64 protein-coding genes and 1 other annotated feature (1 of these 65 only partly in view) are annotated in these 55101 nt (G+C 42.4%); of the genes, 54 read left to right on the top strand and 10 right to left on the bottom strand.

Annotated features, from left to right (window positions below):
* Positions 1-111 precede the first annotated feature (111 nt).
* The 3 genes from HMPREF2918_RS00950 to HMPREF2918_RS00960 form a co-directional block, all read right to left on the bottom strand.
* The gene (locus HMPREF2918_RS00950) at positions 112-645 is read right to left on the bottom strand and encodes a nucleoside tri-diphosphate phosphatase (protein WP_013903172.1); all 534 of its coding nucleotides are present in this window, start codon (positions 643-645) and stop codon (positions 112-114) included.
* Between the two features lie 109 nt (positions 646-754).
* Entirely contained in the window at positions 755-1537 is a 783-nt protein-coding gene (gene recX / locus HMPREF2918_RS00955; protein WP_070594353.1) for a recombination regulator RecX, read from the bottom strand.
* Between the two features lie 10 nt (positions 1538-1547).
* Entirely contained in the window at positions 1548-2324 is a 777-nt protein-coding gene (locus HMPREF2918_RS00960; RefSeq protein WP_049498318.1) for an aminoglycoside 3'-phosphotransferase, read from the bottom strand.
* Positions 2325-2379: 55 nt separating this feature from the next.
* On the opposite strand from HMPREF2918_RS00960, the gene rlmD reads away from it, so the two are divergent.
* The 11 genes from rlmD (at position 2380) to HMPREF2918_RS01015 (ending at position 12065) form a co-directional block, all read left to right on the top strand.
* Positions 2380-3732, top strand: a complete 1353-nt coding sequence (gene rlmD / locus HMPREF2918_RS00965) for a 23S rRNA (uracil(1939)-C(5))-methyltransferase RlmD (protein ID WP_070594354.1) — start codon at positions 2380-2382, stop codon at positions 3730-3732.
* Positions 3733-3739: 7 nt separating this feature from the next.
* Complete coding sequence (locus HMPREF2918_RS00970) at positions 3740-4183, top strand: cytidine deaminase family protein (RefSeq protein ID WP_049483453.1); 444 nt, start codon at positions 3740-3742, stop codon at positions 4181-4183.
* A 13-nt stretch (positions 4184-4196) separates the two neighbouring features.
* A complete protein-coding gene (locus HMPREF2918_RS00975) occupies positions 4197-4430 on the top strand; it encodes a DUF1858 domain-containing protein (RefSeq protein ID WP_070594355.1) in 234 nt (77 codons plus the stop codon).
* Positions 4430-5776 (top strand): DUF438 domain-containing protein, encoded by a 1347-nt coding sequence (locus HMPREF2918_RS00980; protein WP_070594356.1) that lies wholly within the window; start codon positions 4430-4432, stop codon positions 5774-5776. The genes HMPREF2918_RS00975 and HMPREF2918_RS00980 overlap by 1 nt, the downstream gene beginning before the upstream one ends.
* A gap of 2 nt (positions 5777-5778) precedes the next feature.
* The gene (locus tag HMPREF2918_RS00985; RefSeq protein WP_070594357.1) at positions 5779-6033 is read left to right on the top strand and encodes a DUF1912 family protein; all 255 of its coding nucleotides are present in this window, start codon (positions 5779-5781) and stop codon (positions 6031-6033) included.
* Between the two features lie 180 nt (positions 6034-6213).
* Positions 6214-6561 (top strand): helix-hairpin-helix domain-containing protein, encoded by a 348-nt coding sequence (locus tag HMPREF2918_RS00990; RefSeq protein ID WP_070594358.1) that lies wholly within the window; start codon positions 6214-6216, stop codon positions 6559-6561.
* A gap of 330 nt (positions 6562-6891) precedes the next feature.
* Positions 6892-7479, top strand: a complete 588-nt coding sequence (locus HMPREF2918_RS00995; protein ID WP_070594359.1) for a flavin reductase family protein — start codon at positions 6892-6894, stop codon at positions 7477-7479.
* Entirely contained in the window at positions 7457-8017 is a 561-nt protein-coding gene (locus HMPREF2918_RS01000) for a GNAT family N-acetyltransferase (protein WP_070594360.1), read from the top strand. The genes HMPREF2918_RS00995 and HMPREF2918_RS01000 overlap by 23 nt, the downstream gene beginning before the upstream one ends.
* Positions 8017-8595: an AAA family ATPase gene (locus tag HMPREF2918_RS01005; RefSeq protein ID WP_070594361.1), complete on the top strand. Its 579-nt coding sequence runs from the start codon at positions 8017-8019 to the stop codon at positions 8593-8595. The genes HMPREF2918_RS01000 and HMPREF2918_RS01005 overlap by 1 nt, the downstream gene beginning before the upstream one ends.
* Positions 8588-11239 carry a valine--tRNA ligase gene (locus HMPREF2918_RS01010; RefSeq protein ID WP_070594362.1) on the top strand — a complete coding sequence of 884 codons (2652 nt, stop codon included), beginning with the start codon at positions 8588-8590 and terminating at the stop codon, positions 11237-11239. Before HMPREF2918_RS01005 ends, HMPREF2918_RS01010 begins: the two co-directional genes overlap by 8 nt.
* 70 nt (positions 11240-11309) lie before the next feature.
* Positions 11310-12065 (top strand): protein NO VEIN domain-containing protein, encoded by a 756-nt coding sequence (locus tag HMPREF2918_RS01015; protein WP_070594363.1) that lies wholly within the window; start codon positions 11310-11312, stop codon positions 12063-12065.
* A 131-nt stretch (positions 12066-12196) separates the two neighbouring features.
* On the opposite strand, the gene HMPREF2918_RS01020 is transcribed toward HMPREF2918_RS01015, so the two are convergent.
* On the bottom strand, positions 12197-12811 hold the full coding sequence (locus HMPREF2918_RS01020; RefSeq protein WP_009732361.1) for a TVP38/TMEM64 family protein: 615 nt from the start codon (positions 12809-12811) through the stop codon (positions 12197-12199).
* 182 nt (positions 12812-12993) lie between these two features.
* Here HMPREF2918_RS01020 and HMPREF2918_RS01025 point away from each other — a divergent pair, with 182 nt between their 5' ends.
* From HMPREF2918_RS01025 to HMPREF2918_RS01080, 12 genes are all read left to right on the top strand, one after another.
* The gene (locus tag HMPREF2918_RS01025; RefSeq protein ID WP_045759146.1) at positions 12994-13521 is read left to right on the top strand and encodes a YqeG family HAD IIIA-type phosphatase; all 528 of its coding nucleotides are present in this window, start codon (positions 12994-12996) and stop codon (positions 13519-13521) included.
* 2 nt (positions 13522-13523) lie between these two features.
* Positions 13524-14630: a ribosome biogenesis GTPase YqeH gene (gene yqeH, locus HMPREF2918_RS01030; protein WP_070594364.1), complete on the top strand. Its 1107-nt coding sequence runs from the start codon at positions 13524-13526 to the stop codon at positions 14628-14630.
* 219 nt (positions 14631-14849) lie between these two features.
* Positions 14850-15161, top strand: coding sequence for a ribosome assembly RNA-binding protein YhbY (gene yhbY / locus HMPREF2918_RS01035; RefSeq protein ID WP_006595720.1), 312 nt, complete (start codon positions 14850-14852; stop codon positions 15159-15161).
* Positions 15162-15182: 21 nt separating this feature from the next.
* Positions 15183-15815, top strand: a complete 633-nt coding sequence (locus HMPREF2918_RS01040; RefSeq protein ID WP_003012335.1) for a nicotinate-nucleotide adenylyltransferase — start codon at positions 15183-15185, stop codon at positions 15813-15815.
* On the top strand, positions 15812-16408 hold the full coding sequence (yqeK, locus tag HMPREF2918_RS01045) for a bis(5'-nucleosyl)-tetraphosphatase (symmetrical) YqeK (protein ID WP_070594365.1): 597 nt from the start codon (positions 15812-15814) through the stop codon (positions 16406-16408). Before HMPREF2918_RS01040 ends, yqeK begins: the two co-directional genes overlap by 4 nt.
* Positions 16409-16909, top strand: coding sequence for a cysteine hydrolase family protein (locus HMPREF2918_RS01050; RefSeq protein WP_070594366.1), 501 nt, complete (start codon positions 16409-16411; stop codon positions 16907-16909). It abuts the gene before it with no gap.
* A gap of 14 nt (positions 16910-16923) precedes the next feature.
* Complete coding sequence (gene rsfS / locus HMPREF2918_RS01055; RefSeq protein WP_049472980.1) at positions 16924-17277, top strand: ribosome silencing factor; 354 nt, start codon at positions 16924-16926, stop codon at positions 17275-17277.
* 322 nt (positions 17278-17599) lie between these two features.
* Entirely contained in the window at positions 17600-18340 is a 741-nt protein-coding gene (locus tag HMPREF2918_RS01060; protein WP_305366770.1) for a class I SAM-dependent DNA methyltransferase, read from the top strand.
* A gap of 6 nt (positions 18341-18346) precedes the next feature.
* On the top strand, positions 18347-19441 hold the full coding sequence (locus HMPREF2918_RS01065) for a nucleotidyltransferase (RefSeq protein ID WP_070594368.1): 1095 nt from the start codon (positions 18347-18349) through the stop codon (positions 19439-19441).
* Between the two features lie 380 nt (positions 19442-19821).
* The gene (locus tag HMPREF2918_RS01070) at positions 19822-20076 is read left to right on the top strand and encodes a type II toxin-antitoxin system Phd/YefM family antitoxin (protein WP_003014291.1); all 255 of its coding nucleotides are present in this window, start codon (positions 19822-19824) and stop codon (positions 20074-20076) included.
* Positions 20077-20079: 3 nt separating this feature from the next.
* Positions 20080-20334 carry a Txe/YoeB family addiction module toxin gene (locus HMPREF2918_RS01075; protein ID WP_006595728.1) on the top strand — a complete coding sequence of 85 codons (255 nt, stop codon included), beginning with the start codon at positions 20080-20082 and terminating at the stop codon, positions 20332-20334.
* A 174-nt stretch (positions 20335-20508) separates the two neighbouring features.
* A complete protein-coding gene (locus HMPREF2918_RS01080) occupies positions 20509-21225 on the top strand; it encodes a YebC/PmpR family DNA-binding transcriptional regulator (protein ID WP_003005873.1) in 717 nt (238 codons plus the stop codon).
* A 52-nt stretch (positions 21226-21277) separates the two neighbouring features.
* On the opposite strand, the gene HMPREF2918_RS01085 is transcribed toward HMPREF2918_RS01080, so the two are convergent.
* Genes HMPREF2918_RS01085 through HMPREF2918_RS01100 form a run of 4 tightly spaced genes read right to left on the bottom strand, consistent with a single transcriptional unit; the run spans position 21278 to position 24045 of the window.
* A complete protein-coding gene (locus HMPREF2918_RS01085; protein WP_070594369.1) occupies positions 21278-21604 on the bottom strand; it encodes a DUF5960 family protein in 327 nt (108 codons plus the stop codon).
* A complete protein-coding gene (locus tag HMPREF2918_RS01090; protein WP_070594370.1) occupies positions 21585-21956 on the bottom strand; it encodes a hypothetical protein in 372 nt (123 codons plus the stop codon). Before HMPREF2918_RS01090 ends, HMPREF2918_RS01085 begins: the two co-directional genes overlap by 20 nt.
* On the bottom strand, positions 21953-23365 hold the full coding sequence (locus HMPREF2918_RS01095; RefSeq protein ID WP_024054964.1) for a Y-family DNA polymerase: 1413 nt from the start codon (positions 23363-23365) through the stop codon (positions 21953-21955). Before HMPREF2918_RS01095 ends, HMPREF2918_RS01090 begins: the two co-directional genes overlap by 4 nt.
* Before the next feature lie 2 nt (positions 23366-23367).
* Positions 23368-24045 (bottom strand): helix-turn-helix domain-containing protein, encoded by a 678-nt coding sequence (locus tag HMPREF2918_RS01100; protein WP_070594371.1) that lies wholly within the window; start codon positions 24043-24045, stop codon positions 23368-23370.
* A 159-nt stretch (positions 24046-24204) separates the two neighbouring features.
* On the opposite strand from HMPREF2918_RS01100, the gene asnA reads away from it, so the two are divergent.
* The 16 genes from asnA to trpB all read left to right on the top strand — a co-directional run bounded on the left by asnA (position 24205) and on the right by trpB (position 38340).
* On the top strand, positions 24205-25197 hold the full coding sequence (gene asnA / locus HMPREF2918_RS01105) for an aspartate--ammonia ligase (protein ID WP_003005888.1): 993 nt from the start codon (positions 24205-24207) through the stop codon (positions 25195-25197).
* 247 nt (positions 25198-25444) lie between these two features.
* Positions 25445-25984, top strand: coding sequence for a 16S rRNA (guanine(966)-N(2))-methyltransferase RsmD (gene rsmD, locus HMPREF2918_RS01110; RefSeq protein ID WP_037599242.1), 540 nt, complete (start codon positions 25445-25447; stop codon positions 25982-25984).
* Positions 25974-26462, top strand: coding sequence for a pantetheine-phosphate adenylyltransferase (gene coaD, locus HMPREF2918_RS01115; RefSeq protein ID WP_070594372.1), 489 nt, complete (start codon positions 25974-25976; stop codon positions 26460-26462). The genes rsmD and coaD overlap by 11 nt, the downstream gene beginning before the upstream one ends.
* Complete coding sequence (locus HMPREF2918_RS01120; protein WP_070594373.1) at positions 26446-27528, top strand: SepM family pheromone-processing serine protease; 1083 nt, start codon at positions 26446-26448, stop codon at positions 27526-27528. Before coaD ends, HMPREF2918_RS01120 begins: the two co-directional genes overlap by 17 nt.
* Before the next feature lie 62 nt (positions 27529-27590).
* A complete protein-coding gene (locus tag HMPREF2918_RS01125; protein ID WP_241672459.1) occupies positions 27591-27980 on the top strand; it encodes an insulin activator factor in 390 nt (129 codons plus the stop codon).
* A gap of 56 nt (positions 27981-28036) precedes the next feature.
* Positions 28037-28984 carry a hypothetical protein gene (locus tag HMPREF2918_RS01130; protein WP_070594374.1) on the top strand — a complete coding sequence of 316 codons (948 nt, stop codon included), beginning with the start codon at positions 28037-28039 and terminating at the stop codon, positions 28982-28984.
* A 99-nt stretch (positions 28985-29083) separates the two neighbouring features.
* Complete coding sequence (gene ccdA2 / locus HMPREF2918_RS01135; RefSeq protein WP_070589647.1) at positions 29084-29794, top strand: thiol-disulfide oxidoreductase-associated membrane protein CcdA2; 711 nt, start codon at positions 29084-29086, stop codon at positions 29792-29794.
* A gap of 26 nt (positions 29795-29820) precedes the next feature.
* Complete coding sequence (locus HMPREF2918_RS01140; RefSeq protein WP_070594375.1) at positions 29821-30144, top strand: hypothetical protein; 324 nt, start codon at positions 29821-29823, stop codon at positions 30142-30144.
* 56 nt (positions 30145-30200) lie between these two features.
* A complete protein-coding gene (locus HMPREF2918_RS01145; RefSeq protein WP_070594431.1) occupies positions 30201-30761 on the top strand; it encodes a TlpA disulfide reductase family protein in 561 nt (186 codons plus the stop codon).
* An 11-nt stretch (positions 30762-30772) separates the two neighbouring features.
* A complete protein-coding gene (msrB, locus tag HMPREF2918_RS01150) occupies positions 30773-31894 on the top strand; it encodes a peptide-methionine (R)-S-oxide reductase MsrB (protein WP_003005907.1) in 1122 nt (373 codons plus the stop codon).
* 58 nt (positions 31895-31952) lie between these two features.
* Entirely contained in the window at positions 31953-32687 is a 735-nt protein-coding gene (locus tag HMPREF2918_RS01155; RefSeq protein WP_070594376.1) for a response regulator transcription factor, read from the top strand.
* Positions 32684-34396 carry a cache domain-containing sensor histidine kinase gene (locus HMPREF2918_RS01160; RefSeq protein ID WP_070594377.1) on the top strand — a complete coding sequence of 571 codons (1713 nt, stop codon included), beginning with the start codon at positions 32684-32686 and terminating at the stop codon, positions 34394-34396. The genes HMPREF2918_RS01155 and HMPREF2918_RS01160 overlap by 4 nt, the downstream gene beginning before the upstream one ends.
* 147 nt (positions 34397-34543) lie before the next feature.
* Complete coding sequence (locus HMPREF2918_RS01165; protein WP_049474406.1) at positions 34544-35119, top strand: YutD family protein; 576 nt, start codon at positions 34544-34546, stop codon at positions 35117-35119.
* Positions 35120-35125: 6 nt separating this feature from the next.
* The gene (gene rlmN, locus HMPREF2918_RS01170; protein WP_003005918.1) at positions 35126-36214 is read left to right on the top strand and encodes a dual-specificity RNA methyltransferase RlmN; all 1089 of its coding nucleotides are present in this window, start codon (positions 35126-35128) and stop codon (positions 36212-36214) included.
* Positions 36201-36728 (top strand): VanZ family protein, encoded by a 528-nt coding sequence (locus HMPREF2918_RS01175; RefSeq protein ID WP_070594378.1) that lies wholly within the window; start codon positions 36201-36203, stop codon positions 36726-36728. The genes rlmN and HMPREF2918_RS01175 overlap by 14 nt, the downstream gene beginning before the upstream one ends.
* Before the next feature lie 67 nt (positions 36729-36795).
* Positions 36796-37031: a binding site (T-box leader), on the top strand.
* A 121-nt stretch (positions 37032-37152) separates the two neighbouring features.
* A complete protein-coding gene (gene trpB, locus HMPREF2918_RS01180) occupies positions 37153-38340 on the top strand; it encodes a tryptophan synthase subunit beta (RefSeq protein ID WP_070594379.1) in 1188 nt (395 codons plus the stop codon).
* Positions 38341-38347: 7 nt separating this feature from the next.
* Here trpB and HMPREF2918_RS01185 read toward each other — a convergent pair whose 3' ends face one another.
* Positions 38348-39007, bottom strand: a complete 660-nt coding sequence (locus HMPREF2918_RS01185) for a prepilin peptidase (RefSeq protein ID WP_070594380.1) — start codon at positions 39005-39007, stop codon at positions 38348-38350.
* 87 nt (positions 39008-39094) lie between these two features.
* Between HMPREF2918_RS01185 and HMPREF2918_RS01190 the strand changes: the two genes are divergently transcribed.
* Positions 39095-39313 carry a YqgQ family protein gene (locus HMPREF2918_RS01190; RefSeq protein WP_003017930.1) on the top strand — a complete coding sequence of 73 codons (219 nt, stop codon included), beginning with the start codon at positions 39095-39097 and terminating at the stop codon, positions 39311-39313.
* Positions 39313-39696 carry a rhodanese-like domain-containing protein gene (locus HMPREF2918_RS01195; protein ID WP_070594381.1) on the top strand — a complete coding sequence of 128 codons (384 nt, stop codon included), beginning with the start codon at positions 39313-39315 and terminating at the stop codon, positions 39694-39696. Before HMPREF2918_RS01190 ends, HMPREF2918_RS01195 begins: the two co-directional genes overlap by 1 nt.
* Before the next feature lie 43 nt (positions 39697-39739).
* Here HMPREF2918_RS01195 and HMPREF2918_RS01200 read toward each other — a convergent pair whose 3' ends face one another.
* Positions 39740-40465: a 16S rRNA pseudouridine(516) synthase gene (locus HMPREF2918_RS01200; RefSeq protein ID WP_049523096.1), complete on the bottom strand. Its 726-nt coding sequence runs from the start codon at positions 40463-40465 to the stop codon at positions 39740-39742.
* A 178-nt stretch (positions 40466-40643) separates the two neighbouring features.
* On the opposite strand from HMPREF2918_RS01200, the gene typA reads away from it, so the two are divergent.
* The 13 genes from typA to ileS all read left to right on the top strand — a co-directional run.
* Entirely contained in the window at positions 40644-42491 is a 1848-nt protein-coding gene (gene typA / locus HMPREF2918_RS01205; RefSeq protein WP_003017941.1) for a translational GTPase TypA, read from the top strand.
* Between the two features lie 23 nt (positions 42492-42514).
* Positions 42515-42763 carry a DUF3165 family protein gene (locus tag HMPREF2918_RS01210; protein WP_004219693.1) on the top strand — a complete coding sequence of 83 codons (249 nt, stop codon included), beginning with the start codon at positions 42515-42517 and terminating at the stop codon, positions 42761-42763.
* Between the two features lie 90 nt (positions 42764-42853).
* Positions 42854-44203 carry a UDP-N-acetylmuramoyl-L-alanine--D-glutamate ligase gene (murD, locus tag HMPREF2918_RS01215; RefSeq protein ID WP_070594382.1) on the top strand — a complete coding sequence of 450 codons (1350 nt, stop codon included), beginning with the start codon at positions 42854-42856 and terminating at the stop codon, positions 44201-44203.
* A 1-nt stretch (position 44204) separates the two neighbouring features.
* Complete coding sequence (locus tag HMPREF2918_RS01220; RefSeq protein ID WP_042759943.1) at positions 44205-45287, top strand: UDP-N-acetylglucosamine--N-acetylmuramyl-(pentapeptide) pyrophosphoryl-undecaprenol N-acetylglucosamine transferase; 1083 nt, start codon at positions 44205-44207, stop codon at positions 45285-45287.
* The gene (locus HMPREF2918_RS01225) at positions 45271-46482 is read left to right on the top strand and encodes a cell division protein FtsQ/DivIB (RefSeq protein WP_070594383.1); all 1212 of its coding nucleotides are present in this window, start codon (positions 45271-45273) and stop codon (positions 46480-46482) included. The genes HMPREF2918_RS01220 and HMPREF2918_RS01225 overlap by 17 nt, the downstream gene beginning before the upstream one ends.
* Before the next feature lie 142 nt (positions 46483-46624).
* Positions 46625-48013, top strand: a complete 1389-nt coding sequence (gene ftsA / locus HMPREF2918_RS01230) for a cell division protein FtsA (RefSeq protein ID WP_070594384.1) — start codon at positions 46625-46627, stop codon at positions 48011-48013.
* 15 nt (positions 48014-48028) lie between these two features.
* Complete coding sequence (gene ftsZ / locus HMPREF2918_RS01235) at positions 48029-49294, top strand: cell division protein FtsZ (protein ID WP_003005955.1); 1266 nt, start codon at positions 48029-48031, stop codon at positions 49292-49294.
* A 2-nt stretch (positions 49295-49296) separates the two neighbouring features.
* Positions 49297-49965, top strand: a complete 669-nt coding sequence (locus HMPREF2918_RS01240) for a YggS family pyridoxal phosphate-dependent enzyme (RefSeq protein WP_070594385.1) — start codon at positions 49297-49299, stop codon at positions 49963-49965.
* A 9-nt stretch (positions 49966-49974) separates the two neighbouring features.
* Positions 49975-50604, top strand: coding sequence for a cell division protein SepF (locus HMPREF2918_RS01245; protein ID WP_003005962.1), 630 nt, complete (start codon positions 49975-49977; stop codon positions 50602-50604).
* Position 50605: 1 nt separating this feature from the next.
* A complete protein-coding gene (locus tag HMPREF2918_RS01250) occupies positions 50606-50869 on the top strand; it encodes a YggT family protein (protein ID WP_021152768.1) in 264 nt (87 codons plus the stop codon).
* A gap of 6 nt (positions 50870-50875) precedes the next feature.
* Entirely contained in the window at positions 50876-51667 is a 792-nt protein-coding gene (locus HMPREF2918_RS01255) for a YlmH family RNA-binding protein (protein WP_070594386.1), read from the top strand.
* A gap of 9 nt (positions 51668-51676) precedes the next feature.
* Positions 51677-52504 (top strand): DivIVA domain-containing protein, encoded by an 828-nt coding sequence (locus tag HMPREF2918_RS01260; RefSeq protein ID WP_003005971.1) that lies wholly within the window; start codon positions 51677-51679, stop codon positions 52502-52504.
* A gap of 253 nt (positions 52505-52757) precedes the next feature.
* Positions 52758-55101, top strand: partial view of an isoleucine--tRNA ligase gene (gene ileS / locus HMPREF2918_RS01265; RefSeq protein WP_070594387.1) — the 5' portion only. Its footprint extends 449 nt past the window's final position; the window shows 2344 of its 2793 coding nt (coding positions 1-2344); it begins with the start codon at positions 52758-52760; the stop codon falls past the right edge of the window.

A 55101-nucleotide genomic window follows, 5' to 3' on the forward strand; every position in this document is an offset into this window, starting at 1 on the left:
GTGTCGCAGGTTCGAATCCTGTCTTCCCGATAGTATATTAAAAGAGTCTAATGATGTCATTAGATTTTTTTTATAATTTACAAGAAAAAAGAGCTTGCGCTCTTTCCAACTTTATTTATTTCGCAGTTCAACATAACGGTTATACCATATTTTGATATATTCCTCTGAAAAAGGACCTTTGTTTTGGTTTATCCAATCTACTAGTACTTTTACATTTTCTTTTAAAATATAGTCAATGTCATCTGAATAGTGCATTTTTTCTTTATGTTGCTCATATTCTTCAACATCTAACAATTTCTTTTCACCATTTGTAAAGACCTTGACATCGAGATCATAGTCGATATATTTTAAGGCCTCTTGGTCGATGTGAAAAGGACTTGCTAGGTTACAGTAGTAAGACACACCATTGTCACGGATCATGGCGATGATGTTAAACCAATATTTTTTATGGAAATAAACAATTGCTGGTTCACGAGTGATCCAACGTCTGCCATCACTTTCTGTAACAAGTGTATGATCATTTACTCCAATAATTGCATTTTCGGTTATCTTTAATACCATGGTGTCACGCCAGGTACGGTGTAAACTGCCATCATGTTTATAACTTTGAATTGTAATAAAGTCGCCTTCTTTAGGTAGTTTCATAACTTACCAACTTTCTACAATCTAAGTATATCCTCTATATTGTAACATATTTTTTTAATTTTTTTCTTATTTTTCTATTTTATTTTCAATTTGATTTTTGAATGGGAATTTATGAATCTAAAAATTCTCTAATGGCTGATGTTATATCACTATAATCGTACCCTTTTCTGGCTAATGCTTGGGTTAAACGTTGTTTTAGGTCATAGCCTTCATATTTTTTACTGTATTTACGGTATTGTTTTTCTAATTCTTTTAGGATGAGCTCATTGGTTGTTTCTTCATCTGCTTCTAGTTCAAGATTTTGGAATGCAATCTTTGCTTGGTTGTATGCAAAACCTTTTGAAATGAGTCCTTGGATGATTTTCGTTTCAATGGCTTTTAATGGGTATTTTCCTTGGTATTTCTTTTGGAGTTTTATTGCGGTACGGCTAATAACTTCTGTAAAATCATAGTCAGCAAGAATTTCTTGAAGGATAGATTTTGGGACCCCTTTTTGTTGAATTTTTTGTTGTAATAAGACAGGGCCTTTATCGCCACTGAGGAGGTTGGCCTCTATCAGGTTTCTGGCATATTGACGATCATCTAACCACTTTTCTTCTTTTAGGTGTTGGACCACTTTATCAATAATGCCACTATCAATCTCATATTTTGTAAGGTAGTCTCGGACTTCTTTTGTTGTTCGAGCTTTAAAGGAAAGATGGTAAAGGGCCAGGTTTTTACCATAGGAGTATTGTGCAAACTCTTGGATTTCTTTTAGCTCTTCTTCACTGATTTCTTTCTCTTTGGAAAGAAAATATTTGACGATGGTATCTTCTGTGATGTAAAGTTTTTGATCATTGTCTAATTCAAGAAGGTAGAGTCTTTTTTTCTTTTCTAGTTTTGTAATTTTCATATTTTTTCTTTTATCCAAACGCTTCAAAGGCAGCAACGAGTCGAAGTTTATGTATATCGACCTGATCTCTTCCATAATAGTCAAGAAATAGTTCAGCGTATTTAGGATCTTGTAGGTTATAGTTGAGGGACCAAACTGCCCAAAAGAGGTCGATATGCCGGTCACTGAAATCAGCCAAACCAAGATCAATAAAGCAAGAGAATTGGTCAGCATCTTTTAGAATAAAGTTCGGTAGACAGGCATCCCCGTGAATAAAGGCATCTGTCTTTAAAAGGTGCCCATGTTCTTGGATGAGTTGGAAGGCCTCTTCGCGACTGTTGATTTGGAATTGGGGTAGGAGCGCCTTGGCATAGAACTCACCTTTTTCATAGTTTTTCAAGGCTCTTTCTTTATAGGCTTGTAAATGATTATCTGATGGAAAATTTTTCGGATTTAAGCTGTGAAGCTTTTTAAGAGCCTCTGCCATGGTACGGCAGATTTTTTCTGGCTGGTCTAAAAAAGCGAGAGCATCATGGCCAATAGCCTCTTTAGTCAGGAGGTAGTCTTTATCTTTAGATAGATATTCGATAACTGGAGTTCCCAGTCCTTTGGTTTCAAACCACCTTGCAATGCTAGCTTCTCGCTCTAATCTTCCCTTTTGATCTATTTTCAAGTAGTAACCTGAATCAAGATAGAGAACCCTTGCGCCTGAATGAGAAGAGCTATCAGAAAGAGTTGCTCCCTCTATATAAGTTCGTAATTGCTCAGGAAAATCCAATGGGGAGAAATGAGATGTCTTTGTATTCATGGTTTTATTGTAACATATTCTTAACCATTGAGAAACTACGTGGTATAATAGACTTATGAGTCTTAAAGTCAAACAAAAAATTCCATTAAAAATCAAGCGTATGGGGATAAACGGGGAAGGTATCGGATTTTTCCAGAAAACCCTTGTTTTTGTTCCAGGAGCCCTCAAGGGTGAAGATATCTTCTGCCAAATTACAAGTGTCAAGAAAAATTTTGCGGAAGCCAAACTCTTATCTGTGAATAAAGCGTCTAAGTATCGGGTGACACCCATGTGTGATATCTATGAGACCTGTGGGGGCTGTCAAATCATGCATTTGAAGTATGACAAGCAGCTGGAGTTTAAAACAGATTTATTGCAACAAGCCTTGAAAAAGTTCTCACCTGAAGGCTTTGAACAGTATGACATTCGGCCAACAATCGGAATGCAGGAGCCTCTTTACTATCGGGCCAAATTGCAATTTCAAACAAGGAAATTTAAAGGCCAGGTCAAGGCGGGTCTCTATGCTCAAAATTCACATTATTTGGTAGAATTAAAAGATTGTTTGGTTCAAGATCAGGTTATTCAAGCGATTGCCAATGATTTTGCGGATTTATTGACTTACTATCAGATTCCAATTGCTGATGAGCGTAAAGAACTGGGTGTCAGAACTATGATGGTTCGACGAGCTCGGAAGTCTGGTCAGGTTCAGATAATTGTGGTCACCAGTCGGCAGATTAATTTAAAGGATTTAGTGGAAGACTTGGTTAAGAAACACCCTGAGATTGTCACCGTTGCTGTTAATAAAAATACGTCTCGCTCCAGTGAAATCTATGGCGAACAAACACAGATTATTTGGGGTGAAGAGGCTATTCTTGAAGGCGTTTTGGATTATGAATTCTCCCTCTCTCCTCGTGCCTTTTATCAACTGAATCCAGAGCAGACTGAGGTGTTGTATAGTGAGGCGGTTAAGGCTCTAGATGTTTCCCCAGGGGATCACTTGATAGATGCCTACTGTGGGGTTGGAACGATTGGGTTTGCTTTTGCGAATAGGGTCAAAAGTGTTCGGGGGATGGATATTATTCCTGAAGCGATTGAAGATGCCAAATACAATGCTAAACGGATGGGATTTGAGAATACCCACTATGAGGCTGGTACAGCAGAAGAGATCATTCCTCGCTGGTACCAAGAAGGCTATCGGGCCAATGCTGTGATCGTGGATCCACCTCGTACGGGCTTGGGTACAAAATTAATCGAGACCTTGTTGCACTATGCACCTGAAAAGATGGTCTATGTCTCTTGCAATGTCTCTACTTTGGCAAGGGATTTGGTAGCTTTGACAAAGGTTTATCGGGTTGAGTACATTCAATCAGTGGATATGTTTCCCCATACAGCACGGACGGAAGCAGTTGTAAAATTAGTGAAGAAGTGAAAGAAGAATGGATATTTGGGAAAAACTTTATCATGAGGCGAAAGCTCTCTATGCGCCTCAAGAGGTTTCAGATTTTGTCTATGCTCGGCATGTAGTCGCTGCTGTGGAGGCTGAAGATGGTCAGATTTTTACGGGCTTTTGTATGGAAGGAACCTGCGGCGTCTTTCATTTATGTGCCGAACGAGCGGCCCTTTTCAACATGTATCAACAATCGGGCCAGACCAAGGTCAAGCGCATTATTGCTTTTCGAGACAAGCCTCCTTATGGAGAAGGTTCAGGGATGCCTTGTGGGGCCTGCCGTGAATTTCTCCTTGAGCTAGATGCAGAGAATCGTCATCTAGAATTTATGGTAGATTATGCAAGTCGTAAGAGCATTACTTTAGGTGAACTGATGCCTCTTTGGTGGGGCGAGGAACGAGCTCGTCAGAGAGAGAATAAAGGGAATAAGTAGAGGAAATAAATAAATGGACAATGTTATTGATGTATCGATTCCAGTGGCTCAAGTCATTGATCAACATCCGGAAGTATTGGACTTGTTGGTGGAATTGGGCTTTAAACCTTTAGCCAACCCCATCATGCGCAATACAGTTGGGCGCAAGGTTTCTTTGAAACAAGGATCAAAATTAGAAGGCACCCCCATGGAGAGAATTGTGCGAACACTAGAAGCTAATGGCTATGAAGTAGTGGGGTTAGACTAATGAGCGATGAACGAATTCATGTCTTGAGAGACATCTTATTAGATCTGCATCATGGAGCATCTCCTGAGTCGGTCCAAGAACGATTTGATGCGACCTTTGCGGGAGTTTCTGCGATTGAGATCTCTCTCATGGAGCATGAGCTGATGAATTCAGATGCAGGTGTGACGTTTGAAGATGTTATGGAGCTTTGTGACGTCCATGCCAATCTCTTTAAGAATGCTGTTCAAGGGGTCGAAGTGGCAGATACTGACCATCCAGGCCATCCGGTTCAGATCTTTAAGCAGGAGAACCTGGCCCTTCGTGCAGCTATGATGCGGGTCCGCCGTTTGCTGGATAATTATGAGACGACAGAGGATCCTGAGATGATCCAGGAGATTCACAAAGGCCTCTTGCGTCAGCTTGGCTTGGTGGGTCAATTTGATCGGCATTATCGTCGGAAGGAAGAACTGATGTTCCCCATTATGGAGCGTTATGGGCATGATTCTCCACCAAAAGTGATGTGGGGGGTGGATGACCAGATTCGGGAACTCTTTGCGAAAGCTATGGACGCGGCCAAGGAACTTCCAAATTCTGCTATCGTAGAAGTCAAAGAACGCTTTGAAGCCTTTGCGCAAGAGTTTGAGGGAATGATCTTCAAGGAAGAATCGATTCTTTTGATGATTTTGCTAGAGTCCTTTACCCAGGATGATTGGCTCTCCATTGCAGAAGAAAGTGATGCGTATGGTTATGCCATTATTCTCCCAAGTGAAAAGTGGGTGCCAAAACGCGTGGACTTCAAGGAAGAAGGAGCAACAGAGACTGAAGATTTAGGTGAAGTCCTTCCTTCTTCAAATGGAAACGAGCACCGTCAGGTTATTGAGACTCCTGATGGGCAGTTGACCATTACCTTCACGCCTAAGAAAAAAGAAGAGAGTTTCGATCGCAAGCAAGCTCAACCATTTGGTAATGGCTATTTGTCAGTCGAGCAAGCGAATTTGATCTTGAACCATCTGCCGATGGAGATCACCTTTGTCAATAAGGATGATATTTTCCAATATTACAATGATGCTGCGCCTTTTGAGGAAATGATCTTCAAACGGACACCATCGCAGGTAGGACGCAATGTCGAGCTGTGTCACCCGCCAAAATACTTGGAAAAGGTCAAAGCGATCATGCTGGGGCTTCGTGAAGGAAAAAAAGACAAGTATGAAATGTGGTTCAAATCCGAATCACGTGGGAAATTTGTCCATGTCACCTATGCAGCAGTGCATGATGAAGCTGGAGAATTTCAAGGTGTCTTGGAATATGTTCAAGATATCCAACCCTATCGGGAAATCGATACGGATTTTTACAGAGGAATGGAGTAAGAATGAGCTACGAAACAGAGTTTATGAAGGAGTTTGAGGAGTGGATCAAGACCCAGGTCATGATCAATGAAATGGCTCTAGAAGAGAGTAAGAAGGTTTTTGATGAAGACCAGGATGAACGAGCTAAAATCGCGATGATTCGCTATGAAAGCCGTTTGGATGCCTATCAGTTCTTGCAAGGGAAGTTTGAAAATTTCCATGCTGGAAAAGGATTTCATGATTTACCAGATGGCCTCTTTGGTAAAAGAAAATATTAAAATGGTCTTATTGAAGGAGTTTTACTGGCTGGATTTACCTGAAAATTGAGCAATGACTTGATTTTTTAAGGGATTGTGATACAATAAAAAAGTTGAAATGACATCAACGGATTATTGAATGGAATGATGGTGATGAAACCTTGTTGCCTTAGGAATTGATCACTGAATTTAGGAGGAAAAATGGCAAAGAAGAACGTAAACCGTGCGAAACAATACAAACATCAAAATAGACATCTTTTGAAAAAAGCTGCCGCAACTGTAACTGCAGCTGTGAAAGAAGCACCTAAAAAAGTTGAGAAAGCTACAAAAGCAGTAGCGAAAGAAGTGAAACAAGCGGCTTCTTCAGTGGAAGAGTTTGCTTCAAGTTTGGAAGGTGTGGCACTTGATCGTGCGCAAACATTCTATGATGAAGGTATTCGCTCTGTTGCGGACTTCGCAAACTGGACAGAAAAAGAGTTGTTGGCCCTCAAAGGAATCGGCCCAGCTACAATCAAGAAATTGAAAGAACTAGGCGTTAAATTTAAATAATCGCTTTTGTGATTTCTTGCTATTTCCAGGAGATCTTGATAAAATGAACCTATTAGAGGTGTTTTGAATCCCACATTTTACAGAAAGTGGCGGAGCTGAGAAGTCCACAAATGTGTCAAAACTGGTTGCTAATGGATGAAAATGAAATATTGAACTGGTCTTTTTGCTTCCTTTTGGGACGAGTTAACGACGTCATAAAAGAGAAATAATAAGATTAAAGATGCGGGCTCTGCCCGAAATTGGGTGGTACCGCGGATAAACACATTCGTCCCTGTCAGATTGATGGCAGGGGCGATTTTTCTTTTTCAACCCTAGCTGAAGGAGCTTGTCATGAAACAATCTTTTAACACTAGTAAACTCTACTATGGCTTTCCGATTTTCATCTTAGGCTACCAGGACCAGAACTTTGGGCACAATATCACGACCTGTAGCTCCTCTTATAGCTTGGGAGATTGGCTGGTCATCGGTGTTGGTGCTGAGGAAAATGCGGCTGACCAGATTAAGCATTATCGACAGTTTACTGTGAACATTCCTACTGAACATCTCATGCTTGAGATGGAGCAGGCTGGCTTTATCAGCCATCGGGAAAAGTTGAAACACCTGGGGCTTGACTACGAGATTTCTGAACGGACCCAGGCACCGATTTTGGAGGCTTGTCCAGTCGTATTGGACTGTCAGGTAGATCGGATTATCGAGGAAGATGGCATCTGCCATATCTTTGCCAAGATTCTTGATCGACTTGCTGATTCTGATTTGGTAGATGACAAGGGCCATTTTAAAAATGACTGCTTTGCCCCAACTTACTTTATGGGGGATGGTCATCAGCGCGTTTATCGTTATCTGGATGACCGAGTCGACTCCATGGGAAGCTTTATCAAGAAAGCGAGAAAGAAGAATGACAAGAGCAACATTACCTGAACGAATCGAAACAGAGCGACTGGTCCTGCGAGTCCGAACAGTGGCGGATGTAGAGGATATCTTTGACTATGCCAGTCGTCCAGAAGTCTCTTACCCAGCAGGTTTTCCACCTGTCAAGACCTTGAAAGATGAGATTTATTACCTAGAACATATCCTTCCCGAGCGCAATCAAAAAGACAATCTCCCAGCAGGCTATGGAATCGTGGTCAAGGGGACCGATAAAATCATAGGCTCAGTCGATTTTCCCCGTCGCTACGAAGACGATGTACTGGAGATTGGCTACACCTTGCACCCAGATTATTGGGGGCGAGGCTATGTGCCTGAAGCAGCGCGTGCTTTGATTGATTTAGCTTTTAAAGAACTGGGGCTTCATAAGATAGAATTGTCTTGCTTTGGCTACAACCTTCAAAGTCAACGAGTCGCTGAGAAACTTGGTTTTACCCTTGAAGCTCGCATAAGGGATCGAAAAGATGCCCAAGGCAATCGCTGTGATGATTTGAGATATGGCTTGCTGAAGAGTGAGTGGGAGGTGGATTGATGCATATTTTCATCATTGGAGCTCCAGCTTCAGGGAAAATGACCATTGGTCAGGAACTTTCGAAACTCACCGGTGCGACTCTCTTTTTCAACCATCAACCAATTGATTTCGCACTCGAAATCTATCAGGATTTTACGGAAGAAATGTGGGAATTTGTTCGTAGCGTTAACTTTTCTTTTCTTGGAACAAGCGCCAGGCATCATCGGTCGGTGATTTTAACAGGCGTAACTGATTTTTCAAATCAATACCATTTGATGTATTTGAAGGACATTCAAGATTTGTTAAATGAGTATCATCAGCAGATTCTTTTTGTTGAATTAGAAACGTCTCTGGAGGAGCGATTACGTCGAAATCGGACAGAGAATCGGTTGAAATACAAACCCTTGAAACGGTATGTTGAGGTATCTGAAAGAGAGATTTTAGAGACTGATAAAACGGATCAACTTAATTCCCAAAAGCAACCGAGTGGTCTTTACCACTACCTTAAAATTGATAATACGAATCTGTCCGCAGAAGAAGTTGCAAAGCAGATTCAAGAAAAAATGAAAACAATAGAGAAAGGACACACACATGTCTAAAGAACTTTCACCTAAATATAATCCAGCCGAGGTTGAGGCTGGTCGTTACCAAAAATGGCTTGATGAGGATGTTTTCAAGCCTTCAGGCGATAAAAAGGCTAAGCCTTACTCAATCGTTATTCCACCGCCAAACGTAACTGGTAAGCTTCACCTTGGTCACGCTTGGGATACTACTTTGCAAGATATCATCATCCGTCAAAAACGGATGCAAGGTTTCGACACGCTTTGGCTTCCTGGTATGGACCATGCTGGGATTGCCACTCAAGCTAAAGTAGAAGCGCGTTTGGCTGAAGATGGCATCTCTCGTTATGACCTGGGCCGTGAAAAATTCCTTGAGAAAGTCTGGGAATGGAAAGACGAATATGCGACGACTATCAAGGAACAATGGGGCAAGATGGGGCTCTCTGTAGACTATTCTCGTGAGCGTTTCACCCTTGATGAAGGGTTGTCAAAAGCCGTTCGTAAGGTCTTTGTAGAGCTCTACAAGAAGGGCTGGATCTACCGTGGTGAATTTATCATCAACTGGGATCCAAAAGCTCGTACAGCCCTTTCTGATATCGAGGTGATTCACAAGGATGTCGAAGGAGCCTTCTACCACATGAACTACATGTTGGAAGACGGTTCACGTGCCCTTGAAGTAGCAACAACACGTCCTGAAACCATGTTTGGGGATACTGCTGTAGCGGTTAACCCAAATGACGACCGTTATAAAGACTTGATTGGTAAAAATGTTATCTTGCCAATCTTGAACAAGCCAATCCCAATCGTAGGGGACGAACACGCAGACCCTGAATTTGGTACTGGTGTGGTGAAGATCACTCCTGCCCATGATCCTAATGACTTCTTGGTTGGTCAACGTCATAATCTTCCGCAAGTCAACGTTATGAACGATGATGGTACCATGAATGAATTGGCTGGTGAATTCAACGGCATGGACCGCTTTGAAGCACGTAAGGCTGTTATCAAGAAGTTAGAAGAAATTGGTGCCCTTGTTAAGATTGAGAAGATGACCCACTCAGTTGGTCACTCAGAGCGTACAGGGGTTATGGTTGAGCCACGTTTGTCTACGCAATGGTTCGTGAAGATGGATCAATTGGCGAAAAATGCTATTGCTAACCAAGACACAGACGATAAGGTAGAATTCTACCCACCTCGTTTCAACGACACCTTCCTTCAGTGGATGGAAAATGTCCATGACTGGGTGATCTCTCGTCAGCTCTGGTGGGGTCACCAAATCCCTGCTTGGTACAATGCTGAGGGTGAAATGTACGTTGGCGAAGAAGCGCCAGAAGGTGACGGATGGAAACAAGACGAAGATGTCTTGGATACTTGGTTTAGTTCAGCCCTTTGGCCATTCTCAACTATGGGCTGGCCGGATGTCGACTCAGAAGACTTCAAACGTTACTTCCCAACTTCAACCTTGGTAACAGGTTACGATATCATCTTCTTCTGGGTGTCTCGTATGATTTTCCAATCATTGGAATTCACTGGTCGTCAGCCATTCCAAAATGTCCTTATCCACGGTCTCATTCGTGACGAGCAAGGACGTAAGATGTCTAAGTCACTCGGTAACGGTATTGACCCAATGGATGTCATCGAGAAATATGGTGCTGATGCCCTTCGTTGGTTCCTTTCAAACGGTTCTGCACCAGGTCAAGACGTGCGTTTCTCTTACGAGAAAATGGATGCGTCATGGAACTTCATTAACAAGATTTGGAATATCTCTCGCTATATCCTCATGAACAATGAAGGTTTGACCCTGGATGTGGCCCGTGAAAATGTGGCTAAAGTGGCTGCTGGCCAAGCAGGTAACGTAACAGATCGTTGGATTCTCCACAACCTCAATGAAACGATCGGTAAGGTCACTGAAAACTTTGATAAGTTTGAATTCGGTGTGGCTGGTCATATCCTCTACAACTTCATCTGGGACGAGTTTGCGGACTGGTATGTTGAGTTGACTAAGGAAGTGCTATACAGCGATAACGAGGACGAAAAAGTCATCACTCGTTCTGTCCTTCTTTACACCTTGGATCAAATCTTGCGTCTCCTTCACCCAATCATGCCATTCGTAACTGAGGAAATCTACGGCCAAATCTCTGAAGGAACGATCGTGACTGCGGAATACCCAGTGGTTCGTCCAGAGTTTGAAAACGAAGAAGCAGCAGCTGGTGTAGAAGCTCTTAAAGATGTGATTCGCTCTGTTCGTAACTCACGTGCAGAAGTGAATGTAGCTCCAAGTAAGCCAATCACTATCTTGATTAAGACAAGCGACAGCAAGCTCGATGCCTTCTTCAATGACAACGTTAACTACATCAAACGCTTCACAAATCCAGAACACTTGGAAATTGCAGCAGATGTCGAAGTACCTGACTTGGTTATGTCAAGCATCATCACAGGTGCAGAAATCTACTTGCCACTTGCTGACCTTCTCAATGTCGAAGAAGAATTGGCTCGTCTTGAAAAAGAATTAGCCAAATGGCAAAAAGAACTGGATATGGTTGGCAAGAAACTCTCTAACGAACGCTTCGTAGCCAATGCCAAACCAGAAGTTGTCCAAAAAGAACGCGACAAACAAGCCGACTACCAAGCGAAATACGACGCGACCGTTGCGCGTATTGATGAGATGAAGAAACTCGTGAAATAAACACAGAAACACGGCGGTATGCCGTGTTTTTTTGGTATAATGAAATCAATATCTATTGATGGAGAAAGTTATGTCTAAACACCCTCACTATGAATTGTTAAACTTAATTGGCTATGGTCTTGCTAAGTTTGATGATACTTTTATAAAGGAATTTCAATGCTCTAGTAAATCCGAGTTTTATCGTTACATAGTTTCTTTAGGCGTTGCAGAAACAACTGGTGTCGTCAAAAATAGAATGGATTTATTCGACCCCTATTTTGATAACAATCGAAAAGGTTGGTGGCAAAAAGCTGAAATCTACCGTTTTCGAAAAGATTTAATTGACACGATGTTTGGAAATGAGGATGTTCACAGTTTTGCAGAAATAGTCAAAATGCTGCTTGCAAGCGAAGGGAAGAAAACAGGTATAACCATCATTGAAAAGCCAATTGTTCGGACGAAATTCAAACGCCTACAAGAAACGGGAATGGAAGCAGAGAACTATTTCATACACCATTTTGATAAGGAAGAAAAATTTCAAGGTGGCCAATTGACCGATGCCCGTCTTTATGGTGATGGATATGATTTCCAAGTAGATGTTCAAGAACATTCATACCTTGCTGAAGTGAAAGGTATTCGAAAACCTAAAGGACGTATTCGGTTGACCGCCAAAGAATTTGAGAAAGCTAAGGAATATCAATCAGATTTTATTCTGTCTCTAGTCACCAATCTCGACGATATTCCAAAATTGGTATTGATTGATAACCCACTTAACCATTTTGAATTTGAAAAAAATGTTATTAAGAATGAAGTCGTTGAATATAGAAGTTTGGAAGATTTATATTAATAAATAGTGCGGTGTTTATTAATATCACGTCGACTGGCAAAAGCTTATTTTAGACTAAATGGCGTATAAAAATCTTTTCATATTGACCAAAAACACCACCTCCTAGTCAATTAAGGAGGTGGTGTCATGTTTTAAACCATTTTCCAGAAATAATCGATGATATAGGTCAGGCCGTAGGTGTAGATGACGAGGGTGATGGGTTTACAGAGGATGATGATGGTCATGTAGCGTTTGAAGGTCATATTGGTCAGACCTGCTAGCATACAGATGAAGTCGGCGGGACTAACCGGCCAGATCATCATGAAGATAAAGAAGCGATCGAACCGCTTGCCTTCATTGAGCCAGCCAATGTACTTGTCGTAGGTCTTCTGACTGACCATGGATTGGACGAACTTAGGCCCGTACATTCTCGCAAGGTGGAAAATAATGGCACAGCCAATCACGATGCCGATGTAATTGTAAATGGTCCCAATGATGTGACCGTAGATGAAGACACCTGCTACAGATGTCAGGGCGCCGGGAATAATAGGGACCACTGTCTGAAGGATCTGAAGAAAGATAAAGAGAGGTGGTCCAAAAATACCTGCTTGCAAAATAAAGGCAGACAGAGTTTCCTTGGATTGAAGGATGCCAGCAAAGTAGGCCCAGATACAAAAGGCCAAGGTCCCAAGAGCTCCAATGATGGACGACCAATTAATGATGCGCTGGAGAAGAGGAGAGACCTCTTTTAAGCTTGTTTGTTTCATAAAAAATTCCGAGTTCTTTTTCTTCTACTATACCATGTTTTTGGAACTTTGTAAGGATTTTGTCTATTTTTTGAGTAGTGAAAGCGACCTGATCGGAGTCTGTCGCTGTTTTAGTCGTGAAGCGGGTGCAAAATGGGCCTTTTTATGCTACAATGAAAGGAGTATAAAAAATGGAGAAAAACGTGTCAATCGAAAATTACAAACCAGATTTTGCGGTGGAAGCAGCCTATGATCTCACCGTAGCAGACTTGAAAAAACAGGGGATCAAGGCGGTCCTTGTGGATTTGGATAACACCTTGATTGCTTGGAACAATCCGGATGGAACTCCGGAGATGCGCCAGTGGTTGCATGACCTTCGTGATGGAGGGATTCGGGTTATTGTGGTGTCTAATAATAGTCCCAAACGGGTCAAGCGCGCTGTTGAGAAATTTGATATTGACTATGAAGCTTGGTCACTCAAGCCCTTTACCTTTGGGATTGATCGTGCCCTCAAACGTTTCCACTATGAGAAAAATGAAGTGGTCATGGTAGGTGATCAATTGATGACCGATATTCGGGCTGCTCATCGTGCAGGCATTCGTTCGATTTTGGTCAAGCCTTTGGTTGAGCATGACTCCATCAAGACGCAGATCAACCGGGCGCGTGAACGCCGAGTTATGAAGCAAATGGCCGAAAAATATGGTCCGATTGTATACAAAAAAGGAATTTAAGAATGGAAGAATTATTCTGTATTGGCTGTGGAGCACCCATTCAGACAGAAAACAAAGAGGGGCTAGGCTATACTCCCCAATCAGCTCTTGAAAAGGGCTTGGAAACAGGCGAAGTCTATTGTCAACGCTGTTTCCGTCTTCGTCACTACAATGAAATCACAGATGTGCATCTGACAGATGATGATTTCCTGAAATTGCTACACGAGGTAGGAGATAGTGATGCTCTTGTGGTCAATGTAGTCGATATTTTTGACTTTAATGGATCCGTCATTCCTGGCTTGCCCCGTTTTGTAGCAGGAAATGATGTCCTCTTGGTCGGAAACAAAAAAGACATCTTGCCCAAGTCTGTCAAGGATAGCAAGGTGACCCACTGGTTGATGGAGCGAGCCCACGAAGAAGGCATGCGTCCTGTTGATGTGGTCCTCACCTCTGCCCAAAACAAGAGCGCGATCAAGGACTTGATGGAAAAGATTGAGCAGTACCGCAAAGGCCGTGACGTCTATGTGGTGGGTGTGACCAACGTAGGGAAATCGACCCTCATCAATGCAATTATCCAAGAAATCACTGGGGATAAGGATATCATCACGACCTCTCGCTTCCCAGGGACGACACTGGATAAGATCGAAATTCCATTGGACGATGGATCCTACATCTACGATACGCCAGGGATTATCCATCGCCACCAGATGGCTCATTACTTGACGGCGAAAAACCTCAAGTATGTCAGCCCTAAAAAGGAAATCAAACCCAAGACTTACCAGCTCAATCCAGAGCAAACCCTTTTCTTGGGTGGTCTAGGACGTTTTGACTTTATCAAGGGAGAAAAGCAAGGGTTCACTGCCTTCTTTGACAACGAACTCAAGCTTCACCGAACCAAGCTAGAATGCGCGACCGCTTTTTATGACAAGCATGTCGGTGGCTTACTAACCCCTCCTAACAGCAAGGAAAAAGAAGAATTCCCGCCTTTGATTTCCCATGAGTTTACCATCAAGGACAAGACTGACCTCGTTATCTCAGGACTCGGTTGGATCCGCGTCAATGGTGAAGCCAAAGTAGCCGTCTGGGCACCAGAAGGCGTTGCCGTCGTTACCCGCAAAGCTATTATTTAAAAATTTGAAAGGAAATAGTTTCTTTGTAGACTGGGCGAGTGCAACGAGCCTAGAAAGGATACTTTTCGCTGTGGTGAAAGCCTAAGTAGATATTTTACTACTTAGGCGCGGAAAATTTGAGACTTTAGGCTCAAATTTAAGTCATGGAACTCCGCTAGGAGGTCGCTGACGACCGCCACCACATCAGAAAAGTATCAAAAAAGAAACAATGAAAAAAATATGACATTAACATCCAAACAACGGGCTTTCCTCAATAGCCAAGCCCACAGCCTCAAACCGATTATCCAAATTGGGAAAAATGGGCTCAATGACCAAATCAAAACTAGTGTTCGTCAAGCGCTAGACGCTCGCGAACTGATCAAGGTGACCCTCCTTCAAAATACGGACGAGAATATCCATGAAGTAGCGGAAATCTTGGAAGAAGAAATCGGTGTGGATACGGTTCAAAAAATTGGTCGGATTCTCATCTTGTATAAACAATCAAGCAAAAAAGAAAACCGGAAGATTTCAGTCAAAGTAAAAGAAATCTAAGATATTGAGGAGAGCAAACCTATGGCAATTGAACTATTGACTCCCTTTACCAAGGTAGAGTTAGAGCCAGAGATCAAAGACAAGAAACGCAAACAAGTTGGTATTTTGGGTGGAAATTTTAATCCGGTCCACAATGCCCATTTGGTCGTTGCGGATCAAGTGCGCCAACAATTAGGGTTAGATAAGGTGCTCTTGATGCCTGAGTATGAGCCACCGCATGTCGATGCCAAGGGGACGATTGCAGAGCACCATCGCCTTAAGATGCTGGAATTAGCCATTGAAGGCATTGAAGGTCTGGAGATCGAGACGATTGAACTCGAGCGGAAAGGGATTTCTTATACCTACGACACCATGCTCTTGCTCAATGAACGGGATCCAGACACAGATTATTACTTCATCATTGGTGCAGATATGGTGGATTATTTACCAAAATGGCACCGCATCGATGAATTGGTGGAGATTGTGCAATTTGTCGGGGTCCAGCGACCACGCTATAAGGCAGGGACTTCTTATCCGGTGATCTGGGTGGATGTTCCTCTCATGGACATCTCTTCTAGTATGGTGCGTGATTTTGTAGCCAAGGGTCGGACGCCGAATTTTATGTTGCCAAAACCAGTCTTAGACTACATCAAGAAAGAAGGATTGTATCAATGACCTATGAAAACTATCTAGGCTTTTCTCGTGAGGTCTTGCTTGAAAAAATGCACCAAATCCTGCCAGAAAAGCGGTTAACCCACTGTTTAGGGGTTGAGAAGGCTGCGCGTGACTTGGCCAAACGCTATGGGGCTGACGAAGAGCAGGCTGGCCTAGCAGGTTTGTTACATGACTACGCCAAGAAATTATCAGATCAGGAATTTCTGGACTTGATCGATCGCTATGAGCTAGATCCAGCGTTAAAAAACTGGGGCAATAATGTCTGGCATGGGATGGTTGGGATTTACAAGATCCAAGAAGACCTCGGACTGACAGATCCAGCCATTCTTCGCAGTATTGAGATTCACACTGTGGGGAGTGGACAGATGTCAACCTTAGACAAGATTGTCTATGTGGCAGATTACATTGAGCACAACAGGTCCTTCCCAGGGGTAGATCAAGCACGTGACATCGCTCAAGTCTCTTTGGATCGTGCCGTGGCCTATGAGACGGCTCGCACAGTCGAACACCTGGCCCACCAAGGATTGCCCATTTATCCCCAAACCCTTGAAACCTATAACGCCTTTGTGAAGTATTTGAAAGAGGAGCAGTGAGTGAAGACAGCTTTTATCATTATTGATGTACAAAATATCTTAGTGGAGACAGGTTTTGAGACAGATAAGCTCTTAGAGAAGATTGCTTATTTGCAAGATCAGGCAAGAAAACAGCAGATTGAAATCATCTACATGCAGCATATTGAAACGCCAGAGGCTTTAACCTCGGAAGATTGGCAATTATCGCCTCTGTTGAAGAGACAGGCGAATGAAAAGGTATTTCAGAAGCGATATAATAGCATGTTTAAAGAGACAGGATTAAAAGAATATTTGGATCAACAAGGGATTGAACAACTGGTCCTATGTGGCATGCAGACAGAATATTGTGTCGATACATCCGTCAAAGTGGGGTTTGAATACGGCTACAAGCTGGTCATTCCAGAAGGAGCTGTCACAACCTTTGATGGAGAGGATATTCCGGCAGAAACGCTTAATGAATTTTATGAAAATATTTGGGCAGAACGTTTTGCGGATGTCTTAGATTACAAATCAATTTTTTAAGGAAAGAGAATTACATGAAAGAAAAAGAACTACTTGAACTAGTTGTCAAAGCAGCAGATGAAAAGCGTGCAGAAGACATTGTCGCTTTGGATGTTCAAAGCTTGACCAGCGTGACAGACTACTTTGTCATCGCAAGCTCTATGAACAGCCGTCAGTTGGAGGCTATCGCTGAAAATATTCGCGAGAAGGTCATTGAAGCTGGTGGGAATGCCAGCCACGTCGAAGGTGATTCAGCTGGAGGTTGGGTCCTTCTTGACTTAGGTGGCGTAGTGGTCCATGTCTTCTCAGAAGAAATGCGTGCCCACTATAACCTAGAAAAGCTATGGCACGAAGCAAGTGCTGTCGATCTTTCAGCAGCCCTAGCATAAGCAGGTAAACTCAGTTGGTAGCAACTGAGTTTTGTTGGTTAAATTGAAATTCTATGGAAAGAAAGGATGGGGCCTCGTGTTTGGTTAATTTGATAATTGAACACGAGCTAAAAGCTGTGAGAAAAAGAGGAACTTCCTTTGTATCTGACGATACGGCAGAAAGTTTCCTATTTTCTCTATGCTTTTAAGGCTCTTTGTATCTTAGAAAGGATTTGAACCCGTCCTGTAATCCTCGGAAAATAGATAGCTCTCCTTGGAGCTTAGCTCCATCGTCGTGCTCCTAATTTTCTATCGGATTACGGGCGGACTTGGTATCATGAATATGGCGACTTATGAAACGTTTGCGGCGGTCTACGATGCGGTCATGGATGATAGTCTGTATGACTTATGGACGGATTTTTCCCTCCGGCATCTCCCAAAGACAAAAGATAAGAAAAAATTACTGGAATTGGCTTGTGGGACAGGGATCCAGTCTGTCCGCTTTTCCCAAGCTGGTTTTGATGTGACAGGATTAGACCTGAGTGCGGACATGCTGAAAATTGCTGAAAAAAGAGCTGCTTCAGCCAAGCAGAAGATTGATTTTATCGAGGGCAATATGCTAGACCTGTCGCAAGCAGGAACTTATGATTTCGTGACCTGCTACTCCGATTCTATCTGCTATATGCAGGACGAGGTGGACGTAGGGGATGTCTTCAAAGAAGTCTACAATGCCCTTAATGAAGATGGGGTTTTTATCTTTGATGTCCACTCAACCTACCAGACGGATGAGGTGTTTCCGGGCTATTCTTACCACGAAAATGCCGAAGACTTTGCCATGCTCTGGGATACCTATGAGGATGAAGCCCCCCACTCGATCGTTCATGAGCTGACCTTCTTTGTCCAAGAAGAGGATGGCAGCTTTAGTCGTCACGATGAAGTTCATGAGGAACGCACTTATGAAGTTTTAACCTATGACATCTTATTGGAGCAGGCTGGCTTTAAATCTTTCAAATTGTATGCAGACTTTGAAGACAAAGAGCCAACAAAGACCAGCAAACGTTGGTTTTTTGTAGCACAGAAGTAGGACAGCATGACAGTTACAGGTATTATTGCAGAATTTAATCCCTTTCACAATGGTCACAAGTACCTGTTGAAACAGGCAGACGGGCTGAAGATTGTGGCCATGTCCGGAAATTTTGTTCAACGTGGCGAGCCTGCCATTGTAGACAAGTGGATACGTGCGCAGATGGCTCTGGAAAATGGAGCGGACCTGGTGATCGAGCTCCCCTTTCTCGTGGCTGTTCAGTCGGCTGATCATTTTGCCAAGGGAGCGGTAGAAATCTTGTCCCGTCTGGGAATCGACCAATTGACTTTTGGGACAGAAGAGGTCTTAGATTACCAAGCAATTGCGACTGTTTATTCGGAGAAAGAAACGGAAATGGAAGCTTTCTTGCGAAGCCTTCCGGATGATTTATCCTATCCACAAAAGACCCAAAAAATGTGGGAAACCTTTGCTGGAGTGGAGTTCACAGGAGATACTCCCAATCATATTCTGGGGCTGGCTTATGCCAAGGCTTGTGCTGGGAAGGGGATTGCGCTTAAGGCTATCCAACGACAAGGTGCAGGTTACCATTCAGAAGAAAAAGAAGTGGCCTATGCTTCTGCAACTAGTCTACGCATACACAAGGAAGATCAGGACTTTGTCGCTAGATTCATGCCCAATAGCCAACTCTTTCAGTCGGCTCCACAGGTATCTTGGGAGGATTATGACCAACTGCTCCGTTATCAAATCCTAACCCATCCGGATCTGACACAGATTTTTCAAGTCAATGAAGAACTGGCCCATCGGATAAAGGATGCGATTCGAAGTGCTAACTCTGTGGAAGACCTGGTGGAGAAAGTCGCAACCAAGCGCTATACCAAAGCACGTGTCCGCCGCATCTTGAACTATATCTTGGTAGGGGCGATGGATCAAGCTCTTCCCGATGTCATTCATGTCTTAGGATTTTCCGCAAAGGGACAAGTCCACCTCAAAGGCTTGAAAAAATCAGTAGAAATCGTGACCCGAATCGGTAAGGAACCTTGGGACAGTTTGACCCAACAAGCGGATCAGGTGTATCAACTAGGGCATCCCCAATTGCCAGAACAGATCTGGGGGCGGGTGCCCGTGAGAGTGGAAGAATAAAGTGTCTGACATAAATTTTCTCTGCCCACATTCACGTAAGGCAAGAAGTTTATGATATACGGAAACAGTGTTTGAGAGTGGGACAGAAATCGGTAATTCGATAGAATTCGATTTCGTCGTCCCACCTCCGCACAGTTGAGTAGGGCTTTAAAAGCTGATGAAATCAGCGTAGTAGAGCCCACTTAACCACTGCGTCTTGCTCGACAATCCAAAAATAATTGAGAGGCTAGGACTTTTGTCCCAGACTCATCTTTTTTTTTTACCAATTTTAGAAACTTTTTACGAATAATTAGGTAGAGAAGGAAAAACTTGTACAAGTTCCTGACAAGTTTTTCTTTTTCATGTATAATAAAAGAAAAGAGGTAGAATGAGGTATGGTCATGGAAGCAGTCGTTTATTCAACATTCCGCAATCATTTGAAGGATTATATGAAGAAGGTGAATGATGAGTTTGAGCCTTTGACGGTCGTGAATAAGAATCCTGATGAAGATATTGTGGTCATCTCTAAGAGCGAGTGGGACAGCCTACAAGAAACCCTGAGACTAGCTCAGAATAAGGAATTGTCAGATAAGGTCTTGCGGGGCATGGCAGAAGTCCGAGCTGGCCAGGTTCAACTCCATGAGATTGAGGGGTAACAGATGTTACTCAAGTTTACAGAAGATGCCTGGAAGGATTATTGTTACTGGCAAAGTCAGGACAAAAAAACACTGAAGCGAATCAATAGCCTTATCAAAGAGATCCAAAGGGACCCATTTGCTGGGATTGGTAAGCCTGAGCCCTTGAAATATGACTTTCAAGGAGCATGGTCAAGACGGATTGATGCAGAGAATCGCCTGATTTATATGCTAGATGAGTCAGGTGTCGCTTTCCTCTCTTTTAAAGATCATTATTAAGTCTTTAAAAGAGGAGCTTTTTGATAGTTAGGATAGCTATTTAAAATTCAGAACTCGAAGAAAATTCCTATAGAATCCCCTCACTAAAAATAGAAAAATCTAGTCTAACTTCGATGATTTGTGATATAATGTTAAAGATTGAAAATAATTTGAAAAAATTTAAGGAGAATCCTCATGGGACGTAAATGGGCCAATATTGTTGCCAAGAAAACTGCCAAAGATGGTGCCAACTCAAAAGTGTATGCTAAATTTGGTGTGGAGATCTATGTAGCTGCTAAAAAGGGTGAACCAGATCCAGAACTAAATACTGCTTTGAGATTCGTTATTGACCGTGCGAAACAAGCGCAAGTGCCAAAACACGTGATTGATAAAGCGATCGATAAGGCAAAAGGAAACACTGACGAAACCTTTACAGAAGGACGTTACGAAGGATTTGGACCAAATGGTTCGATGTTGATCGTTGATACTTTGACTTCAAACGTTAACCGTACAGCTGCCAATGTCCGTGCTGCTTTTGGTAAAAACGGTGGGAACATGGGAGCTTCCGGTTCTGTATCTTACCTCTTTGACAACAAGGGAGTTATCGTCTTTGCTGGTGATGATGCCGATGCCATCTTTGAGCTTTTGCTTGAAGCAGATGTGGATGTAGATGATGTCGAAGCAGAAGAAGGAACGATCACAGTCTACACTGCTCCAACTGATCTTCACAAAGCAATCGTTGCTTTGCGTGAATCAGGTGTCGAAGAATTCCAAGTAACAGAATTGGAAATGATTCCTCAATCAGAAGTTGAGTTGTCAGGTGAAGATTTGGAAACATTTGAAAAACTTTACAGCGTTCTTGAAGACGACGAGGACGTACAAAAAATCTACACCAACGTAGATGGATTCTAATCACTCGTAAGGACTGTAGTGAATCCCATAAATCAAGAAAAAGGATAGCTTCTTAGATCAAGCTATCCTTTTTCTCTGTTTGATGAGGAACTATCTTTTGTAAGTGATGTCCTGTATAAGCGTAAATACGGGTCAGTGGTGATTGGGAGAGTGTGGAAACCTTAAAATAGAAATAATGGTCTCGATGATCCCGACTTTTAGTATGGTGAAGACGAAAGTAGTTTCGCTGGCCTGCTGCCATAGAGTGGAGAATATCGTCTTCTAAAAAGACGAGCGGCGTAGAAGTAGCGGCCCACTTATAAAAGTCTGTCTCAAATTGGTGGTAATTCTCCGAAAAATAATCAAATTGTAATTCGTGTTTAGTTTGAATAGGTTTCATAGGCTGTTTCCTCAGATTCAATAAAAATGATAGAGTCTACGAGGAGACGGTGGTAGTGGCCATCGCTTTTGAGAAGAACCTCAGAAGCAGATAAGGTGTGAATCGAACCTGTGTAGGTAGCAAATTGATTCCCCTCTAGAGTTGTGATCGAAATCGTCGTTTGTTGTTGAAAGGCCTGCTCCAGGAGCTGGATCTGTTCAGCAAGTGGAAGAATCATGAGCTGACTGCGGTCAATTTCTTTTGTATGCAGGGCAGTTGTGTGTTCGGATAAAAAGAAGCCGGCCCATTTGGCCATGCCACGATCTTGAAATTCGCGAGCGGATTGATAAGGGAGATAAGAACGGTCAATCATGTTAATCCATCTAAGCCTCCTGCGGAATGTCCGCCTGTTAGTTTACTGCGTGCAATGGCGCGTGAGTTTTCTAGTAATGAGGAGCCTTTCTGAAGAGAGGTAAAGCCAAATTGATCCCGAATGCGGTCAATGGTCTGCTGGAGTTTCTCCTCTTTTTCCAAGGCTACTGGGTCATCGAAGAGAGAAAGGAGTTGAAGAGACTCCTCGACAAGTTCTCCATAAAAAACACCAATCTGCCGAATGGCGCCTCCTTCGTACTTGGAGCGAAAGAGCCGCAGAACCGTATCGGATAAAACCTTGGTGGATTGGGTAGGCTCAATCTTTTGCTGGCAGTGAATGGACGGAAGCCCCTCGATTTTGGAGTAGGAGGCATGAATGGAGACCAGCTGGGTCTTCTTTTTTTTCCGTCGCAAGCGAATAGCCACCTGTTCAGCCATCTCCCGAAATACCAGTTCAATGTCGGTTTGTAGATGGTAGTCATAGGGCAAGATTTGAGAGTTGCCAATGCCTCGTGATTTCGGACGATAAGGCTTGTGGACATTGCTTTCATCAATGCCATGAGCATGGAACCACAGTTGAAGGCCCATGACTCCGAATTCTTTCTTTAAGAGATCTGGGTGAGCCTGGGCCAGTTCAGCAATCGACGTGATCCCGATCTTTTGCAATCGTTTTTCAGTACGACGTCCAATGCCCCAAAAATCAGTGAGCTGGGGCAGTTTCCAGACCTTACTTTCTACATCTTCATAAGACCAATTGGAGCGCATATTTCGGCAATGCTTAGCTTCATTGTCCAAGGCTAGCTTGGCAAGAAGGGGATTGGCATTGCTGAGGCCGATGGTAGAGTAGATGCCAGTTTCCTGCCAGATCCTTTTTTGGATCCTGGCAGAAAGGAGATCCAGTTTTTCCTTTCGAGAGAGGGAGGGATCTGGAATAAAATAATTTAAGGAAGAGGTCAGATCGATAAAGCCTTCGTCAATCGAGTAAGGGAAAATATCATCTGGTGCCGCAAATTCCTGAAAGACTTTTTGAATCTCCATATTGACCTGAATATAGGCATTCATCCGTGGAGGGACAATCAGGGTCCTCTTGGCCCAGGATTCAATGGATGCAATAAAGGCTGGATCTGTGGGCAATCCTTGTTTTTTGGCGGCGTAGCTATTAAATTTTCTGGTTTTGAGGTCAAAAGGTAGGTCGTAGCTACGGCTGACATTTTTCTTGCCGAAGACTTGTTTGAAAACGGGAGAGCTCGCCAAAATCAGGCCAGCAGAATTGTCGCTTCGACTCATGACGCAAAGGGAAGTCGTCAAGGGGTTGAGCCCCAGACGGACACATTCACAGCTAGCATAAAAACTTTTCATATCCACAAAAGCAATATCAGAATGAGGCTCACGTGAATAATCAAATAGCATATTTAAACCTCGAGTGGGAGAAAATGCCCGACCACAATGCCGACGATTTTGGGCTCGTCTTCATAGGGAGCAAATAAATCGTCGTAATCAGGGTTGATGGATTCTAAGCGCAAACCTTCCGATTCCCGATAGACTTTCTTGATGTAGGTTTTTCCGTTCCACATGAGGGCGTAGACAGCACCATCATAGTCAAAGCCAGTCTGCTTCATGAGGGCAACAGAGCCATTGGGATAGAGAGGTTCCATCGAATCACCTGATACCCAAGAAGCGAAATCATGCTGGATCTCTTGGTCAAAATAGACAGTTTCATAGTCCGTTTCGTTGTCATAAAAGGTGTGTCCCAAACCAGCTGCAAGCTCAACCGAAAGAACCTTATAAGCTGTCAAGGAAACAACTTTTTGCTGCTGTTCCAATAACTGGCTGGCCAACTGGTCGACTTTCTTTTGATGAGGTGGGGTTAATAAAGGGTAGGTGTAGAGTGCGGAGTCTTTGTTAATAAAGTAGTCCTCTTTAACGGAGAGGCGCTTGGCCAACCTCCTGAGATTTTTTTCGTGTGGCTCCGCTAAGCCATTCTCCCAACTGGAGTAAGTCTTGCGAGAAATCTTGAGATCCTCGTAGACATCTGCTTGGGTCAAGCCTTTTTCCAGGCGTCTTTCTTTTAGTTTTTTTGCATCAAACATGTCGCTTCTCCTATGTAACGTTTTAAAAGTTACATATAGTTTATCAAAAATGAATCCTTTTTGCAAGAGAAAAATTCAGTTGAAAACGAATGAAAAGACTTGATTTTGATTGAAAAAGGAGTATAATCAATTCTAAAATGTCTATAAATGAGGAACTATATGAAAAAAAGTTTTATCCACCAACAAAAAGAAATTTCGTTTGTTAAAACGACGTTTACGCAGTATTTAAAAGATAAATTGGACATCATTGAAGTCCAAGGGCCAATTTTGAGTAAGGTAGGAGACGGGATGCAGGATAACCTTTCTGGGATTGAACATCCGGTATCTGTAAAGGTCCTTCAAATTCCTGATGAGACTTATGAAGTCGTGCATTCACTCGCAAAATGGAAACGCCATACCTTGGCACGTTTTGGTTTTGGCGAAGGAGAAGGTCTCTTTGTCCATATGAAGGCTCTTCGTCCAGATGAAGATTCGCTAGACGCTATCCACTCTGTTTATGTAGACCAATGGGACTGGGAAAAAGTCATCCCAAATGGTCAACGCAATATCGCCTACCTCAAAGAAACGGTTGAAAAAATCTACAAGGCGATTCGTTTAACAGAACTAGCAGTAGAAGCGCGCTATGACATTGAGTCAGTTCTTCCAAAACAAATTACCTTCGTTCACACAGAAGAGTTGGTGGAACGCTATCCAGATTTAACTCCAAAAGAGCGTGAAAATGCCATTGCCAAAGAATTCGGAGCCGTTTTCTTGATCGGGATTGGTGGAGAGCTTGCAGATGGCAAACCACACGATGGCCGTGCACCTGACTACGATGACTGGACAACAGAGTCTGAAAATGGCTACAAGGGCTTGAATGGTGATATCCTAGTCTGGAATGACGTTCTAGGTTCAGCCTTTGAGTTGTCTTCAATGGGAATCCGTGTCGATGAAGATACGCTTCGCCGCCAAGTTGCGATCACAGGGGACGAGGATCGTCTCCAATTAGAGTGGCACAAAGCTTTGTTAAATGGTCTTTTCCCACTTACAATTGGTGGAGGGATCGGACAATCTCGTTTGGCTATGTTCTTGCTTCGTAAGAAACATATCGGTGAAGTCCAAACTAGTGTCTGGCCTCAATCTGTCCGCGATGAATATGAAAATATCCTATAAGGAAGAAAGAGAGTGGGACAGAAATCGGTAATTCGTTAGAATTCGATTTCGTCGTCCCACCTCCGCACAGTTGAGTAGGGCTGTAAAAGCTGATGAAATCAGCGTAGTAGAGCCCACTCAACCACTGCGTCTTGCTCGACAATCCAAAAATAATTGAGAGGCTAGGACTTTTGTCCCAGCCTCTTTTAATTGTCGCTTGACCATATCAAATCGCAATTTTCTGATTTTTTTTGGTATAATGGTCCCTATGAAAATAGTATCTGGAACCTATGGGGGACGTCCCCTCAAAACACTTGAAGGAAAAACAACCAGGCCGACTTCTGATAAGGTCAGAGGGGCCATGTTCAATATGATTGGTCCTTACTTTGATGGTGGAAGAGTGCTGGATCTCTATGCAGGAAGCGGTGGGCTCTCTATCGAGGCCGTCTCTCGAGGCATGTCAGAGGCCGTTCTAGTGGAAAGAGATCGTAGAGCGCAGGAGATTGTAGCAGCCAATATTGCCATGACCAAGGAAAAGGAACGGTTTCAACTGCTAAAAATGGAGGCCAAGCAGGCCTTAGGACTTTTAACGGGCACCTTTGACTTAGTTTTCTTGGATCCTCCTTATGCTAAGGAAGAGATTGTTCGCGATATCGAAACCTTGTGCGAGCGTCAACTCTTGTCAGAGGACGTCATGATTGTGTGCGAAACCGATAAACACGTAGAACTTCCTGAGGAAATCGGACAAGTGGGAATCTGGAAAGAAAAAATCTATGGAATTAGTAAGGTAACAGTATATGTCAGATAGAAGTGGATTGTTTACAGGATCGTTTGATCCGATTACCATTGGGCATGTGCAATTGATCGAGCGAGCTAGTCGCTTGTTTGACCGTGTCTATGTAGGAATTTTTTATAATTCGGAAAAAGTCGGACTCTTTTCTATTGAGCAGCGCGTGCGCATGGTAGAAGGGGCCTTGGCTCATTTGGAAAATGTTGAAATTGTGACGTCGACTCAAGAGTTGGCTGTGACAGTGGCGCGCAATCTTGGGGTTATCACCTTGATCCGGGGCTTGCGCAATGCACAGGATCTGGTATACGAAGCCAATATGGATTATTTTAATCACCAGTTGGCACCTGAATTGGAGACGGTTTATCTTTACGCCCAGCCTCCTTACCAGGCCATAAGTTCAACACGTATTCGAGAGTTGCTGGCTTTTCAGCAGGATATCTCACCTTATGTACCAAAGAGTGTAATGGAGGAAATCAAAGATGACACAAGCGAATAAACCAAGCTTGCCTACAAAAAAGAAAAAAGGACGATTGAAAGAATACCGATGGCCGATTGCAGGCGTTCTTTTCTTGCTCCTCTTGCTAGCTGCTTTTGTGATTCGCCTTCCCTATTATATTGAAATGCCGGGAACGGCAGAAGACATTCGATCCGTTATGACAGTGGATGGAAAAATGGATACCAAGCCAGGGTCTTATGACTTTGTAACCGTGGCAGTGAAAGAAGCGACCCCGGCTGATTTGATCTATGCTTGGGCGACCCCTTTTACAGATATCTACTCTGCCAAGGATATGACAGGTGGTAGTTCGAGCCAAGAATTTACGCGGATTAACCAATTCTATATGGAAACCTCGCAAAATATGGCTATCTACCAAGGGTTAAAGACAGCTGGGAAAGAAACCCAGATGGACTTTCTTGGTGTTTATGTCATGCAGGTAGCAGATGACTCGACCTTTAAGGGAATCTTGAACATTGCGGATACCGTCACCGGTGTGAATGGCAAGACCTTTAAGAGCTCCAAAGAATTGATTGACTATGTTGGTTCTCAAAAAATCGGCGATCCCGTTTCAGTGACCTATATTGAGGATGGACAAACCAAGACCGCAGATGGGAAGATCATCAAATTGTCCAACGGGAAAAACGGAATCGGGATTAGCCTGATCGACCGGACTGAAGCCAAAGGCGATGTTCCTGTCCAGTTTGCGACCCAAGGAATTGGTGGACCAAGTGCCGGTATGATGTTTAGCCTAGCTATCTACACCCAAGTGGCTGATCCAGATCTTCGTCAGGGACGCCATATTGCAGGGACAGGAACCATTAACCAAGATGGAACGGTTGGCGATATCGGTGGGATTGACAAGAAAGTCGTCGCAGCCGATAAAGAAGGAGCAGAAATTTTCTTTGCCCCTAATAACCCTGTTTCCAAAGAAGAAAAGAAAGCCAATCCCAAGGCCAAATCAAACTATGAAACAGCTAAAGAAGCAGCGAAACAAATTCATTCGAAGATGAAAATTGTCCCCGTCAAAACCCTTCAAGATGCTATTGATTATTTGAAGAAGAATTAGCGTAGTCTGTTGGACAAGTGATGAAATGAGAGAAAATCAATTTCTAATTTTTATGAAGGATTATGGGTCAAGAAAGTAATGAGTTTATGAAATCATATAATATGTTGCTAATGAATGGGATTATTGGTATTTTAGGAGCAATCGTAATCAGCTATGCCTCTTTTCAACGGTGGGAGTGGACTTTCGTTCATGCTGTTCCTGAGCTGGTTGAAAAAGGTGATTGGGGATTGGTAATCAATACAATCAGTCTCTTGTATCTTGTTATCTCTATACTTGCAATGGCCAACTATAGTGAAAATCCAAAAGTAAATAAGAAAAGTCATAAAATTCTCTTCGTTGCTTCTATAGTTGGTTTCGTTCCTTTTGTATCGTCTTTAACTAGTGTGCTAGCAATCATTTCAAGTTTGTTATATCTATTCGATTATCAACAGTTATCAAATGAAAAGAAGTAGGCTTTGAAAAAAGTATTTGGTGATGTGAAGTAAAAGAAAAGTAGGAGAAAATCATAATGAAAAACAAAAAAGCTAGCATGTTAATAGCTATCATAATGCTTGTTGTTGGCAGTATAATTTTTTTAAAATATAAAAATTCCTCAGAGAAAATTTATAGAAATGAAACTCCGTCAAAAATTAGGGAAATAAAATTATTGGACAATGATAAATTTGTTTTTGTGGCTGTAGATAACTATTTAGACGATGTTATTTTGTTTGGTCAGAATTATATTACAACTTTTTCTTCGCATACACTTGATACTACTAATTTTAAAAAAACTCCTCCAATTGGGAGCGAAGAATATTTTCAAATTATTAGTTATAGTGTACATGATAAAGAAAAAATTGTAAAATTCAATTTATATGAATTACTTGGGAAGAATAATTTATACCGTTTTGTTCATAATTTTCCTCGTAGATATTTACAAAATGACGATGATTACCTGACAATGGATTTGGAGAAACTAAATATGTACGATATAGCAGGTCATGATATTAGATCTGTATTAGTTTCTGCTAGCGGAGAGAAAGTTAAAGATATTTCTGAAAGTGAAATGGAGAAGATTGACAGAGAGCGAAAACTATATTTTAGCCCAAAATATGATTGGGATAGGGGGGGAATATCTGAGCAAATTGATGATAATCTAGCAAAATATCATCTTTCAAGATTTAAAAATTTTATATACCCGATGAATGATGAACCATCTAAAATTAATGTTAGTGGATCTAACTTTGCTAAATTGTTTCCAGAAGTAGGAAAAAATATAAACTATTTAAATCGCATTTATTTCCGTCCGAAACAATACAATGAGCGCGAATGGTTTGATAAAATCATTCATTGGTTTGCGCCAGAAGGTCAAGACGTCATGGAATTGTACGCCACAGATGAAACAACTGGAGAGAAAACACAAATTCACTCGTATGACGAGTTCGTAGCATGGATAAAGGCACATCCGAAGAGTTAATTATCTTCTAATCAAATTCAAGTTTTTGCTTATCAATCTCTCTATTTTTAGAGGGATTTTTTCTTTATACTGGTGTCAGAAAGAAAGGGAGGTAGTGAAATGATTCAAACCAGTTTGTTTTCCATTTCAGTATTCTTAGCGGGAGTTCTATCCTTTTTCTCCCCGTGTATTTTGCCACTGATGCCAGTCTATGTAGGGATTCTATTGGATTCTGAGCATGAAAAAACGGTGCGTATTTTTGGAAGAGACATTTCTTGGTATGGCCTGGTGAAGACTCTTTGTTTTATCGCAGGTCTATCAACTGTTTTCCTGATTCTAGGATACGGTGCAGGGGCTCTTGGACAGGTGCTTTATGCTCCCTGGTTCCGTTACCTACTAGGAGGGATTGTCATCTTATTGGGAATCCATCAGATGGGCCTCATCAATCTTCAGCAACTCCAAAAACAAAAGAGTATCCAACTGAAGAAGGATGAAAAACGCAATGAATTCTTCAATGCTTTTCTGATAGGGGTCACCTTCAGTTTTGGTTGGACCCCTTGTGTCGGACCAGTTTTGAGTTCTGTTCTAGCCATTGCAGCTTCTGGAGGAGATGGTGCATTACAAGGCGCTCTCCTGATGCTGGTATATACATTAGGCTTGGCTCTGCCTTTCTTGCTTTTGGCCTTGGCTTCTAGCTGGGTTCTACAACATTTTGCTAAACTCAAGCCCCATATGGGAACCTTGAAAAAAATTGGTGGTGCCCTCATCATCTTGATGGGCATCTTGCTGATGCTAGGAAATCTTAATAGCCTCGCATCCCTGTTTCACTAATCTTGAATGATTAAAGGAGAAAAATCATGAAAAAAATTCTTGCACTTTCTATTGCTACACTTAGCATCGTCACTTTAGCAGCTTGTTCTGGACAGAAATCAGATTCAGACATGAAAAAAACGGACGATAGTAGTATGATGAAGAAGGACGATATGAAGAAGGATGACATGAAGGATTCATCCATGTCCGATGATAAAATGAAAAAAGAAGACATGAAAGATTCATCTATGAAGTCTGACAGCAGTTCTGAAATGAAGGACGATATGAAAAAAGATGAGATGAAATCTAGCGATTCAGAAATGAAAAATGAAAAGAGTGAATCATCTGATATGAAATCAGACAAGGAATGAAAGAAGGGAGAGGTCATCTGAGGATGACTTTCTCCTTGTTTAAAGAGGTAATAATGATGAAGAAATTAGCTTTAGTAGCTGCAGGATTTTTGTGTACTGGACTTTTGGGGGCTTGTTCGAGTCAAGGAATGGCTACTTCCAATAAGGACATGAGCCAACAAACAGCCAAAGCTGGGGCTAGGCAACCATCTGGCAAGAAAGTGAAGGATTTTAGCTTGCAAGGAGTGGATGGCAAGACCTACCGCTTATCTGATTACAAAGGGAAGAAAGTTTACCTCAAATTTTGGGCTTCCTGGTGCTCTATTTGCCTGTCAACATTAGAGGATACCAATGAGTTGGCAAAAGAAGAGGCAGGTAAGGATTATGTGGTTTTATCCGTTGTAGCTCCAACCTTTAATGGCGAAAAATCAGCAGCAGATTTCAAAAATTGGTACCAGTCTTTGGACTACAAGGATTTCCCAGTCTTACTGGATAGTAAAGGGGAACTACTAAAAGAGTATGGGATTCGTTCTTATCCATCGGCACTCTTTATCAATAGTGATGGGACTTTAGCAAAGAGTCATATTGGCTATATGAATAAAGAGGATATCCTCAAGACCCTAGAGAACATGCAGTAAGGAGATAGACAATGGAAACAAAGTGGAAAGTGTTTGCTATCCTTCTCATTGGCTTATTATCTATTGGTTTCTTTTTCTTTAGTAAGGGATCAAACGGAATGGATCAATCAGAAACAAGCACTGAGATGATTAAAAAAGCATCGATGAGTCAGACTCCAGTAGCCAAAAAGGAAACAAAGGAAACGGTTGATCCAAAGGATCAGCGTGAAATTTATTTGGCTGGTGGTTGCTTCTGGGGCGTAGAAGAATATTTCTCCCGTGTTCCAGGTGTGATTGATGCCGTATCAGGATATGCCAATGGAAAGGGAGAAACGACCAAGTATGAATTAGTCCCTCAAACAGGCCATGCTGAAACAGTTCACATCACCTACAATGTCAAGAAGGTATCTCTGAAAGAATTGCTCCTGCATTATTTCCGGATTATCGACCCAACGTCGAAGAATCGACAAGGAAATGATCAAGGAACACAATACCGAACAGGTGTCTATTATGTTTCCCAAGAAGACCTTCCAACCATTAATCAAGTCTTTGAAGAAGAAGCAAAAAAATACGACAAACCGTTAGCAGTGGAAAAAGAGCCACTGACCAATTTCATCAAGGCTGAGGACTACCACCAGGATTATCTAAAGAAACATCCGAATGGGTACTGCCATATCGATGTCAATCAGGCTTCTTATCCTGTTATTGATGCCAGCCGCTACTCTAAGCCAAGCGATGAGGAGATCAAAAAGAAGTTATCTCCTGAAGAGTATGCGGTGACACAAAAAAATGATACCGAACGGGCCTTCTCCAATCGTTACTGGGATCAGTTTGATGCCGGTATTTATGTAGATGTCGTGACCGGTGAGCCGCTCTTTTCCTCTAAGGATAAATTTGATTCTGGATGTGGTTGGCCAAGTTTCAGTCGGCCTATTAGTCCTGATGTGGCAATCTATAAGGAGGATAAGAGTTTCAATATGACTCGGACAGAAGTTCGGAGCCGTGTGGGAAATTCCCATCTGGGCCATGTTTTTACAGATGGACCCAAGGAAAAAGGAGGCCTTCGCTATTGCATCAATAGTTTGTCTATTACCTTCATACCCAAAGCAGAAATGAAAGAAAAGGGCTACGGTTATTTATTAGACTATGTCTGAGACAATTCAGCCTATAATTTGCTATAATAAGTATAGCAAAAACAAGTAGGTGAAAGACATGTACGCGATTATGATTGTGGAAGATGAAGAGTTGATTCGGCAGGGTCTGACTTCCTTAGTCGACTATGAACAGTTTGGAATGACCGTCATTAACCAGGCAGAAAATGGGCGTGAGGCTTGGGAGAAGTTTCAAGAGCAACCAGCCGATATCCTTCTAACCGATATCAATATGCCACAAATGAATGGCTTGGATCTGGCCCATCTCGTTAAAGAGCAATCTCCGTCTTGTCATATCATTTTTTTGACAGGTTATGATGACTTTGAGTTTGCGAGAAAAGCCATCAAGTTAGGTGCAGATGATTATTTGCTAAAGCCTTTTTCAAAAGATGATATTGAAGAGATGTTAGCAAAGGTGAAGGGAAAACTCGATCAAGAGCGAAAAAAGGCGCAAGTCGAAGATTTGGTCAGTCATGGTTATTCGACAGACTTGGAAAAAGCCATTCATGCTCGTTTAGCAGACTCTCAGTTAACTCTAAAGGATCTGGCCTATCAACTTGGTTTCAGTGCCTCGTATCTAAGTGTATTGATCAAGAAAAAATTGGGACTCCCCTTCCAAGACTACCTCATTCAAGAGCGAATGAAGAAGGCTCAACTCTTACTTCTCACGACGGATTTAAAGATTTATGAGATCGCCGATCAGGTTGGTTTTGAAGATATGAACTATTTTTCTCAACGCTTTAAGCAGGTGGTTGGGGTGACACCAAGGCAGTACAAAAAAGGAGAGCATGAATGAAACGATATCCCTTGCTGATTCAGCTGGTCCTCTACTTTTTTCTCTTCATTCTCCTACTTTTTGGTCTTATTGGTGGTCTCTATTATCAAACGAGTTCAGGGACGATCCGCCAGCAAACAGAGCGGACGACAAGAAATAGTATCGATCAAAGCAGTCAGTTTATCACTTCCTATCTAAAAAAATTAAAGCAGACGACGACGGTGCTTAGCCAGGAACAGGCTGTTCGACAATTTGCCCAAGACAAGAGTGCGGATCAAGAAACGGTTCAACACCTGATGCGAACGATGATTGAAACGGATCCGGACTTGGTCTCAGCGGTCTTGGTGACCAAGGATGGACGTCTGGTAGCGACAGATTCCAAAATCAGCATGCAGACTTCTTCAGATATGATGAATGAAAGTTGGTATCAAGAGGCGATTAAAGAAAGAGCCATGCCAGTTTTGACGCCAGCTCGAAAGGAATCTTTGACTTCGGAAAAAGAAAAATGGGTGGTTTCTATTACCCAAGAAGTGGTCGATCAGACTGGCCAAAATCTCGGAGTAGTACGCTTGGATATTGGCTACGATAGCCTTCAGGCTTACTTGGATCACCTTCAACTAGGGAGACAAGGCTTTAGTTTTATCATTAATCAAAAGCATGAGTTTGTCTACCATCCTAAAAAGGCGGTCTATTCCTCCAGCCAAGAAATGCAGGCCATGCAGCCCTATATTGCTGTGACAGATGGCTATGCTAAAGGAGGACAGAATTTTATCTATCAGGTTCCGATTCCAGATAGCGATTGGACCTTGATTGGAGTGGCTTCACTTGAAGGACTTCAGATGCTGCAGTCGCAACTCCTGTACTCTTTCATTGGTCTAGGATTACTAGCTTTGATCATGTGTTTGATAGGGATCGGCTTTGTTCTGCGTTTGTGGATCAAACCCTTACAAGACCTTCAGACTATCATTTTGAGGATTGGAGCAGGAGATGCTCACGTGAGGGCTGCAGCCAAAGGATCTCCAGAATTGGTGGCCCTCGCTCAAGCTTTTAATGCCATGTTGGACCAAATCGATAACCTCATGCAACAGGTCAAGGAAGAGGAACAGAACGCACGGCGGTACGAGTTGCGGGCACTTTCTGCTCAGATAAATCCGCATTTCCTCTACAATACCTTGGATACGATTGTCTGGATGGCGGAGTTTAATGATAGTCGGCGCGTGGTCGACATCACCAAGTCTCTGGCTCAATATTTTCGACTGGCTCTCAACCAAGGCCAGGAGCAAATCCTACTGAGAGATGAAATTAACCATGTCCGCCAATATCTTTTCATTCAGAAGCAACGTTATGGTGAAAAGCTCAACTATGAAATTCTAGAAGATGAACGGTTGGGCGACTATCAGCTCCCCAAATTAGTGCTTCAACCCTTAGTGGAAAATGCGATTTACCATGGCATTAAAGAGATCGATCGGCCAGGTCTCATTCGAGTGACAACTGAAGTCAGTGGAGACTATGCCTGCGTATCGATTTTTGACAATGGACGAGGGTTTGACCGATCAGAATCAACAGCCCAAACCCTTCTTCGTTTAGGAGGTGTTGGCTTGAAAAATGTGGACCAACGATTGCATCTTCAATTTGGCGAAGCCTATCATATGGAGATTGATTCTAAGGCCAATAGCTATACGAAAATCACTCTTTATTTGCCCCTTTCATCATCTGATGAACATGTATAGAGACAAAGATTGCCTTCTTTGTCTCTTTCTCCTTTTAGAAACTTTCAATGTTGAATTTCAACTCTTTTCTAGTCAAATCTGACGCAAGTCATCAAATTTATGATAAAATAAAGTGTTACAGTAAATAGATTTTGATGAAGGAACACTATGCGAAAAGAGATTGACCCTGAATTATATAATTACAATAAATTTCCTGGACCTGTGTTTCGTCAGGTAGGAGACCAGATCCTTTCAGAAAACCTCTCCTTTGAGCTGTTGAAAAATGAGAAGGAAGCTTTTGATGCGACTGTTTTTGGTCAGAGATTTTCTGAGATTTTAACCAAGTTTGATTACATTGTTGGTGATTGGAGCAATGAGCAGTTGCGCTTGCGTGGCTTTTATAAGGAAGAGCGCGATGTTGCAACGATGGATAAATTAAGTCGCTTAGACGATTATTTGTTAGAATATTGTAGCTATGGTTGTGCTTATTTTGTCCTTGAAAATAAGGAGCCCCATCGTGCTTCTTTTGATAAGAAATCACCGGTCAAAAAAGCTCAATCAGAAGAAAGAGAGCCGAAGAAGCGTTCGCGCAATCGCAAACAAAAAGATCGTTTCCAAAAACGAGAACGCGACAAGGGACAGTCAGCCAATAACTCGAAAAAAACAAGACCGTCTGCTGAGACCAAAAAAACAACGAAGACAGACAACAAACGTCATTTTGTGATTCGACAAAAAGAGGAGTAAGAAAGAATGAAACCATCCATTTATAGTTTAACACGCCAAGATATGATTGATTGGGCGGAAGAAAACGGGGAAAAGAAATTCCGTGCAGCACAAATCTGGGAATGGCTCTATCGCAAACGCGTCCAGTCCTTCGAAGAAATGACCAACCTTTCTAAGGATTTGATTGCAAAGTTAAATGATCAGTTTGTCGTCAACCCACTCAAGCAACGAATCGTGCAAGAGTCAGCAGATGGAACGGTCAAGTACCTTTTTGAATTGCCAGACGGCATGTTGATTGAAACCGTCTTGATGCGTCAGCACTATGGATTATCTGTCTGTGTAACGACTCAGGTAGGATGCAATATCGGTTGTACCTTCTGTGCTTCTGGTTTGATCAAAAAACAACGAGATTTGAACAATGGTGAAATCGTGTCTCAAATCATGTTGGTCCAAAAATACTTTGACGAACGTGGCCAAGATGAACGGGTCAGCCATATCGTTGTCATGGGAATCGGAGAACCATTTGACAACTATAACAATGTCTTGAAATTTATTCGGACGGTCAACGATGACAAGGGATTAGCGATTGGTGCTCGTCATATTACCGTGTCAACTTCTGGTTTGGCTCATAAAATTCGTGACTTTGCAAATGAAGGTGTGCAGGTCAATTTGGCAGTGTCTCTTCATGCTCCAAACAATGACTTGCGCTCTAGCATCATGAAGATCAACCGGGCCTTTCCAATTGAAAAATTGTTTGCGGCGATTGAATACTATATCGAGACTACGAATCGTCGGGTGACCTTTGAGTATATCATGCTCAATGAAGTCAATGATGGGGTCGAGCAAGCCTTAGAGTTGGCAGAATTGCTCAAGAATATCAAGAAATTGTCTTATGTTAACTTGATTCCTTACAATCCTGTCAGTGAGCATGACCAATATAGTCGGAGTCCCAAAGAACGGGTCATGGCCTTCTATGATACCTTGAAAAAACAAGGTGTTAACTGTGTAGTGCGTCAAGAGCACGGTACAGATATTGATGCTGCCTGTGGCCAATTGCGTTCAAATACCATGAAACGGGATCGGGAGAAAGCGATTGTTGAACATGCGCAACCTTAAACAAGGGCTGATCGATCATACAGAACTAACAAAAAGAGGAAGAAGGCTGTTACGGAGTGGCAGCTTCTTCTATTTTATCCTCTTGTGTCTGATGTGTTTTTTGCCCCAACAGCCAGAGCCAGGTATGGAAACACCGGGTATTCAACATTTCGGTTGCATCGTCGTCTTGCTGGTTCCTCTTAATTCGGTGATGAATCTTGGCCAAATCACCAGTGTCCTCCAACTCATTAAGGTCATTCTCCAAAACATAGCCAATATCTTTTTGTTAAGCCCGCTGGTCTTTCAACTTCTCTGGCTATGGCCCTGGTTGAGGAGTCGCAAACGGGTCTTGTGCTTCGGCTTTGCCATGAGCTTGTGGATTGAATGTAGTCAAGTTCTGTTAGATCTCTTGTTCAATGCCAATCGTGTCTTTGAGCTAGATGATTTGTGGACCAATACCTTAGGGGCTTATCTGGCTTATATAGGCTTTCAGTATTTCAGAGCACGATTGCTAGCAAAAAATGGAGAAATGTAAAATCCGAACATTCTAGTGTCTTTTTGAAATTTTTGTTGACAAAGTCAGAAGCGGGAGCTATAATAGCTTCAAGACATCAGAAAAGTAGAGATTTTTCTCACTTCCAGGGAGCTTGTGGTGATTGCGAACAAGCAGTGGTGAATCTTGAAATGGGCTGATGCGTTTATGATGATGAATTTGAAACAATAAAAATTCGGTGAGCACACCTTATCGTGCACCCTGTTGTTAGACAGGTCAGAGATGTAGGAGAAAGAATAGCTTCCTACAATTGAGGTGGCACCGCGGTATCGAATCGTCCTCACACAGATTTTTCTGTGTGAGGTTTTTTGTATCTCAAAGGAAACCAGTGAGACTGCAGCTCAAAGGGCCCGCGAGAGAAAAAGATCATAAACAAGATTGAAGATATAGAAAAGAGGACACAATCATGACAGAAACAAAAGGCTATTTCGGACAATTTGGTGGATCTTTCGTACCAGAACCCATTCAAAACTTGCTCAATCAATTAGAGGAAACCTTTGAACAGTATAAAAATGATCCAGAATTTATCGCAGAATACAAACATTATTTGAAAGATTATTCTGGACGCGAAACACCACTCTACTTTGCGGAAAGTTTGACAGATCATTTAGGTGGGGCAAAAATTTATTTGAAGCGCGAAGACTTGAATCACCTAGGTTCGCATAAATTAAATAACGTCTTGGGGCAAATCCTCTTGGCTAAGCGCATGGGCAAAACGCGCGTGATTGCTGAAACAGGAGCAGGTCAACACGGTGTGGCTACAGCAGCAGCGGCAGCTAAGTTTGGCATGGCCTGTGATGTTTACATGGGGGCAGAAGACGTGGAACGCCAACGCTTGAATGTCTTCCGCATGGAAATGATGGGGGCAACCGTCCATGCGGTTGAAACCGGTACTAAGACCTTGAAAGATGCCGTTGATGCGGCGTTTGGAGCATGGATGGCGGATCTGGATGCCTTTTACGTTTTGGGTTCTGCTGTTGGACCTCACCCTTACCCAACCATTGTGCATGAATTCCAAAAAGTAATCAGTGAAGAATCTAAACGTCAAATCTTGGAAAAAGAAGGCCGTTTGCCGGATTATGTGATTGCCTGTGTCGGTGGTGGCTCTAATGCCATTGGTGCCTTTTCTGAATATGTCGCAGAAGAGGAAGTCGGCTTGATTGGGGTAGAAGCAGCTGGACATGGCTTGGACACCGATCAACACGCAGCGACCATGACCAAAGGGACTATCGGTGTGGTTGATGGTATGAAGACCTATGCAGTCTTTGGCGAAGATGGAAAAGTAGCGCCAGTGTACTCGATCTCTGCTGGTTTGGACTACCCAGGGGTTGGTCCAGAACATGCTTTCTTTAAAGATTCTGGTCGTGTCGAATATGTAGCAGCGACAGATGATGAAGCAGTAGAAGCTCTTCTTCTTCTCAGTAAGACAGAAGGGATCCTCCCAGCCATTGAAAGCTCACACGCGATTGCGGAAGCTGTCAAACGTGCTCCACAATTGGATAAAGACAAGATCATCATCATCAATGTTTCCGGACGTGGGGACAAGGATGTGGCTGCCATCGCCGATTATCTAGTAGCGAAAGCTGCAAAATAAGAAGAATTTATCTACAAAACATCGTATAAAGCAGTAAAGCGTGATAACTGAGAAAGAGACAGGGTACAAAAGGAATCCGGTCTCTTTCTTTTTTGAGAGCAAAGACGAGAATACCTAAGATGGATGCGATCTGAATGAGAAAGAGAATCTTGGTAGAAGAAAAGGTCAGCGAGAAGGTGGCGAGTAAGAGAAAATCTCCTGCTCCTATTCCGATAAAGAAAAAGTGAGCTCCGATCGCAAGGAGTAAAAAGACCAGCATGAGGAGATTACCACCGGATAAAAAGAGGACCAGGGCATGGAGACAGCACCATATGACCAAGGGGTATTCCATAAAGCGAAGGTCATAGATGGCTAAAATGGCAACTCCCAGTAGTGTTAGAAGTTGAGGCAGAGAAAGGGAACCATTGGCGTAGGCTAAAAAGAGCAGGCCACTCCAGACCTCAAAAAGGCAGTACCAAAATGGGTAGGTCTGATGACAATAGCGACAGCGAAAACGATGGAGTAGTTGCGAGATAATGGGGATGAGATCCCAAACGCCAAGGATGTGCTGGCAGTGATCACAATGACTACGAGGAGCGAGAATGGATTGGTTTGGGAAACGGTCGACAACTAGTCCCAAAAAAGAGGCGATGCAAGTACCGATGGTAAAAAAATAAAAGTTGATCATACTTATTTATTCGTAAAGCAATCGGAAAATTTCATCATTTGCTTGAAAATCTTGTAAAGCCTTTCTAAATTTGATACAATAATGAACATGAAAAACCTGTATGATGTTCAACAATTTTTAAAACGTTTTGGAATCATCATTTATGTGGGGAAGCGCCTCTATGACATCGAATTGATGAAAATTGAGCTTCAACGTCTTTATGATGCAGGCCTGATGGAGCGGCTCGATTATTTAGAAGCCGATACCGTTTTAAGAAGAGAACACAAGCAAGAATTAGAATTTTTGAAAAAGAGTGAGGTAGAGTGATGGGAAATATCATTGTTTGGTTGGCTATTTTAGGAGCATTTGGATGGATGGCGTTTAATTATTTCCGCATCCGTAAAGCTGCTAAATTTGTGGATAATGCCACTTTTGAAGAGCTCATTCGTCAAGGGCAGTTGATTGACTTGCGAGAGCCAGCTGAGTTTCATGCCAAGCATATTTTAGGAGCACGCAACATTCCTTCTACCCAGTTGAAGTTGAGTCTTGCAGCCTTGCGTAAAGATAAACCAATTTTGCTCTATGAAAATAGCCGTAGTTCGCGTGTAACCAATGCGGCTCTCTATCTTAAGAAACAGGGCTATACAGACATTTATGTCTTGTCTTATGGTCTCGATTCTTGGAATGGGAAAGTGAAAAAAGACGCTTAATAAAAAGAGCTCTAACTGCACAAAGTGTGTGGTTAGAGCTTTTTTATCTCGTTTTTTCAAGGTAGTCTTTGACCCGTGTGAGCTCCACCTCATTCAAAGGTCGGCTTTCTCCAGGGGCTAACTGAGGATCCAAGGTGAAGGGACCAAAAGACAAGCGTTTTAAGGTCATTACTTTGACCCCAATGGCCAAAAACATCTTTTTCACTTGGTGGTATTTTCCTTCTGAGATTCGGACCTGGGCCTTGCTGTAGCTGGGGGTACTTTCTAGAATGGTCAAGGAGGCAGGCTTACAGATAGGGCCGTCCGTGAATGAAATCCCATTCTGAAATTGCTCGATGTGGGCTGCATAAAGCGGGCCATTGACTTCTACCTCATAGACCTTCTCCACATGGTATTGAGGATGGAGCAGTTGAAAGCCTAAGGGACCATTATCTGTGAGGAGGAGCAGACCACTCGTATCGCGATCGAGGCGACCAAGAGGGTAGAGGTCTGGGTACTCTTGCTGGGGGTCCACTAGATCGATCACCGTTGGATGGTGGGCGTCTCTTTTGGCGGTCACGGCCCCGATTGGTTTATGGAGCATGTAGTAGTGGTGACGCGGTTCTTGAATGATCTGATCCCCTATTTGGATTTGTTGGAGTCCAGGGTCGATGTTTTGGGATAGCTTTTGAGCTGGTAGGTGATCGACCAAGATTTGCCTTCGGGCCAAAAGTTGTTTGATGTCTTTACGAGCGTACTGATGGTCTGCCATCAATTGATCTAATCTCATGGGAGCCTCTTTTTCTGAAATTCTTATCATCAGTGTATCATGAAAAGAAAAGGAAATCGAGTCAGAGAAAAGAAATGAATATGAAAACATTTACAACTAGCTGAACTGTGTTTTTTAGATAGGACTGTGGTATAATTGTTCAGTTAGAAATATTATTTAAAATTTTATAGAGGAAATCATGACAAAATTAAGAGAAGATATTCGTAACGTTGCGATCATTGCCCACGTTGACCATGGTAAAACAACCTTGGTAGACGAATTGTTGAAACAATCGCACACCTTGGATGAACGTAAAGAATTGCAAGAACGTGCAATGGACTCAAACGATCTTGAAAAAGAACGTGGGATCACGATCCTTGCTAAAAATACAGCCGTTGCTTATAACGGAACTCGAATCAATATCATGGACACACCAGGACACGCGGACTTCGGTGGAGAAGTGGAACGGATCATGAAAATGGTCGATGGGGTTGTATTGGTCGTTGATGCCTACGAAGGAACCATGCCTCAGACTCGTTTCGTATTGAAAAAAGCCTTGGAACAAGATCTTGTTCCGATCGTTGTAGTCAACAAAATCGATAAACCATCTGCTCGTCCAGAAGAAGTTGTAGATGAAGTTCTTGAACTCTTCATCGAATTGGGTGCGGATGATGACCAATTGGAATTCCCAGTTGTTTATGCTTCAGCGATCAACGGAACATCTTCACTTTCAGACGATCCAGCTGATCAAGAGCACACAATGGCGCCGATCTTTGATACCATCATTGATCACATCCCAGCTCCAGTTGATAACTCAGATGAGCCTCTTCAATTCCAAGTATCCCTGCTTGATTACAACGACTTCGTTGGACGTATCGGTATCGGACGTGTCTTCCGTGGTACTGTAAAAGTTGGGGACCAAGTAACCCTTTCTAAATTGGATGGAACGACTAAGAACTTCCGTGTTACCAAACTCTTTGGATTCTTTGGTTTGGAACGTCGTGAAATTCAAGAAGCTAAAGCGGGTGACTTGATCGCTATCTCTGGTATGGAAGATATCTTCGTTGGAGAAACGATCACACCGACAGACGCAGTTGAAGCTCTTCCAATCCTTCACATCGATGAACCAACGCTTCAAATGACCTTCTTGGTCAACAACTCACCATTTGCTGGTCGCGAAGGAAAATGGGTAACCTCACGTAAAGTCGAAGAACGCTTGCAAGCGGAATTGCAAACAGACGTCTCTCTTCGTGTTGACCCAACTGATTCACCTGATAAATGGACAGTTTCAGGTCGTGGGGAATTGCACTTGTCTATCTTGATCGAAACCATGCGTCGTGAAGGATACGAATTGCAAGTATCTCGTCCAGAAGTTATTATCAAGGAAATTGATGGTGTCAAATGTGAACCATTTGAGCGCGTTCAAATCGATACACCAGAAGAATACCAAGGATCTGTTATCCAAAGCCTTTCTGAACGTAAAGGTGAAATGTTGGATATGATCTCAACTGGTAACGGTCAAACTCGTTTGGTCTTCCTTGTTCCAGCGCGTGGTTTGATTGGATACTCAACAGAGTTCTTGTCAATGACACGTGGTTACGGAATCATGAACCACACCTTTGACCAATACTTGCCAGTGATTCCAGGAGAAATCGGTGGACGTCACCGTGGTGCTCTTGTTTCAATCGATAACGGAAAAGCAACCACTTACTCTATCATGTCTATCGAAGAACGTGGTACGATCTTTGTCAATCCAGGTACAGAAGTTTACGAAGGAATGATCATTGGTGAAAACTCTCGTGAGAACGACTTGACCGTAAACATTACGAAAGCAAAACAAATGACCAACGTTCGTTCCGCTACTAAGGACCAAACAGCGGTTATCAAGACTCCTCGTATCTTGACCTTGGAAGAATCTCTTGAGTTCTTGAACGACGATGAGTACATGGAAGTAACACCGGAATCTATCCGTTTGCGGAAACAAATCTTGAACAAAGCAGAACGCGAAAAAGCAAATAAAAAGAAAAAATCAGCAGCTGCTGAATAATATGGAGAGAAAGGAGAAACAAAATGGTCTATTTTATCTTAGGGATTTTGATTCTCCTTTTTTACCTTTTTATGACCCCCAAAAGTATTCGTGGTACCTTAAACAGTGTCACAATGGTGGTCTTGATCGTCTCCATTATCGTACTGACTTGTCTGGCCATTTTTCAGATATTCCAACTACCGTCTGAGTTTTTTGTCGGTGCCTTTCTCGCCTTTGTTGGCTACCTGGCTTTGGTGGATATTTCCAAAATGACGACCAAACAGAAAAAATAAACGCTGACGTGATTTTTAAAGCCCTTTGGGCTTTTTAATTTTGCTAAAAAAAGGTAAAATAGAGAGTGATAAAAATGGAGCGAAGAAATCATGAAATTTGTGAAACAATTTGAAAATAAAAAGGTTCTTGTATTAGGTTTGGCGAAGTCAGGCGAGTCAGCTGCCCGTTTGTTGGATCGCTTAGGAGCGATTGTGACCGTCAATGATGGCAAACCTTTTGAAGAAAATCCAGCAGCACAAAGTTTACTGGAAGAAGGGATTAAAGTTGTGACAGGAGGTCACCCTCTGGAATTGTTGGATGAAGACTTTGCAGTCATGGTCAAAAATCCAGGAATCCCTTATTCTAATCCAATGGTTGAAAAAGCGCTTGAAAAAGGCATTCCAGTCCTCACTGAAGTGGAATTGGCCTATCTGATTTCGGATGCGCCAATTATTGGGATTACAGGATCAAACGGAAAAACGACGACGACAACCATGATCGGGGAAGTCTTGACGGCTGCCGGCCAAGGTGGTCTATTGTCTGGGAATATCGGTTTTCCAGCTAGTCAAGTTGCACAAACAGCAACAGAAAAGGATGTTCTGGTCATGGAATTGTCTTCTTTCCAATTGATGGGAATTGAAGCCTTCCATCCAGAGATTGCAGTGATTACCAACCTCATGCCAACCCATATCGACTATCATGGTTCTTTTGAAAATTATGTAGCTGCCAAATGGAATCTTCAAAAGAATATGACAGAAAAAGATGTCATTGTCTTGAACTTCAACCAAGACCTGACCAAGGAACTCGCTACAAAAACCAAGGCAAGGGTCCTTCCATTTTCAACGGTTGAAAAAGTGGACGGGGCTTATTTGGAAGATGGACTTCTCAAGTTTAAGGGAGAAGTTGTTATGCGTGCAGATGAACTGGGCGTTCCAGGTAGTCACAATGTAGAGAATGCCTTGGCAACGATTGCGGTTGCAAAAGTCCGGGGTGTGGAGAATGAGGTCATTAAAGAAACCTTGTCAGCCTTTGGAGGTGTCAAACACCGCCTTCAATATGTGGATGAAATTCAAGGTGTCAAATTCTATAATGATAGTAAATCGACTAATATTTTAGCAACACAAAAAGCCCTTTCTGGTTTTGATAACAACAAGGTGATCTTGATTGCAGGGGGGCTCGATCGTGGCAATGAATTTGATGAATTGGTGCCTCACATTACTGGCTTAAAGGAAATGGTGATTCTAGGGGAATCAGCTCCTCGAGTGAAACGCGCAGCCGATAAAGCAGGCGTCCCTTATGTCGATGCGGCAGATGTAGCGGATGCGACAAAGAAAGCCTTCGATTTGGCTAGCACCGGAGATGTTGTGCTACTAAGTCCTGCCAATGCCAGCTGGGATATGTATCCGAATTTTGAAGTGCGTGGGGATGAATTCCTTGCTACAGTAAAAGGGTTGAAATAAAATGAAAAAAATAATGTTTACTGGTGGGGGAACCGTGGGACATGTGACCCTTAATCTCCTCTTGATTCCAAAATTTATCGAAGATGGATGGGAAGTCCATTATATTGGGGACAAAAAAGGAATCGAATACCAAGAGATCAAAAAGTCTGGCTTAGAGGTACGATTCCATTCGATTGCAACAGGGAAATTGCGTCGCTATTTCTCTTTCCAAAATATGATGGATGTGTTCAAGGTGGCTTGGGGAACGCTCCAATCCATAGCGATTCTGCTCCGTGTGCGTCCACAAGTTCTCTTCTCAAAAGGGGGATTTGTCTCGGTGCCACCAGTGATCGCGGCTCGTCTCACTCGTGTTCCTGTCTATATCCATGAGTCGGATCTCTCGATGGGATTGGCCAATAAAATTGCTTATAAATTTGCTACCAAGATGTACACGACTTTTGAGCAAGCACATGGTTTGACAAAGAGTGAGCATATCGGTGCGGTAACCAAGGTCACAGATCATATTCCGCCAACTTCAGAAGTTTTAGAAGAAAAAACAAAAGGTTTCCGAAAAGACTTGCCGACCCTTCTCTTTGTCGGAGGATCAGCCGGTGCGCGTGTCTTTAATGAATTTGTGACAGAACACAAAGCAGAGCTCTTGCAGCACTACAATATCATCAATTTGACGGGTGATTCAACATTGAATCAGGCTGAGGGCGGTTTGTATCGAGTGGATTATGTAACCGATCAGTATTTGCCCATGCTCCAGAAGGCTGATTTAGTGGTGACTAGAGGTGGAGCCAATACCTTATTTGAACTCTTAGCCATGAACAAACTCCACCTGATCGTACCGCTAGGAAAAGAAGCCAGCCGTGGCGATCAGATTGAAAATGCCCAATATTTTGTGGATAAAGGTTATGCAGAGCAATTGCAAGAAGATCAATTGACGCTCGAAACTTTTAATGAAACCATTCAAGAAATGTTGAAGCAAAGCCAAGTCTACCACCAAGCAATGGAAAAATCGACAGAACTCCTTTCACTAGACGATTTTTATGGCCTGCTTCAAAAAGATATCAGTAAGGGAAAAGATGACGGACGACAATAAAAAAACGCCAACGGATGACAAAATTACAGAATTGTCAGCCTGGCAAAAAAGAAACAAAGAATATTTAGAAAAAAAAGCGCTTGAAAAAGCGGAAGAAGCTGAAACTGAGGAAACTGAAAGCGAAGAAACACAAGAAGACGAAGACCTTTCAGAAAAAGAATCAGCTTCCATCTCAGAGGAAGAATCTGACGAAATAAAAGAGTCTGAAGAGGAAAATGAATCTGAGGCCGAAGAGGATCCAGAAGCAGATGGAGAAAGTTCAGAAGGAGAAGAGGATGATCCGGCTGTAGAGGAGCTAAATCCTTCAGAGAAACAAGAGAAAAAGCCTTCATTTTTTAAAGGCTTAAAGACGAAAAAACCAAAGAAGGAACCAACAGTGGCAAAACGTCACATCTATCGTGCCCTTCCGGTTATCGGAATCAGCTCGATTGTCGCCCTTCTCTCAATCTATTTTTTAAGTCCCTTGTCCACACAGAAAGTGATTGAATTTTCAGGGAACAAAGCGGTTGACCAGCAACTCTTGTATGAAAAAAGTCGCATCAAAGAAGAAGATTATACTCTGACGACCTTCCTTCATAAATCGGTCTATGAACAAAATATGAAAACCGCTAGTCCATGGATCAAAGAGGTTCACATGCATTATCAATTCCCAGTGACCTTTAAAGTCAATGTCGTGGAACACAAAGTGGTTGCCTATTATGTGACCGGAGAAGACCACTATCCAGTATTGGAAAATGGAGAAGTGGTGGAGACAGTAACTCCAGCTTCGGAATTACCGTCCTCCTATATTAGCTTGAAATTCTCAGATCGAGAATTGGTCAGACAATTTGTCCAAGAAATGAAATCCATTTCTTCTTCCATTACGGATAAAATTGTTTCGGTTGATCTGACACCAAGTAAGGTCACCAAGGATCTGGTGACCATCACCATGAAAAACGATAATAAAATCTTGGTGCCTGTTTCCCAAATTACCCGCAAGCTTCCTTATTATAAAGCCATTAGTAAGCAATTAGACGATGATTCGACTATCGATATGGAGGCTGGAGTTTTCAGCTATAGTGAACAATCCATTGCAGATGCCAAAGAGCAAGCTGAAAAAGAAAAGGCTGAAAGTACAGAAAAGCAAGAAAAACATTCTGAGGAAGCAAGCCAAGAACAGAATCCAGAAGGAGAGAATTCTTCTGGGAATGAGTAAAGCCCATAAATTATCTCAAATAATTGAAGAAAAAATGTCCATTTTAGGCTTCTTTGTGATATAATGAAGTTTGGATAGTTCCAACTAAAAGGGCTATAAATAGATGTAAAGTGAAAACAAATAAAGAGAGAGGACTGGTGTAATGGCTAGAGACGGCTTTTTTACAGGTTTAGATATCGGTACTAGTTCAATAAAAGTATTGGTGGCAGAACATGTCAATGGAGAAATGAATGTAATTGGAGTCAGCAATGCAAAAAGTGCTGGCGTCAAAGATGGAATTATAGTAGATATCGAAGCTGCTTCAAATGCAATTAAAACTGCAATCAGCCAAGCTGAAGAAAAAGCAGGGATTTCAATCAATCTAGTCAATGTTGGGTTGCCTGCAAACTTACTACAAATCGAAGCAACTCAAGGAATGATTCCAGTCACAAGTGATTCGAAAGAAATCACAGATGCAGATGTTGAAAATGTTGTCAAATCTGCACTCACAAAAAGTATGACACCGGATCGTGAAGTAATCACCTTCATTCCTGAGGAATTCACAGTTGATGGTTTCCAAGGGATCCGCGATCCACGCGGAATGATGGGGATCCGACTTGAAATGCGTGGCCTTCTTTATACAGGACCTCGTACAATCTTGCACAATCTGCGTAAAACCGTTGAACGTGCAGGCTTACAAGTTGAAAACATCATCATTTCACCGCTTGCGATGATCAAAACAGTCTTGAATGAAGGCGAACGTGAATTCGGAGCAACGGTGATCGATATGGGTGGTGGCCAAACAACGGTGGCATCTGTTCGTAGCCAAGAACTTCAATTTACAAATATCTACCAAGAAGGTGGCGATTATGTTACCAAAGATATTTCTAAAGTATTGAAAACTTCTCAAAAATTGGCAGAAGGGTTGAAGTTCAACTATGGTGAAGCCTATGTGCCATCTGCTGGAAACGAGGTCTTCCATGTGGAAGTCATCGGTGAAGTAGAGCCAGTTGAAGTGACTGAGAAGTACTTAGCGGAAATCATTTCAGCACGTATCAAACACATCTTTGAGCAAATCAAACAAGACCTTGAGAGAAGACATTTGTTGGATCTTCCTGGTGGTATTGTGATCATCGGTGGAGGTGCGATCCTTCCTGGTGTTGAAGAATTGGCTCAAGAAGTCTTTGGTGTAAATGTGAAATTGTTTGTTCCAAATCAAATTGGAATTCGCAATCCAGCTTTTGCCCATGTAATTAGCTTGTCTGAATATGCAGGCAATTTGACAGATGTGGATATTATTGCTCAAGCTGCGGTTCATGGAGACGAAGTCTTGCGTCAACAACCGATTCAATTTGATCGTCCTGTGCAACCACAAGTACAACCACAACCTGCTGCTCCAGCACAACCGGTAGTACCTGCGTACAATGCTGAGAAGATTGAATCTCCAGTGGATGCTCAAGAAATTCCAGCAGCAAGCAATGATGGCAAACAAGAACCAAAAACTACATTCACAGACCGAATGAAAAATTTGATCGGTAATATGTTTGATTAAGGAGTGTAAGTATTTATGACATTTTCATTTGACACAGCAGCGGCACAAGGTGCAGTAATTAAAGTAATCGGTGTCGGTGGCGGTGGCGGTAACGCCATCAATCGTATGATTGACGAAGGCGTTGCCGGTGTAGAATTCATCGCAGCTAATACAGATGTTCAAGCACTTTCAAGTGCTAAAGCTGAAACAGTTATCCAATTGGGTCCAAAATTGACTCGTGGATTGGGTGCTGGAGGTCAACCTGAAGTTGGTCGTAAGGCAGCTGAAGAAAGCGAAGAAGTATTGACAGAAGCGTTGCAAGGTGCAGACATGGTCTTCATCACTGCAGGGATGGGTGGAGGATCTGGTACAGGTGCTGCCCCAGTTATCGCTCGTATTGCTAAAGCAGTTGGTGCTTTGACAGTAGCAGTTGTCACTCGTCCATTCGGGTTTGAAGGTTCAAAACGTGGGAACTTCGCTATTGAAGGGATCAATGAACTTCGCGAACATGTAGATACATTGTTGATTATTTCTAATAACAACTTGCTTGAAATTGTGGACAAGAAGACACCACTTCTTGAAGCGTTGAGTGAAGCAGACAACGTTCTTCGTCAAGGTGTTCAAGGGATCACTGACTTGATCACAAGTCCTGGATTGATCAACCTTGACTTTGCAGACGTGAAGACTGTTATGGAAAACAAAGGAAATGCCCTCATGGGTATTGGTGTTGGTAGCGGTGAAGAACGCGTTATCGAAGCGGCTCGTAAAGCCATTTACTCTCCACTTCTTGAAACTACAATTGATGGTGCAGAAGACGTGATCGTCAACGTAACAGGTGGTTTGGATATGACATTGATCGAAGCTGAAGAAGCTTCAGAAATTGTGAACCAAGCTGCAGGTCACGGAGTGAACATCTGGTTGGGTACATCTATTGATGAATCTCTTAAAGATGAAATCCGCGTGACGGTTGTTGCAACTGGTGTCCGTCAAGACAAGGTAGAACGCGTTAGCGGAATTGCTTCCTCACAACGTCCTTATAAAACAGGACCACGTGAACAACGCCCACAAGCTGCACCATTTGACCGTGAATTTGATTTGAAACAAGATGTTGAATTGCCAACAACTCCAAGTCGTCCAGCGGTAGAACCAAACCGTGGCTCAGCCTTTGGTGATTGGGATATTCGTCGTGAGAATATCGTTCGCCAAACTGAACCAACATCAACACATCAAGTTGATCGTTACGTAGATTCATCTTCAGATGATGATGAATTGGAAACACCACCATTCTTCCGGAATCGTTAATCATGAATCTGGTAGAGAATGCTGATCTTGTTCGGCAACAAGTAGAAACAGCAAGAAACAAAGTTAACCGTCAAGATCAAGTTAATGTGATAGCTGTTACCAAGTATGTGGATGTTGCCACAACAGAAGCACTGGTGAAAACAGGTATCCAACATATCGGTGAAAATCGTGTCGATAAATTCCTAGAAAAGTATCAAGCTCTAAAAGAGTATGACCTCACTTGGCACTTGATTGGGAGCCTCCAACGGCGGAAAGTAAAAGACGTGATTAATCTCGTCGATTACTTTCATGCCTTGGATTCGGTGAAGCTGGCTCAAGAAATTCAAAAGCGAGCAGAACACCCGATCAAGTGTTTCCTCCAAGTGAACATTTCTGGGGAAGAAAGTAAGCATGGATTTGCACCCGATGAACTGGATGATGTTTTAGCGGAAATCGCACAGCTGGACAAAATTGAAATTGTTGGTTTAATGACGATGGCTCCTTTTGAGGCTAGTCAAGAAGAGTTGCAGGATATTTTTTCAAAAACTCACCAACTTCAGAAACAACTAGAAAAGAAACAATTAAAAAATATGCCTTTTTCAGAACTAAGTATGGGTATGAGTCGTGATTTTGAAGTAGCCATTGCGAACGGAGCGACTTATGTAAGAATTGGGACATCATTTTTTAAATAGGAAAGAACTATGTCATTAAAAGATAAATTTAACAACTTTATTGACTACTTCACAGAAGACGGTGAAGAAGTAGAAGTTCGCGAGGCAAAAGCAGCTGGGGCGGAAACACAACCAGTTCCACAGCCACAGCCGACTCCTCAAGTGACTTCTCCACGTCCACAGATTAGTCAAAGAGAACCAGTAAAACCAAAACCGACTCCTGTCGCACCTGTTACGACTCCAGTGTCTACAGCGGCAGTGAAGGAACCTGTTTCAACAACGAAAAATACATCTGAAAATATTACTCGCTTGCATGAACGTCAACGTGAATTGGCTGCTAATCGTGCGAATACAGATGAAAAGATTACCATTGATGTACGCTATCCCCGCAAATACGAGGAAGCGACTGAAATTGTTGATCTATTACTATCTAATGAGAGTATCTTGATTGACTTCCAATATATGACTGAAGTACAAGCACGTCGTTGTTTAGATTATTTGGATGGGGCTCGTTATGTTTTAGCAGGAAATCTTCGTCGTGTTGCAAGTACCATGTACTTGTTGACTCCAATTAATGTAGTCGTTAACATTGAAGATATCCGCCTTCCAAATGATGTGGAAGTGACAGAATTTGACTATGATATGAAACGTAATCGTTAAGATGATTATCTTTCAATACCTATCAAATATCATTCAAATCTATTCCATCATTCTTGTCATCTATGCCTTACTATCTTGGTTCCCTGGGGCACCTCAGAGTACTCTTGGACAAATGGTTCACCGCCTAGTTGAACCATTTTTGAGCCTTTTTAGAAAGTTACCATTGCAGTTTGGGGGCTTGGATTTTACAGTTCTAGTAGCACTTTTGGTCTTGAACTTGATGAATCAGTTATTAGCCCGCTTGTTCCTACTTTTGATTGGATAGAATACGATGGGACAGACAGAGATTTACCAACATTTCAATCGCGAAGATCACGAATTCATTGATCGTTGTATTGAATTGTCTGAAAGAGTAGTGGAACGCTATTCTGTTGAGGTGACGGGTTTTTTAAACCCTCATCAGGTCACTATTTTACGAAATGTCGCGGCAAGCTACCAATTACAGGTCTTTGCTTCCAGTGATGAGCAGAAAATGGAGTATGCTAAGGTTATTGTTGCTCCGGATTATTACCAATTGGATCCAAGTGACTTTGATCTGGCCTTATTGGAAATGGTCTATGCTTCAAAATTTCATCACTTGACCCATTCCCAGGTACTGGGGACCATTGTTCACCAATTAGGTGTGGAGCGCAAGTCCTTTGGAGATATTCTGACGAGTGATGGAAAGATCCAAGTATTTGTTGAACAGCGTTTTGTTCCCTATTTCATGGATCACATCCAGAAAATTTCTCGGGTACCTGTTAAGCTGAGGGAAGTTCCTCTATCTGAACAAATGATCGTAGAGGAAGAAAGCCAGCAGCGAGATATTCTAGTGTCGAGTTATCGGTTAGATAAGGTGATTGCTGGGACCTTCAAGCTTTCGCGCTCACAAGCTAGTCAGTTGATTAGATCTGGTCTAGTGAAAGTTAACTATGCGACTACTTCCAATGTTAGCTATGCTGTAGGTCTGAATGATTTAGTCAGTGTCCGACGCTTTGGGCGTCTTAAAATTGTTTCTGAAAATGGTATTTCAAAGAGTGGAAAATATAAAGTAACTGTTGAAGTACTCTTAAGTAAAAAATGAGGAGGAGTTATGGCTCTTACTGCTTTAGAAATTAAAGATAAAACTTTTGGCGTTAAATTTAGAGGGTATGATGCGAACGAAGTAGAAGAATTTCTAGATATCGTTGTTCGCGATTATGAAGATCTTGTTCGTTTAAATCATGATCAAGAAGCAAAAATTCAAGCTCTTGAAGAACGCTTAAACTATTTTGATGAAATGAAAGATTCATTGAGTCAATCTGTTTTGATTGCACAAGATACTGCTGAACGTGTCAAACAAGCAGCTAACGAACGTTCTGAAAATATTGTTCGTCAAGCTGAACAAGATGCACAGCACTTAGTAGATGAAGCAAAACAAAAAGCAAATGAAATCCTTCGTCATGCAACGGATAATGCCAAGAAGGTTGCCGTTGAAACAGAGGAATTGAAGAATAAGACACGCGTCTTCCATCAACGTTTGAAATCAACAATCGAAAGCCAATTGAGCATTATCGATACACCTGAATGGGATGAAATTCTTCGTCCAACAGCTATGTACATTCAAACAAGTGATGAAGCTTTCCGTGAAATTGTGGAGAAAGCTTTGGGTGAATCAGTTCACCATCATCATGCAGAAGATGATAACATTGATTTGACTCGTCAATTCTCTCCAGCTGAAATCGAAGAATTGCAAAAACGCATCGAAGCTGCTAATTTAGAATTGGGTGCAACACAAGCGTTTGAAGGTTTGAATGAAAAAGTTCAATCCGCTTTAGAAGAAGCAGAGCACGCTCGTCATGAAAATGAGGAAGTCGTTGCGGTTGAAGAAACTGTTCAACCAGAAGATGATGCAAATCGTGAATCTGTCAATATTTTATAATTTTGTAAAAACAGGTCCATTAATGATAGGTCTAGCGAGCAGATGATGGTGGAAGATCTGCACTCCCTCTTAATGGATGATCCTTTTACAGTATTCGTTCTGAACCCTTGAGTAAGAACGGACGTTTCCCTCGTTACGGGATGAGAGGAGAAGGTCGCTTGCGACTTCTCGAACAAAGGTGGTACCACGAGCAATCGTCCTTTTTAGGATGCTCGTGTTTTTTTTATAGCTTTTAAATCAATAAGGAGACATAATGAAACTCAAAGAAACATTGAATCTTGGGAAAACAGCTTTTCCAATGCGGGCTGGGCTTCCAACGAAGGAACCAGTTTGGCAAAAAGAATGGGAAGATGCAAAATTGTATCAACGCCGTCAAGAGTTGAATGAAGGAAAACCGCATTTTACCCTTCATGATGGCCCTCCCTATGCCAACGGAAATATTCACGTAGGGCATGCCATGAACAAGATCTCAAAAGATATCATTGTTCGTTCTAAGTCTATGTCAGGATTTTACGCCCCTTATATTCCAGGTTGGGATACCCATGGTTTGCCAATTGAGCAAGTCTTGGCTAAACAAGGTGTGAAACGCAAAGAAATGGACTTGGTTGAGTACTTGAAACTCTGCCGTGAATATGCGCTTTCTCAAGTAGATAAACAACGCGAAGACTTCAAACGCTTAGGTGTTTCAGGTGATTGGGATCATCCTTATGTAACCTTGACGCCTGACTATGAAGCAGCGCAAATCCGCGTCTTTGGTGAAATGGCCAATAAAGGCTATATCTACCGTGGAGCTAAGCCAGTTTACTGGTCTTGGTCTTCTGAATCAGCCCTCGCTGAAGCGGAAATTGAATACCATGATTTGGTATCAACATCTCTTTACTATGCGAACAAAGTTAAAGATGGTAAGGGTGTCCTAGATACAGATACCTACATCGTTGTTTGGACAACAACTCCATTTACGGTTACAGCTTCTCGTGGATTGACGGTGGGTGCAGAGTTTGATTATGTCGTAGTGAAACCTGCTGGATCTGACCGCAAGTATGTCGTAGCATCTGAGCTCTTGCCAAGCCTTTCTGAAAAATTCGGTTGGGAAAATGCTGAAGTCCTTGCAACTTACCAAGGAAAAGAATTGAACCATATCGTTACAGAACATCCATGGGATCCTGAAGTGGATGAATTGGTGATCCTTGGTGAGCATGTAACCCTCGATTCAGGTACTGGTATCGTCCATACTGCTCCTGGTTTTGGTGAGGATGACTACAATGTAGGGATTGCCAATGGCCTCGAAGTTGCTGTTACTGTTAACGAACGCGGAATCATGATGGAAAATGCTGGCCCTGACTTTGCTGGTCAGTTCTATGACAAGGTTGTTCCAACTGTTATCGAAAAACTTGGTGATTTGCTTCTTGCTAAAGAAGAAATCTCTCACTCCTACCCATTTGACTGGCGGACGAAAAAACCAATTATCTGGCGTGCAGTTCCACAATGGTTTGCCTCAGTATCGAAATTCCGTCAAGATATCTTGGACGAAATTGAAAAAGTGAAGTTCCACTCAGAATGGGGGAAAGTTCGTCTTTACAACATGATTCGTGACCGTGGTGACTGGGTCATCTCTCGTCAACGTGCCTGGGGTGTGCCTCTTCCAATCTTCTATGCAGAAGATGGAACACCAATCATGACGGCTGAAACCATCGAACAAGTGGCGCAACTCTTTGAAGAGCATGGTTCCATCATCTGGTGGCAGCGTGAAGCTAAGGATCTGCTTCCAGAAGGATTTACGCATCCAGGTTCACCAAATGGCGAATTTACAAAAGAAACAGATATCATGGACGTCTGGTTTGACTCAGGTTCATCATGGAATGGGGTTGTAGTGAATCGTCCAGAACTCAAATACCCAGCTGATCTTTACCTTGAAGGTTCAGACCAGTACCGTGGTTGGTTCAACTCATCTCTTATCACATCTGTGGCGAACCATGGTGTCGCACCATACAAACAAATCTTGTCTCAAGGTTTTGCTTTGGATGGGAAAGGTGAGAAGATGTCTAAATCTCTTGGAAATACCATTGCTCCAAGTGATGTTGAAAAGCAATTTGGTGCCGAAATCTTGCGTCTCTGGGTAACTAGTGTAGATTCAAGCAATGACGTGCGTATCTCAATGGATATCTTGAGCCAAGTGTCTGAGACTTACCGTAAGATCCGGAATACTCTTCGTTTCTTGATTGCCAACACTTCTGACTTTAATCCAGCTGAGGATGCAGTTGCTTATGACGAGCTTCGTTCAGTGGACAAGTATATGACCATTCGCTTTAACCAGCTTGTCAAGACCATCCGTGACGCTTATGCTGACTTTGAATTCTTGACGATCTACAAGGCGCTTGTTAACTTTATCAACGTTGACTTGTCAGCCTTCTACCTGGATTTTGCCAAGGATGTTGTTTACATCGAAGGAGCTAAATCACTTGAACGCCGTCAAATGCAAACAGTCTTCTATGATATCCTTGTGAAAATCACGAAACTCTTGACTCCAATTCTTCCTCACACTGCTGAAGAAATCTGGTCTTATCTTGAGTTTGAAGCAGAAGACTTTGTTCAATTGT

The organism is Streptococcus sp. HMSC065C01 (assembly GCF_001813525.1).
Taxonomy (GTDB): Bacteria; Bacillota; Bacilli; order Lactobacillales; family Streptococcaceae; genus Streptococcus; species Streptococcus parasanguinis_V.

What these genes read in the sequence shown, in the direction of transcription:
- HMPREF2918_RS00950 (WP_013903172.1), bottom strand. Translation starts at nt 645, where the DNA reads ATGAAACTACCTAAAGAAGGCGACTTTATTACAATTCAAAGTTATAAA.
- recX (WP_070594353.1), bottom strand. Translation starts at nt 1,537, where the DNA reads ATGAAAATTACAAAACTAGAAAAGAAAAAAAGACTCTACCTTCTTGAA.
- HMPREF2918_RS00960 (WP_049498318.1), bottom strand. Translation starts at nt 2,324, where the DNA reads ATGAATACAAAGACATCTCATTTCTCCCCATTGGATTTTCCTGAGCAA.
- rlmD (WP_070594354.1), top strand. Translation starts at nt 2,380, where the DNA reads ATGAGTCTTAAAGTCAAACAAAAAATTCCATTAAAAATCAAGCGTATG.
- HMPREF2918_RS00970 (WP_049483453.1), top strand. Translation starts at nt 3,740, where the DNA reads ATGGATATTTGGGAAAAACTTTATCATGAGGCGAAAGCTCTCTATGCG.
- HMPREF2918_RS00975 (WP_070594355.1), top strand. Translation starts at nt 4,197, where the DNA reads ATGGACAATGTTATTGATGTATCGATTCCAGTGGCTCAAGTCATTGAT.
- HMPREF2918_RS00980 (WP_070594356.1), top strand. Translation starts at nt 4,430, where the DNA reads ATGAGCGATGAACGAATTCATGTCTTGAGAGACATCTTATTAGATCTG.
- HMPREF2918_RS00985 (WP_070594357.1), top strand. Translation starts at nt 5,779, where the DNA reads ATGAGCTACGAAACAGAGTTTATGAAGGAGTTTGAGGAGTGGATCAAG.
- HMPREF2918_RS00990 (WP_070594358.1), top strand. Translation starts at nt 6,214, where the DNA reads ATGGCAAAGAAGAACGTAAACCGTGCGAAACAATACAAACATCAAAAT.
- HMPREF2918_RS00995 (WP_070594359.1), top strand. Translation starts at nt 6,892, where the DNA reads ATGAAACAATCTTTTAACACTAGTAAACTCTACTATGGCTTTCCGATT.
- HMPREF2918_RS01000 (WP_070594360.1), top strand. Translation starts at nt 7,457, where the DNA reads ATGACAAGAGCAACATTACCTGAACGAATCGAAACAGAGCGACTGGTC.
- HMPREF2918_RS01005 (WP_070594361.1), top strand. Translation starts at nt 8,017, where the DNA reads ATGCATATTTTCATCATTGGAGCTCCAGCTTCAGGGAAAATGACCATT.
- HMPREF2918_RS01010 (WP_070594362.1), top strand. Translation starts at nt 8,588, where the DNA reads ATGTCTAAAGAACTTTCACCTAAATATAATCCAGCCGAGGTTGAGGCT.
- HMPREF2918_RS01015 (WP_070594363.1), top strand. Translation starts at nt 11,310, where the DNA reads ATGTCTAAACACCCTCACTATGAATTGTTAAACTTAATTGGCTATGGT.
- HMPREF2918_RS01020 (WP_009732361.1), bottom strand. Translation starts at nt 12,811, where the DNA reads ATGAAACAAACAAGCTTAAAAGAGGTCTCTCCTCTTCTCCAGCGCATC.
- yqeH (WP_070594364.1), top strand. Translation starts at nt 13,524, where the DNA reads ATGGAAGAATTATTCTGTATTGGCTGTGGAGCACCCATTCAGACAGAA.
- yhbY (WP_006595720.1), top strand. Translation starts at nt 14,850, where the DNA reads ATGACATTAACATCCAAACAACGGGCTTTCCTCAATAGCCAAGCCCAC.
- HMPREF2918_RS01040 (WP_003012335.1), top strand. Translation starts at nt 15,183, where the DNA reads ATGGCAATTGAACTATTGACTCCCTTTACCAAGGTAGAGTTAGAGCCA.
- yqeK (WP_070594365.1), top strand. Translation starts at nt 15,812, where the DNA reads ATGACCTATGAAAACTATCTAGGCTTTTCTCGTGAGGTCTTGCTTGAA.
- rsfS (WP_049472980.1), top strand. Translation starts at nt 16,924, where the DNA reads ATGAAAGAAAAAGAACTACTTGAACTAGTTGTCAAAGCAGCAGATGAA.
- HMPREF2918_RS01060 (WP_305366770.1), top strand. Translation starts at nt 17,600, where the DNA reads ATGGCGACTTATGAAACGTTTGCGGCGGTCTACGATGCGGTCATGGAT.
- HMPREF2918_RS01065 (WP_070594368.1), top strand. Translation starts at nt 18,347, where the DNA reads ATGACAGTTACAGGTATTATTGCAGAATTTAATCCCTTTCACAATGGT.
- HMPREF2918_RS01070 (WP_003014291.1), top strand. Translation starts at nt 19,822, where the DNA reads ATGGAAGCAGTCGTTTATTCAACATTCCGCAATCATTTGAAGGATTAT.
- HMPREF2918_RS01075 (WP_006595728.1), top strand. Translation starts at nt 20,080, where the DNA reads ATGTTACTCAAGTTTACAGAAGATGCCTGGAAGGATTATTGTTACTGG.
- HMPREF2918_RS01080 (WP_003005873.1), top strand. Translation starts at nt 20,509, where the DNA reads ATGGGACGTAAATGGGCCAATATTGTTGCCAAGAAAACTGCCAAAGAT.
- HMPREF2918_RS01085 (WP_070594369.1), bottom strand. Translation starts at nt 21,604, where the DNA reads ATGAAACCTATTCAAACTAAACACGAATTACAATTTGATTATTTTTCG.
- HMPREF2918_RS01090 (WP_070594370.1), bottom strand. Translation starts at nt 21,956, where the DNA reads ATGATTGACCGTTCTTATCTCCCTTATCAATCCGCTCGCGAATTTCAA.
- HMPREF2918_RS01095 (WP_024054964.1), bottom strand. Translation starts at nt 23,365, where the DNA reads ATGCTATTTGATTATTCACGTGAGCCTCATTCTGATATTGCTTTTGTG.
- HMPREF2918_RS01100 (WP_070594371.1), bottom strand. Translation starts at nt 24,045, where the DNA reads ATGTTTGATGCAAAAAAACTAAAAGAAAGACGCCTGGAAAAAGGCTTG.
- asnA (WP_003005888.1), top strand. Translation starts at nt 24,205, where the DNA reads ATGAAAAAAAGTTTTATCCACCAACAAAAAGAAATTTCGTTTGTTAAA.
- rsmD (WP_037599242.1), top strand. Translation starts at nt 25,445, where the DNA reads ATGAAAATAGTATCTGGAACCTATGGGGGACGTCCCCTCAAAACACTT.
- coaD (WP_070594372.1), top strand. Translation starts at nt 25,974, where the DNA reads ATGTCAGATAGAAGTGGATTGTTTACAGGATCGTTTGATCCGATTACC.
- HMPREF2918_RS01120 (WP_070594373.1), top strand. Translation starts at nt 26,446, where the DNA reads ATGACACAAGCGAATAAACCAAGCTTGCCTACAAAAAAGAAAAAAGGA.
- HMPREF2918_RS01125 (WP_241672459.1), top strand. Translation starts at nt 27,591, where the DNA reads ATGGGTCAAGAAAGTAATGAGTTTATGAAATCATATAATATGTTGCTA.
- HMPREF2918_RS01130 (WP_070594374.1), top strand. Translation starts at nt 28,037, where the DNA reads ATGAAAAACAAAAAAGCTAGCATGTTAATAGCTATCATAATGCTTGTT.
- ccdA2 (WP_070589647.1), top strand. Translation starts at nt 29,084, where the DNA reads ATGATTCAAACCAGTTTGTTTTCCATTTCAGTATTCTTAGCGGGAGTT.
- HMPREF2918_RS01140 (WP_070594375.1), top strand. Translation starts at nt 29,821, where the DNA reads ATGAAAAAAATTCTTGCACTTTCTATTGCTACACTTAGCATCGTCACT.
- HMPREF2918_RS01145 (WP_070594431.1), top strand. Translation starts at nt 30,201, where the DNA reads ATGAAGAAATTAGCTTTAGTAGCTGCAGGATTTTTGTGTACTGGACTT.
- msrB (WP_003005907.1), top strand. Translation starts at nt 30,773, where the DNA reads ATGGAAACAAAGTGGAAAGTGTTTGCTATCCTTCTCATTGGCTTATTA.
- HMPREF2918_RS01155 (WP_070594376.1), top strand. Translation starts at nt 31,953, where the DNA reads ATGTACGCGATTATGATTGTGGAAGATGAAGAGTTGATTCGGCAGGGT.
- HMPREF2918_RS01160 (WP_070594377.1), top strand. Translation starts at nt 32,684, where the DNA reads ATGAAACGATATCCCTTGCTGATTCAGCTGGTCCTCTACTTTTTTCTC.
- HMPREF2918_RS01165 (WP_049474406.1), top strand. Translation starts at nt 34,544, where the DNA reads ATGCGAAAAGAGATTGACCCTGAATTATATAATTACAATAAATTTCCT.
- rlmN (WP_003005918.1), top strand. Translation starts at nt 35,126, where the DNA reads ATGAAACCATCCATTTATAGTTTAACACGCCAAGATATGATTGATTGG.
- HMPREF2918_RS01175 (WP_070594378.1), top strand. Translation starts at nt 36,201, where the DNA reads ATGCGCAACCTTAAACAAGGGCTGATCGATCATACAGAACTAACAAAA.
- trpB (WP_070594379.1), top strand. Translation starts at nt 37,153, where the DNA reads ATGACAGAAACAAAAGGCTATTTCGGACAATTTGGTGGATCTTTCGTA.
- HMPREF2918_RS01185 (WP_070594380.1), bottom strand. Translation starts at nt 39,007, where the DNA reads ATGATCAACTTTTATTTTTTTACCATCGGTACTTGCATCGCCTCTTTT.
- HMPREF2918_RS01190 (WP_003017930.1), top strand. Translation starts at nt 39,095, where the DNA reads ATGAAAAACCTGTATGATGTTCAACAATTTTTAAAACGTTTTGGAATC.
- HMPREF2918_RS01195 (WP_070594381.1), top strand. Translation starts at nt 39,313, where the DNA reads ATGGGAAATATCATTGTTTGGTTGGCTATTTTAGGAGCATTTGGATGG.
- HMPREF2918_RS01200 (WP_049523096.1), bottom strand. Translation starts at nt 40,465, where the DNA reads ATGAGATTAGATCAATTGATGGCAGACCATCAGTACGCTCGTAAAGAC.
- typA (WP_003017941.1), top strand. Translation starts at nt 40,644, where the DNA reads ATGACAAAATTAAGAGAAGATATTCGTAACGTTGCGATCATTGCCCAC.
- HMPREF2918_RS01210 (WP_004219693.1), top strand. Translation starts at nt 42,515, where the DNA reads ATGGTCTATTTTATCTTAGGGATTTTGATTCTCCTTTTTTACCTTTTT.
- murD (WP_070594382.1), top strand. Translation starts at nt 42,854, where the DNA reads ATGAAATTTGTGAAACAATTTGAAAATAAAAAGGTTCTTGTATTAGGT.
- HMPREF2918_RS01220 (WP_042759943.1), top strand. Translation starts at nt 44,205, where the DNA reads ATGAAAAAAATAATGTTTACTGGTGGGGGAACCGTGGGACATGTGACC.
- HMPREF2918_RS01225 (WP_070594383.1), top strand. Translation starts at nt 45,271, where the DNA reads ATGACGGACGACAATAAAAAAACGCCAACGGATGACAAAATTACAGAA.
- ftsA (WP_070594384.1), top strand. Translation starts at nt 46,625, where the DNA reads ATGGCTAGAGACGGCTTTTTTACAGGTTTAGATATCGGTACTAGTTCA.
- ftsZ (WP_003005955.1), top strand. Translation starts at nt 48,029, where the DNA reads ATGACATTTTCATTTGACACAGCAGCGGCACAAGGTGCAGTAATTAAA.
- HMPREF2918_RS01240 (WP_070594385.1), top strand. Translation starts at nt 49,297, where the DNA reads ATGAATCTGGTAGAGAATGCTGATCTTGTTCGGCAACAAGTAGAAACA.
- HMPREF2918_RS01245 (WP_003005962.1), top strand. Translation starts at nt 49,975, where the DNA reads ATGTCATTAAAAGATAAATTTAACAACTTTATTGACTACTTCACAGAA.
- HMPREF2918_RS01250 (WP_021152768.1), top strand. Translation starts at nt 50,606, where the DNA reads ATGATTATCTTTCAATACCTATCAAATATCATTCAAATCTATTCCATC.
- HMPREF2918_RS01255 (WP_070594386.1), top strand. Translation starts at nt 50,876, where the DNA reads ATGGGACAGACAGAGATTTACCAACATTTCAATCGCGAAGATCACGAA.
- HMPREF2918_RS01260 (WP_003005971.1), top strand. Translation starts at nt 51,677, where the DNA reads ATGGCTCTTACTGCTTTAGAAATTAAAGATAAAACTTTTGGCGTTAAA.